Raw genomic sequence first — 57,671 nt, forward strand, 5'->3', positions numbered from 1 at the left:
GCCCACGACCTTGACCTTAAAGCCGGTTTGGGTGGCAACCCAAGGTATTGATTCTAAACCGTCAGTGCATCGGAAGGCACACTCTTAGCAGTGAATTGATTCTCCGGCTCCCGCAACCCCAGATTTCCCCGCAACGTCTCACTTTCGTATTCCGTCCGGTACACTCCCCGTGCCTGCAAAATCGGGATCACACTGTCGGTGAAATCATCGAACGCCGTTGGCGTCCCGCCGCGGACAATAAAGCCGTCGGCAGCGCCCGACGTGAACCAGTGTTCCAGTCCGTCAGCGACGTCTTCGGCAGTACCGGAGAAGGTCGGGCGTGGCGTGGCGGCTTCCAGCGCGGCCTGACGCAGCGTCAGCCCGCGCTCGCTGGCGTTGCGTTTGATTTCATCCGTGGTGCTGCGGAAGCTGTTTTGCCCCAAATTACCTATGTCGGGGAAGGGGGCGTCGGGGTCATATTGCGCAAAATCGTGATGCTCGAAATAGCGGCCAAGATAATCCAGAGCACTTTCCAGCGTCACCAGTTGCGCCGTTTCCTGATATTTGCGTTCGGCGTCGGCGGGCGAGTCACCGATAATCACGCTGATACCCTGAAAGACGCGGATGTCGTCAGCGTCACGGCCGTTTAACACCAGCTGACGCCGGACGTCGAGCCGGAACTCGCGGGCCAGTTCAGGGGTTTCCTGACGGGTGTAAATGGCATCAGCGGCTTCGGCGGCAAAAGCTTTGCCCTGTTCCGATGCTCCGGCCTGAAAGACGATCGGACGGCCCTGCGGCGAGCGTCCGACGTTCAGCGGCCCCTGCACCGAGTAGTATTTGCCGTGATGATTAAGTGTGTGCAGTTTCTCCGGCACAAAGAACTGGCCGGTGGCTTTGTTGCGCACAAAGGCATCTTCTTCCCAGGAATCCCACAGTCCTTTCACCACGCTGACGTATTCACTGGCGATGCGGTAACGCTCATCATGCTCCGGATGTTTATCGCGGGAGAAGTTTTTCGCCGAGCCTTCCAGCGGTGAGGTCACGACGTTCCAGCCCGCCCGGCCACCACTCAGATGATCGAGGCTGGCGAACTGACGCGCGACGGTAAACGGCTCGCTGTAGGAGGTGGATAATGTGGCGACCAGTCCGATTTTGCGGGTGACCAGCGACAGGGCAGAAAGCAGGGTAATCGGTTCAAAACGGTTGAGGAAATGCGGAATAGATTTCTCAGTAATATAAAGTCCGTCGGCGACAAATAAGAAATCAAATTTAGCCTGTTCAGCTCGTTGCGCTAATTGCTGGCAGAACTGAATATTAATACTGGCATCAGCAACCGCATCCGGATGACGCCATGCAGACATATTTCCGGATGCGCCCTGAATAATGGCACCCAGGCGTATTTGTTTTTTCTGACTCATTGTTTCATCCTTATGAGGGTATTATTCAGCCGCTGTTAAACCAGCGTGCGTAATTCAGCGATAGAGCGAACCAGCGGCGCCTGCTCCAGTGCTTCGAATGCCTGCTGGTTGAGAATTTTGCGCAAATAGACCAGTTCCACACCCAGCGGGTTGGTCGCGGTATGAAATAGCTCATAACCCCGTCGCTGATACAACCCGGTCAGCCACGGATGTTTCACCGCCGTTGCCAGATACACCGCCGGTGATTTCAGCGTGTCCCGCAAAAACGTCTCTTCCACGTAGCGGATAATTTCATTGCCAAATCCCTGGCCTTTGGCGTGTTCTGCCACCGCAAACCAGTGCACAAACGGCCATGGCGCAAGATGATTTTTCGCGGGTGTCCACAGAAAACGGGTGGTCAGCGTCGCGGTCAGTACACCGTCTTTTTCCAGCACATAAGTGGTTTCATTACGGATAACATCCCGCACATCCTCAACGCTGGCGCGGGTAATGGTGAAATGAATGTTATGTTCCAGCAGCGGCTCGTAAGCCTTTTGCAAAAGACTGTGCAGCGCCGCTGCTTCAGACTCCTGAGCAAGGCGGATCACATGGCTCATATTCCGTTCCTTTAGTTCACAACACATCGTTAACAATGATTATTAAAGTCAGGGACAAGCGATGTAAAACAACAATAGTTGCTATGCAGTTGCGGGAGATGGAATAGGGGCGGTCATAAAGCTCCCTCCCCTTCGCAGTGGGAGGAGTAAAGAGAAAAACTATCTTCCTTTGCATTTAAGATCCTACGGGCAAGATTTCCAGCCTGTCACGGCGCCAACTGAAACAGAGTGTCTGGCGACAGCGCGCAGGCTTTTTCCCGCGCCACGGCAGAAGGTATGGTGCCGAATTCAGGGGGTTAAGAGCAGGGAGAGGAAGGAAAAGGGCGTTTTTACAACGCCCTGAGGAGATGCTACTACTCGTCTGTAGGGGGTTTCTTGGCCGGTGTACGCAGCGGACGTTCAACAAATTGCATGGTGCGCTTATCGAAATACCGGCTTGGCCAGATGATAGAAGGCGGCACACCGATAGCCTGGCTAATCAGCAACTCACCCTTTGGCCAGGGACGGGTAAGCGCATTGGCTAAGGTGGTTGAACATAAACCCGCCGCGCGTGAAACCGCAGACAGGGTGGTGCCTTTTTTGCGCAGTGCAGCAATGATGTCGGCAGGGTGCCAGTCCTGATTAATCAGGATTTCACCCTCATGTTGCTGAATATATGAGGTAGGAAACGGCAGAAATGTCGGACTATGGGGCAGTTTCATGTGTATTCTCCGATGTGATAGTTAACCACCACCGGAGCTGCGAAACTCTTTTTGGTGGTGGCTCAGACAAGGTTCGCAGTACCGGTCACATCGGAATCCGGCCAGCCCGGGGGCTGCCTTGCCTGAGTCACCATAGGATGTACAAATTACAAGCATCTGCATCTGACAGGTGTACCGAGGCTAATACATAATTATTACATATGTATTTCCGATGTGGTATTCAGGCTGCGAAACCTCGCCGCGTTTTTTTGACGCAGCAAGGCAAATATAACGTAAGCAAGGGTGCTAAACCAACTGGATAACCACTGAGATGGGATTTGCTTTCCAGAGAAAAATATATGTTGCAGAGCTTTGCAGCAGGCATTTTTACCCATGAGGGAGAGGGCGCAAAAAGGCAGGCATATTGCTGAAAATGTCTGCAATATGCCTGTTAAGTGCTTTAATTAGCGGGACGGGTGATTCACTTCCACCGGTCGCAAATCAAAAAGTAATACTTCTGCCTGATCACCGTCCGTAAAGGTGAGTTTATCTTCCTGACGGATACGGGCACCGTCACCGGTTCTGAACTCAATGCCGTTCACTTTGATGCTGCCGCGTGCCACATGGATATAGGCATAGCGGTCAGGATCCAGATCAAACGTGGCCTGTTCTGCGCCGTCGAAGAAACCCGCGTAAATCTTCATGTCCTGACGCACCGTCAGTGAGCCGTTGTCACCCTCCGGCGAGACAACCAGACGGAACTGGCCACGTTTTTCCGCTTCAGCCACAGAAACTTGCTGGTAACCCGGTTTGGTACCCGTTTCAGACGGCACAATCCAGATTTGCAGGAAATGGACATTCTCGTCGCCGGAGTGGTTGAACTCACTGTGTGTCACACCGGAACCGGCGCTCATCAGCTGTACATCACCGGGAACAATCACAGAACCGGTACCCATCGAATCTTTATGCTCCAGCGCGCCTTCCAGAACATAAGAGATAATTTCCATATTGCTGTGCGGATGTGCGCCAAAGCCGCGGCCCGGTGCAACCTGATCATCGTTAATGACCAGCAGGTCTGAGAAACCGACCTGTTTCGGATCCCAGTAACTGGCGAAGGAAAAAGTATGGCGTGAATGCAACCAGCCGTGATCACCCAGGCCGCGTTGTTCAGAGAGACGTTGTTCGATCATGATGTGCTCCTCAGTTTGTCAGGGGGGAAGTGCGTTTGCGCTTCCGATGAACAGAGAATACACGTAAACTAATTTGCTCAACAATGCGCTGGTTTGACTATCACTGTCACGTTTTGGTGGACAATCAGCGGCATGATAATCAAGGATGCGGATAAGATGCAGATAGAAGATCTTCGTATTTTTGTTGCGGTGGTAAAGGCCGGGAGTTTTACCGCAGCGGCTGAACAACTGATGCTATCAAAACAATATGTCAGTCGCCGTATGGCGTCGCTGGAGGCTGGCTTAAATGCCCGGCTGCTCAACCGCAACACCCGTAAACTGTCGGTGACCGAATCCGGTCAGTTGTTCGCGCAACATGCTCAGCGGATCCTCGATGACATCGAAGAAGCCGAACGCGCGGTGTCGCCCAAACGGCAGGCGCTTCAGGGGTCATATCGCATCAGCATTCCGATGTCGTTTGGCATCAGCCATCTCTCACCGCTGATTGCCGAGTTTTTAGGTCAGCATCCGGCTATCCAGTTTCAGGTAGAACTGGTCGACCGCTATGTTGATCTGGTGGGTGAAGGTTTCGACATTGCGTTGCGCATTGGTAATCTGGTTGATTCGTCGCTGGTGGCGCGGCGCCTGGGCGAGCTGAAGCGGGTGATCTGTTGCAGCCCGCAATATCTTCAGCGCAAGGGAACGCCGGAAACGCCGGAGGATTTGCTCAGCCATCACTGCCTGCGTTACGGGCGTGAAGGACAGACCGGCTGGGAGCTGGAGCTGCACGGCAAACGCCGTCTGTTTGATGTGCGCGGGCCGATTGTCAGCAATAACGGTGAAGTGTTACGCGATGCGGCCGTCGCCGGACTCGGGCTGGTATTACTGCCGGAATTTATCGTCGGCCCGGCACTGCAATACGGGGCGCTGGTTCGCGTACTCGATGCGTTTCATCCCGGCCCGCTGAGCCTGCACGCCCTTTATCCGCAGCATCGTCAGCGCAGCGAAGTCACCCGGGTATTTCTCGACTTTTTACAGGAGAGACTCAAGGCACAACTGCTGGTGGCGGTCTGAGAGACATGCTGCGGATGTAAGCCGATCTGTCTCACACTTTTTTGGCGATCACACATAAATCCAGTGTTTCGTAGGATTAGCATCGTTTTTTCCTATAAAAACTGCCGTACTTTCATGTTACGCAAACGTTAACTGAAGGGGCGGGAAATGAATCATTCATCTGAGCAATATCTTGCAGCACTGGGCGCAACACAACCGTTAACGCCGGCACAGGCGGACGAACTGGAGACGCGCGGATACCTGATTATTCATGATGTGATTGACCAGGACTGGCTGGCGGATATGCGTGTCACGTTTGACGCGCTGGTGGAAAAAGAGGGCGATAATCTCGCGGTGGAACATCATCAGGAAGCCACCGCCACCCGTATCGCCAATATGATCAACAAAGGCACTGTGTGGGAAAAGGTCTGGTCGCATCCGCTGATCCTGTCCGTGTGCCACCATATTTTCGGCGGCGCGTTTAAGGTTTCGAGTCTCAATGGTCGTGAAGCGCTGCACCGGGGAGGACATCAGCCGCTGCACGCTGACTGGAAAAAACCGCGTCCGGATTTCCCAAAGGTGCATCTGGTGAATGCAATCGTGGCGATTGACGATTTAAGTGCCGCCAACGGTGCACCACGTATTATTCCGGGCACTCATCACCGCCCTGAATTGCCGGAGGACGTGCTGGCGGATGTCGAATTGCCGCATCCGGATGAGGTGGTGTTTGAGGCACCGGCAGGCAGTGTGATGATCTATAACGCTCATGCGTGGCACGGTGGTACCAATAACCACGCCGGCACACGTCGCCGGGTGCTGCACAGTTTGTATATTGATCGTGCCGATGCGCAGCAGCAGGATCAGCGTAAATGGCTGACGCCGGAAACGGCAAGCCGCCTGACGCCTGCGCAAAAATGGTTGCTCGACGTGCTCTGAATGGCTGTTTCCCTCCGGGCCTGGCTGCCGGTCAGGCTTTTTTATTGCATTTTACCGGGTCTTATAATGGACACCAGAAGGGGCACTATGTGGCAGGCGGGATTACCGCGTATTTGTTAGGTGTATGTTATGATCAAAAGAAATCCTCTGAGAGGCTGCCATGCTGCAAGACGTGATAGAAACACTGTTCCGATCGGTATCCGGCAGTGATGCGTTTGCTGTCCGGTTCCCTGATAATTCCCTGCCTGCGCCCGAGCTGGCCTCGGTGGTTAGTTTTCCGCGTATCGAATTTGTGGTTGAAGGCGAAGTCCGTGATCGCAGCATCGCCGCCGGTAAAGGGCTGCTGAGGCAGGGCGATGCACTGTATATTCCGGGCGGGAAGTGGAATCTGATGGTGTGGGATCAGTCCGCGACAGTGCTGAGTATTCTGTTCAGTAAAGAAAAACTGGGTTTCAGTTTGCAGTTCTGGGATGGCGTGACATTTACCGGTACCGATAAGCAAAGTGTTTCGCGCCTTGGTCCGCGGGTAGGCTCGTTTTTGTTGCAGGCGATGAATGAAATTATCTCTAATCCTGACGACCAGCAAACCGCGCGCTGCGTGGTCGCGGGGTTGTTAAGTCATTGTCAGGAACAGCTCGCCAACCGGGCGCAGATCCTCACCCGCAGCGGTGCGCTGTTTGAGGTCATCAAAAAATATATTGAAGAGAATGCCGCACTGCCGCTGACGCGCGAAAACGTGGCAAAGCGTTTCCATATCACCCCCAATTACCTGTCTCATTTATTTCGGAAATCCGGTGATATCGGCTTCAGTGAGTATCTGAATCATGTCCGGCTGGAAAAGGCGAAACTGCTGCTTAAAGGCTATGAGCTGAAAATCAAAGAAGTGGCAGCCAGCAGCGGCTTTGTTGACAGCAACTATTTCTGCCGCGTTTTTCGCAAAAGCACCGCCCGTTCGCCTTCTGAATATCGCAGTCAGTGGCTGAGCCAGTTGTCGGATCGAAAGTCGTAGCCAGCCTGTAGCCAGAAAGTAAAACATTCCGCACCGCAATGGGGCGAATTGTTTTTTTCTGGTGCAAAAAAACGTCATTTTTTGTTCACTTTTATGCCTCACTGCCCGTCACAATCGCCATATTCCGCTGCTATTCCTCCGTTTTGATAAGTTGGCATTCTGCTTGCTAGGTTGTACATACAAGTTAGTACATGTCAGGTCTGCGAAATGATCACAAGCAGGCGTCCTGTGAAAAACACTCCGTAATGTGGCTGGAAATGTAATGATTTCATTTGAGAACATAAGCAAATTTTACGCAGATGGTACGGTGGCTGTAGACAGGCTGTCGTTCAGTGCGCCGACAGGGAAAATCACCATGCTGGTCGGGCCCTCGGGCTGCGGCAAAACCACCTCGCTGCGTATGATCAACCGGTTAATCGAACCCTCTTCGGGCAGCATTTTGCTGAACGGGCAGCCGACCGCCGGAATGGACCTGGTAAAATTACGCCGCAAAATAGGTTATGTGATCCAGAATGCGGGGCTGTTTCCGCATAAAACCGTGCAGGACAACATCGCGGTCACGGCGTTGCTCAACGGTGCGACACGTACGGCTGCGCGTAAAAAGGCCCTCGAATTACTTGAGCTGGTCGGGCTTTCCCTGTCGATGGCGGAGCGCTATCCGTGGCAGTTATCCGGCGGTCAGCAACAACGGGTGGGCGTGGCACGTGCGCTGGCATCGGACCCGGAATTTATGCTGATGGATGAACCTTTCAGCGCTGTCGATCCGGTGGTGCGCGAACAGTTACAGGATGAGTTTTTAAGGTTACAGCGTGAAATCGGCAAGACCATTATTATGGTTACTCACGATATTGATGAGGCGATGAAATTAGGCGATCAGGTCGCCGTTTTCCGCCCCGGGGGGCGTCTGGCGCAAGTCGCCTCGCCGGTGAAATTACTCAATGAACCGCAGGATGCGTTTGTTGCTGATTTTATTGGTCGTGATCGCGGATACCGTAAACTTTCCTTCGACAGCATCCCCGGGAATATCAGTCTGACGAAAGAACCTGTCATCGAACCGGGTATTTCCGTCAATGCAGCCAGAGCCCTTGCCGGAGAAAGTACCTGGGTGCTGGTGGTAGAAAATGAATGTCCGCTCGGCTGGTATGATGTCACACAAAATAAAATAACCGTGGATGCGGAAGATATTAATCTCGGCAGTACCTTCGCGCCGAAAAATGGCACGCTGCGACAGCTAATGGATGCCGTATTAAGTTCTCCCTGTCAGCGCGGTATTGTGGTAGATGAACATCAGCGTTTTATCGGCACGGCCACTATAGAACACGTCTTTTCACCTTCTTATTCCCGGACTGTGAGGTAGTGCCATGCGTTTTGACTGGTTATTTCAGCAGCGGGAAAATATATTAACGCTGCTCGGCTGGCATATTTACCTGTCTGTTATTCCGGTATTGATCGGGCTGGCACTGGCTATTCCGGTAGGCGGTGTTTTACACCGATGCGGAAAATTTAAAGACGGTATTCTGAATTTATTAGGATTGCTTTATACCATTCCTTCACTGGCGTTATTTGTTCTATTGCCCGGTTTGCTGGGCACAAAGATTCTGGATGTAGTTAATGTCGTGGTGGCCCTGACATTGTATGCATTTGCGTTGCTGATCCGCACCGTATGCGACGGACTGGATTCTGTGGCGGATGATACCCGCCAGGCCGCTGTCGCCATGGGCTACCGACCCTTGCAGCGTTTCCTGAGCGTGGAATTACCGCTGGCCGTGCCGGTCATCGCCGCCGGTATGCGGGTGGTGGTGGTTTCGAATGTCAGTATTGTGTCGATTTCGGCGCTGGTTGGCATGCCGCAACTGGGGGCATTGTTCACCCAGGGTTTCCAGCTGCATTTCCTGACACCGATTATTGCCGGTATTTTCCTGTGCATTGTGCTGGCGCTGCTGCTGGATAATCTGGTGCTGCGTACCGGCAATAAAATGACCACATGGCAACCGAAAAGGAATGCGAAATGATTAACTGGTTGCTGGACTCCGGTCACTGGCTCAATGATGACGGTTTGCTGATGCTCATCTTTCAGCATCTGATTTACAGCATTGAAGCGTTGTTCATCGCGGTGATTATTGCTTTTCCGATTGGTTGCTATGTCGGCCATACCGGTAAAGGTGCGACGCTATTAATCGGCAGCGCCAATGCCATGCGGGCGCTGCCTTCATTCGGGTTAATCATCTTGCTGGTAATTCTGTTCGGGCCGGTATTTGAATCGGACCTGGCTTTTATTGTGCCTTGTCTGATTGTGCTGATTATTCTGGCCTTACCGCCCATTATGATGGGGGTGTATTCCGGCATCCGGGCAATTAACCCGGCAGTTATTGATGCCGCAACCGGTATGGGGTATTCACCGCTGAAACTGTTGCTGGCGGTAGAAATACCCTGCGCACTGGCGCTGATATTATCCGGCATCCGCAGTGCTGCGCTGCAAATTGTGTCTACAGCCACGATTGCAGCGTATGTTTCGCTTGGTGGCTTAGGGCTGCTGATTATTGATGGCCGTGCCCAGAATGATTATCCGCAAATGGTTGCGGGTGCTTTTATGGTGGGAATATTAGCGTTACTGGTTGATATATTTTTCTCTTTTTTAATTCGTTTCATTGTTTCACCAGGATTGCGGCAGCGTGAGCGCCGCCGTAAAAAAACCATTCCTTTATCGAATCACTGAATTATCTACTCACTCATTCCGGAGCCTGACAAAAATGAAATTGAAAAATTTGCTCGCCGTTGCCCTGTTTTCTGCTGCCGTCGTACACGTCCCTGCTGCGTTTTCCGCTGATACGGGGGGCACTATTATCATCGGCTCAGCGGATTTCCCCGAAAGCCAGCTGATTGCCACTATTTATGAGCAGGCACTGGCAGCAAAAAATGTGAAGGTGGAAACCAAACTTAATATTGGCAGCCGTGAGGTGTATATGCCCGCGCTGCTTGATGGCTCCATTAATCTGATCCCGGAATACAGTGGTGCCACCCTGAGTTATCTCGACGAAAAAACGCAGGCTCATTCTTCTGAAGATGTGGCGGCGGCGCTGGCAAAAGCTTTACCGGAAAAAATCAAAATGCTGGATATCTCAGCCGCGCAGGACAGTGATGTACTGGCTGTGACTGAGAAAACGGCCAAAAAACACAATCTGAAAGACATCATTGATCTGGCACCAGTGGCGAAAACGCTGGTTCTGGGCGGTCCGGCAGAATGGAAAACCCGTCGTGAAGGCGTGAGAGGGCTGAGCGAAGTGTACGGCCTGACCTTTAAAAACTTCAAAGTGCTCGACGTCGCCGGCCCGCTGACACTGTCTGCGCTGACCAATAATCAGATTCAGGTCGCGGACATGACCTCAACCGACCCGGCGATTAAAACGAAAAATCTGGTGGCGCTGGAAGATTCCAGACACTTATTCCCGGCACAAAATATTGTGCCGCTGATTGCTAAAGACAAAGCCAGCGAGGTGGTCGAAACCACGCTGAACAACGTGTCCCGACAACTGACCACCAGCGATCTGATCGTGATGAACGGCAAACTGGCGAATTTTGAAAGTGTGGATGCCGTAGCAAAAGAGTGGCTGGCCGGGCACGGGCTGGATAAATGATGACGCGCACTGTCATCTTAGGCACGGCGGAAACCTCCGTCCGTGATATCGCGGATATCGCTTACGGGGCACCGGTGTTGCCGGACCCGTCAGCGTCAGATGCCATGCTGATCGTGCATGAGAAAATCAGGCAGGCGATTGCCGACAACAAAGTGATTTATGGCCTGACCACCGGCGTGGGTGACCTGGTCACTCAGCGCTTATCACCGGAGCAAATTTCTGACGTACAGCTCAATATGCTGAAAAGTCACGCCTGCGGTACGGGGCCGGTGCTGGCGCAGCATGAAGTGCGGGCGATGATGGCGGTGATGATGAAATCGCTGCTGCAGGGCTACAGTGGCGTCAGCCCGGCGCTGGTGCAAACGATGGCCGACATGCTTAACAAGGGGGTGACGCCCTGGTCGCCTGCCAAGGGGTCGGTTGGTTACCTGATTGCCACTGCGCATATCGGGCTGTCGGTGTTTGGTTACGGAAAATCGTTCTATCAGGGCGAACTGTTACCGGCACGGGAAGCGCTGGAGCGGGCGGGGATTGCCGTGCGCATTCCCGGTCCGCGCGAAGGCCATGCGCTGGTCAGCGGCACCTATGAAATCACGGCGCTGGGCTGTCTGGCGGCGCAAGCCTTCCGCGAATTACTGCCGGCGGCGGATGCTGCTGGTGGCATGAGCCTGGAAGTGCTGAAGGGGAATATCCGCGGGTATGATGCCCGCCTTCACGCATTGCGCCCGCACGACGGCCAGCAGGAAACCGCGCGGATTTTGCGCTGTTTCCTGCGTGACAGCGAGATCCTGGATAAATACCGGGATTTTCGCGTTCAGGACGCACTGAGCCTGCGCTGCATTCCGCAAATGCATGGCGCGGTACGGGATGTACTGAGTTACTGCCTGAAAACGCTGACTACCGAAGTTAATTCGGTCACAGATAATCCGGTGTTTATCGTGGAAGAGGGGGAGCTGAATGTTTTGCCGGGCGGCAACGGGCACGGTGCGCCGGTGGCGTTGTGTCTGGATGCACTGGCGATTGCCATTGCGCAACTCAGCACCGGTTCGCAGGCCCGCGCTGACCGACTGACAAACAGTCATCTCAGCGGATTACCGGCTTTTCTGGTGGCCAATGGCGGGGCGCATTCAGGCATGATGATCCCGCCTTACGCTGCGGCCGCGCTGGCAGGGGAAAACCGTGCACTGGCAGCACCGGCCAGCGTGCATACCGTATCCACCTGTGCCGGACAGGAAGATCACATTTCCATGGGGGTAACAGCGGCGCGTAAAGCGATTGATGCCGTTGAAAATGCCATTGATATCGTGGCGATAGAAATCTTGTGTGCCACGCAGGCGGTGGAATTCCACCGTCCGCTGCGCGCCTCAGCGGGCACGGAAACCGTATTGTCTCTGGTGCGCGGGCAGGTGGCCTTCCGGCAGAGTGACGAGGAAATGTATCCGGATATGCTGGCTATCCGTCAGCTGATCGGACAGGGCGATATCTTGCGCGCGCTGACCCCCCTGATTTTCGCAGACCTTGCTGACGGAGAAAATGTATGAGTACATCCGCGACATCACGGCCGCTGGAGGGGGTCAAAGTGCTTGACCTTTCCCGCGTGCTGGCCGGGCCTTACTGCGCTTCGCTGCTCAATGATTTGGGTGCGGAAGTGATCAAAATTGAAATGCCGGGTAAAGGTGACGACTCCCGTGATTTCACGCCGCATATTCATGGTGAAAGTACCTACTTCATGCTGCTTAATCACGGCAAAAAAAGCCTGACGCTGAATCTGAAATCTCCGCAGGGACGGGCAGTGCTGGAGCAACTGATTGAAGGCGCGGATGTGCTGGTGGAAAACTTCCGGCCCGGCGTGACCACGCGTCTGGGCATTGATTATGACGCTGTGAAGAAGATCAATCCGAAGCTGGTGTATGCCAGTATTTCCGGCTTTGGTCAGCACGGGCCGCTGGCGCACAAAGCAGCTTATGACCATGTGATCCAGGCAATGGGCGGCATTATGCAGGTCACCGGCTGGGCGAATGGTGAACCGACCCGGGTGGGGGATGCGATTGGTGATGTGGTGTCGGGGCTGTACTGTTCGTGGGGCATTCTGGCGGCATTGCTGCAACGGGGCATCAGCGGTCTCGGGCAGCATGTGGATGTCGCCATGCTCGACGCGATGGTATCGATGCAAATGGTCTCGCTGACACAACTGCTGGGCGGCATACCGCTGGCCGGGCGACTGGGCAATGCACATCCCATCAGCGCCCCGATGGACAGCTACCGTGCGGCCGACGGTTATCTGGTGATTGCCGTGGCGAATGACAGCCTGTTCCGCCGTCTGGCACAGACTATAGGTAAACCGGAAGTGGTGCAGGATGTGCGTTTTGCCACGGATCCGCAGCGCCTGAAACATCAGTACGCATTACGGGTGCTGATTGAAGAATGGCTGCACGACAAAACCGTGGACGGGGCGCTCGCCCTGCTTGATGCAGACGGCATTCCTGCCGCCCCGGTCTGGGGGCTGGATCAACTGCTGCAAAGCCCGCATGCCGCTGAACGGGGATTACTGCATCAGGTGAAACATCCGGTTGCCGGTGAAATCAGCATATTACCGCAGCCGGTGAAGCTGAGCGGCATGCATCAGATACCCGATTTAATGCCGCCACGGCTTGGTGAACACACGCGCGCCATTCTCAGCGCGCAACTGGGGCTGTCTTCGCAGGAGATGGACACACTGGAGCAACAGGGCGTTATTTAACCGGAGGCAGATAATATGGCATCAACACAGGTTGCGGTGATTGGCGCGGGCACCATGGGTGCGCGCATCGCGGCGGTATTTGCCGCCAGCGGTTTTAAGGTGGCGCTTTATTCGCGTACGGAAAACTCGCTGCACAAGGCTGCAAAAGTGATCGACAGCATCGACGCCGGACTGGCATCAGCGGTCACTTTTACGACATCCCTGGCGGAATGTCTGAAAGGCGCGAAGATTGTTTCGGAAAATATCGCTGAGGTGCTGGCACTCAAACAGCAGATTTTTCAGGAGATCGAAAAACAGGTCAGTGACGACTGTCTGCTGACCACCAACACCTCCAGCGTCCCTGTCGGGCAGATTGCCTGTTCGCTGGCGGTGCCGTCGCGTTTTATTGGCCTGCACTGGTTTAATCCGGCTGATGTCATGCCGATGGTGGAAATTGTCTGCGGGCCGCAAACCAGTGACCAAACGCGTCAGCAGGCCGGTGCATTGTGTCAGCAACTGGGCAAACAGACAGTGACCCTTCATAAAGACGTGCCGGGGTTTATCGTCAACCGGCTGCAATACGCCATGCTGCGCGAGGCGTTGCATCTGGTGACGGCCGGTATAGCCAGCATCGAAGACGTAGATTTTGCTGTGCAAAGCACACTTGCACCGCGCTGGTCGGCGATGGGGCCGCTGAAACTGATGGATTTTGCCGGGCTGGATACGGTGAAGAATGTTGCGGCGATCTTATTGCCGGTGTTATCCCGTGACGACGCGTTGCCGCCGTGGTTGCTGGCGCAAATTGAGCAGGGCCACCTGGGTACCAAAACCGGCGCAGGGTTTTATCCGTGGACGGCACAGGATATTGAAGAAGGGCTCGCGCACCGTAATTCCACAATCCGCGCCATCAGCAGGATGCAAAAACCATGAGCGAACTCATCCGCTGTGAACGGCATCAGGGCGTGGCGCATATCACCCTTAACCGGCCGGAAAAACTCAATGCACTGAGTGCGGAGATGCTGACGCAATTGCTGGAGAAAATGCGTGAACTGGACGGGGATAAGCAGATCCGCGCCATGGTGATTTCCGGCTCAGCGCGGGCGTTTGCCGCCGGCGCTGACACCGGCACGCTGGCTACCGCCTCAGCGATAGCCCTTTACACCAGCGGTTTCAGCGAAAAATGGGATCAGATCGCCGCCATTGAAAAACCCGTGATCGCGGCACTGTCCGGTTATGCGCTGGGTGGCGGACTGGAACTGGCGTTACTGTGCGATATCGTGATTGCTGATGACACAACCGTTATCGGGCTGCCGGAAACACATATCGGGATTATCCCCGGCGCAGGAGGGACGCAGCGGCTGGTCAGGTCTGTGGGGAAATCACTGGCGATGGAAATCATCCTCGCCGGGCGAAAAATCAGCGCCAGCGAAGCGCTGGCTGCCGGGCTGGTCAGCCGCATCACCACACCTGAAGCATTAACGGCACAGGCGCTGACGATTGCGCATAATATTTCCCGTGCCGCACCGCTGGCTATTAAGATGGCCAAAAAAGCCGTGCTGGCGAGTTTCGATATGGGCTTAACGGCAGGCATCAGTTATGAGCGTTCGTTGTCCGCCCTGATTGCGGCCAGCGAAGACCGCAACGAAGGCATGCGCGCACTGGCGGCGAAAGAACAGGCGGTGTTTACCGGCGAATGACCTCCGGCAACGCGAGCCAGGCAATATACAAGGCAGGAATGATGTCAACAAACAGAACGCTATCCGAAGTCATTGCGGACGCCGGAGACGAGCCATCTCCGCTGTATAAGCAGGTGAAACAGGGGATCATCAACCAGATCCTGCACGGGCACTGGCAGCCGCGCCAGCGTGTGCCTTCAGAAAGTGAACTGGTTGCTGAGCTGGGATTCAGCCGGATGACCATCAACCGGGCACTGCGCGAATTAACCACCGAAGGCTACCTGCTGCGTTTACAGGGCGTTGGCACCTTTGTCAATGAAATGAAGGCGTTTACGCCGATGCTGGAAGTCAATAACATTTCTGATGAGATCAAAAACCGCGGGCATTTTCATACTTCCCGCGTTTTGCAACTGGATGAGCAAATTGCCAGTCACAATATGGCAATGAAATTTATGCTGCCGCCCGGCGTAGCGTTGTTCCATTCGCTGATCGTGCATTACGAAAATGATATTCCGGTACAGCTGGAGGACCGGCTGGTGAATCCGGATATTGCACCGTTGTATTTACAGCAGGACTTTACTAAAACGACGCCTTTCGCCTATCTCACCCAGCTGGCACCGCTGACGGCGGGTGAACATACCATTGAGGCCGTGATGGCCGGTAACGACGAGCAGCGCCTGCTGAATATTCATCAGACCGAGCCATGCCTGCAAACCCTGCGTCGGACCTGGCATCATGAAAAAGTCGTCACCTGCGCCCGGCTGTTATATCCGGGCGGCCGTTACAAGATGTTCGGCAGCTTTAAGAAATAAACCGGGCAGGATCAGGCAAGGATTCAGGAGGACTGTGGCTTGTGACTTCGGCGTTAAATTCTATAGTGAATAGGTCATTAACGACTCAGGAATTGACTGATGAAAACTGTCGGATTTGCTGCTTACGATCCTAAAAAACCGCTGGCACCGTTTACCTTTGAACGTCGCGGCCTGCGTGATAACGATGTCGCAATGGAAATTCTGTATTGCGGGGTTTGCCATTCTGATTTACATACCGCAAGAAATGACTGGGGCTGGAGCTACTATCCGATTGTTCCCGGCCATGAAATCGTCGGGCGCGTCACACAGATTGGTAAAGGCGTCACCCGCTATAAACCGGGCGATCATGTCGCTGTGGGGTGCATGGTAGACAGTTGTCAGGAATGCGATCAGTGTAAAAAAGGTGAAGAACAGTTGTGCCGCGAAGGTAATACCGGCACTTACGCGGGTTATGACCGTTTCACCAAAGCACCGACGCAGGGCGGATACTCCAAGCATTTAGTGGTGCGCGAGGAGTTTTGTCTGCGCATGCCGGAAGGGTTAGATCTTGCTAAAGCCGCGCCGCTGCTGTGCGCCGGTATCACCACCTGGTCGCCGCTGAAGACCTGGAACGTCGGGCCGGGCAGCCGCGTCGGCGTGATCGGCTTGGGCGGTCTGGGGCATATGGCGGTCAAACTGGCGGCCGGTCTGGGGGCAGAGGTTACGGTCGTGAGCCGTTCCAATGCCAAAGCAGCCGATGCGCTGGAATTAGGCGCAAGCCGTCTGCTGGTCAGTGCCGACAGTGACGCCATGGCGCAGGCACACGATCATTTTGATCTGATCATCGATACCGTACCGGTCAGACACGACATCACGCCGTATCTGCCGTTGCTGGATGTGGACGGCACGCTGGTGCTGGTCGGGCAGGTCGGGCCGATGGAAGAATTTAACACCGTTCCGCTGCTGTTAGGCCGTCGCCGCGTGGCGGGTTCGCCCATTGGCGGGATCCGCGAAACGCAGGAAATGCTCGATTTCTGCGCGGAGAAAAACATTCTGCCGGATTGCGAAATGATCCGCATGGATGAAATTAATGAAGCGTTTGAGCGTATGGAAAAGGCCGATGTGCGCTATCGTTTTGTGATTGATATGGCCTCGCTGGCCGCGCCTGCGGTGGTGTAATCTCCCTGCGTAAGTAAAACAGCAATGGCTCCTGCGGGAGCCATTTTTTCAGGCAGAAACCGGTACGGTTGCGCGTCTTTTCAGCGGTACGGTGATGAAAATCAGGCATGCGACGACCAGGCCGATGCCCGTCCAGCCCATCGGCGGCAAACGTTCACCGACAATCACGACCGCCAGCACCGCCGCGACCGCCGGTTCCAGCAAGGTTATGGTGGTTGCCATGCTGGCCGGAATGCGCGCAAGGGCATAGCCGAAACAGACATAACCTACAAACATCGGGATCAGCGCCATGTAGGCGCCGACCAGGGCGTTATTCCACGAGGCCAGAAGCGGCGCGCCGGTTACCCACAGTACCGGCATCAGCAATAAACCGCCGAGCCCGAAGGTGGCACCCATTGCCGCACGGGAAGGGACGCCGCGCTGCATTAAATGACGTGCCGCCCAGGAGTAAAGCGCGTAAGTCAGCCCGGCAATCAGGCCAAGCGTCACACCGGCAATCGTATGGTCGCCCTGACCGGAGACGGCATGACCTGCGCTTTTGCCGATGCAAAGCAACACCATGCCCGCTACGCCAATAGCCGCACCGGTCATCCAGCGGCGGGTAAGGCGTTGTCCGTCGAGATAATATTCAATCAGCGCTGACAGCAGCGGGGCGGAACCGATGGAAATCACCGTGCCGACCGTGACGCCCGCCAGATGCATCGATGCGTAAAACGCCAGGGGATAAACCGCGACCGCCAGTGCGCCGGTGAGTAACATGCGGCCGTTTTGCCGCAGTGTTACCCGGCTGGCGACAATCCCTCTGGCGGAAATCAGCGCCTGCAACAATCCACCCAGCCCCATCGCCACGGCCCCGATCGCCAGCGGGCTGACGTCGGGTGCAAATGTCGCAGCCGTACCGGTTGACCCCCAGAGAAAGGAAGCAAATACCACGGCGAGTACACCTGTCATGCGTTCACGAGGCGTTATCGTCATGATGCCTCCATCATTGAGGCCGCCATGTCCATCGCCTGACGGACACATTGACCGTTGCCCTCCAGACCCGCACGCGAAATCGCACCTTCCAGTAAAAAGGAAAAATGCCGTGCCATCAGCCGGGCTTTCGCGTCGTCATCAGGAAACAGTTCCAGAAGATGTGCGGTTACGATGGCTTCGACATGTTCTTTATGCCCGCGCACGGCCTGTCTGCCGGGTGCTCCGGCGGGCAGTTCGGCGGCGGCATTCAGCAACCCGCAGCCACGAAAACCACGCTCATAGGCAAATTCAGCGTGATCGTCATAGGCCTGAAATACGGCGAGCACTTTTTCCTGTGGTGTTTTGGCTTTTTTAACGCGCAGGGCGTACAGCTCCAGCCATTCATCGTGACGGATTTCAATGTACGTCGCGACCAGTGCAGCCTTGGATTCGAAATTGTTATAGAGGCTTTTTTTGGCGACACCGGCGCGTTTGACGATGGCATCAATCCCGGTCGCGGCAATGCCGTCGTTATAAAACAGAACGCGGGCGGCACCGAGCAGCCGGTCACGTGCGGATTCAGGTATGGACATTTTATTTATCTCGTCTTGTACAGATATGAGTAGGTATACCAGTCTACCTACTGCTTGTAAACACCCGGTATGAATAAGAAAAAGTGACGACTTAACCGTGCCTTTAGTACGGGAAAGAGACATAATCCGTTAAAAGCGGCGGAGAGACAGCGGGCTGGAGCCATCCGCCGCAGGCAGAATTGTTGTTAACTTCCGGAGAGATAAAAATGCTTCATGAGTGGTTCAACGCCTTGCACATCATTGCGGGTGTATTGTGGATTGGCGGCATGCTGGCCATGGCGCTGGTGTCGATGGCATATTCGCGCACATCCGGCGCGGCGGAAAGTGCAGGGCAGAAGTTACTGCTTGAGACGGTGCGCAAATGGACGCGCAGTGTCACCAGCCCGGCGATGATCCTGTTGTGGGTGGCGGGCATCGTGATGATTGTCAGTTATGGCAAATTCCCGCATGCCTGGCTGCTGATAAAAATGGTCGTGGTATTGATCCTCTCCGCGCTGCACGGCCTGCTTTCCGGGGATTTACGTCGCCGCGCCACCGGTCAGCCGGTCAAAGATTTCGCCCTGGTGCGCAACGCCGGTGTGGTCATTATTACCGGTGTGATCTTCATCGGTATTCTGGCGATAATCAGGCCCTTCTAAAATTTATTCATTATCCGTATGGCGCTATGACTCACCGTTCACCAGGGCAATCAGGGTGCAAGGCACCGGCGGAATATTGCCTTCTTTTAATATTGTCAGTGAATGGTTTTCGCGCACGGCAAACAGCGGCAGCACGCCGCTGTTTTTCTCAAGATAATCAATCCAGCCAAAACTCTCATTTAACTGTGTGGCCTTAATCACCGCGCCTTTCGCCAGCAGGGAACTGAGCCTGGAATAAGTGGCTTCGGTGCTGAACAGTACTTCGTGACGCTGAAAACGGCTGTTTTCCTGCGAGCGTCCGCCTTTGGGCACCGGACCTGAGCGTACGGCAAATACCTTTTCCCGGCCGAAAATGTGGCTGAAATGGTAGACTGCCAGCGCATTCTGATGGCGGTTCGGAGACAGTGCCAGCACCTGCGCGGTGCTGCTCAGATCCAGATAGTTTTCCGCATGTTCAGACCACGCGTTACCATAATACGCCGGAATGCCATCCATCCGCGCCTGCCGGTAATATTCCCAGCTGCTGTCGGTGAGCCGCACCGGAATATCCTGCTTCATCAGTACTTTTGCCAGCATTCTGGCCACACCGTTCGCGCCGATGATCAGCACGCCGCGCGGTGCTTTTTGTTGCACCCGTAATCCGCGTGCGATGGCACGGCTGGAAAGGCTTTGTAATACCACGGTGCCGATGATCACGGCAAAGACCACGGTCACCAGTTTGTCGGCCTGCGGGTAATGCATGCGTTGTAGCGTGAGGGCGAACAGGGAGCTGACGGCGGCGGCGACAATGCCCCGCGGCGCTATCCAGCACAGTAATAACCGGTCCCGCCAGTGCAACGATGACCGCCAGGTTGACACGGCTATACACAGCGGACGCGCAACAAACTGCACCACCAGCAGCAAAATAATCAGTGGCCAGCCCATCGCCATCAGTGCATGGAGATCCAGCCTGGCAGCCAGAATGATAAACAGTGCGGAGATCAGAATTGCTGACAGTTCCTCTTTAAATGCCAGAATGTCGGTGGTATCCACATCACGCATATTAGCCAGCCAGATGCCCGCCACGGTGACGGTCAGCATGCCCGATTCATCGGCAATGGCATTGGAAACGCCAAAAGCGGTCAGCATCACCGCCAGTACTCCCAGGTTTTGCAGATAGGCGGGGATCCATACGCGGCGCAGGGCCACGCCGAGCGCATAACCAAAAACCGAGCCCAGCACCAGCCCGACGGCGACGGTTGCTCCGAGTGTCCAGAACAGATGCATCAGTGATTCGGCGTGCTGGCGCAGGGTGATGAATTCGAATACCAGCAGCGTGAAAATCGCGCCTACCGGGTCAATCACAATTCCTTCCCAGCGCAGAACCTGATTAATCGCCGTGTTCGGGCGAACCACGCGCATTAACGGTGCAATCACTGTCGGACCGGTCACCACCGTTACCGCACCGACCAGCGCTGCCAGTTCCGGTTCAAACCCGAGCAGCCACCAGCAGGCGAGGCTGATCACGCAGAACGTGACCAGCATGCCAATCGTGACCAGATTGCGGACCACGCCACCCAATCCGCGAACTTCATCAATTCTGAGCGTCAGCGCGCCCTCGAACAAAATGATGGCCACCGATATTGAGACCAGCGGAAACAGCAAATCGCCAAACAGGGCATCGGGCATAACGACGTGCGTGACCGGCCCCAGCACTATACCCAATAACAGCAAAGGCAGGATCGCGGGGATTTTCAGCAACCAGGCCAGCCACTGCGCGAGTAACGATCCCAGGCCAATTACAACCAGCATCAGCGGAGCCGACAGCAGCATAAAATGTCCCTTTCAAGAAGAGGAAGCAAAGGTCCGGCTTACGGCCAGAAACAGGAAATGATAATCAGCATCAGTGTGCATCAAAAAACCCGCAATTTTTGCGGGCCTTTTTATATTGAGTATCAACCAAAAGATTTATTTTTTCTTATAAACGTCAGCAGTGCCGTGAATTTTATTGTTGGTATTACCGGAGGTTAATACAAATACATCGCCGCCTTTTTTATCGGCTTTCTTCGAGAGATCTTCAATGGCACCGGACTGCGAGGTTTTATTTGAGGTAGTGACAGAACCGACTTTGGTATACTGCGAAGCCACTTTTTCAAAATCTACTTTCTTCATTAATTCAGCTGAATAAGCGCTAAAAGAGACACAACCCATCACAGCCAGTGCCAGCAAAGCTTTAGATATTTTCATGTAAGCCTCAGATTTAAAATTGCTCAGTAAATTGAAGGAGAAGAACAGGAAGACGCTTATTGATTGAAATCCCTGTTAAACAATAACCCACCTTTTAAACAATGAGTTATCACTGCATTTAGTAATAGACAAGGAAGTAAATAATTACAAGGCGGAAAGGAAAATTAAGCGGCGAATACGGTGTTAAACCATCAATCCCGCGCAAACATCCCCGGGGATTTAATACCCGCTGTGTATGTTATTTGCCTGTTAATACGTAACCCGGAAAATGTTTCACTGCTAATAATTAAGTTTGAACCTGCCGTACTGGCACAACGTCAGCCTTATCAGCCTGATCTGAGCGCAGAACATATCGGTTATGGCCGTGCGCAGCCCGCTTTCCGGCACGGAACAGGGTGCCTGCTGTATTACTTTTAACTGAACGTGACGGATAGCGTGTCCCCGCGATGTCCCTTTAAGAATTCCTTAACGTAACGTCTGTAGGATGAGCGTTCTGACTGCCGGAAGTCTGGAATTCTCATCGCAGATATTTTCAATAAAGGGGCATCGTCATGGTATTAAACACCGCAGTGACCGCCACGATTGGCAGCATACTGATTACCCTTCAGTTTTCTTCTCTCGTCATCGCCTGGTGGCGGATGCGCAGTGGCGTCCTGCGCGATGAAGTGCATGAAACCTCGGAATTTATCGTGCTGGTGCGGCCATTGTGCGGGCATAACGCCTTCGAAGAGGAGACCATGCGCTCCAGTTTTTATCAGGATTATCCCGCTTATGAAATTGTGTTTTGCGTGGCGTCACGGTTTGATCCGGTGATCCCGCTGGTGGAAAAACTGATGGCGGAATTCCCCGATAAGCCTGCACGACTGCTGATTGGCGATGACAAGATATCCGCCAATCCGAAAGTGAATAATCTTAATAAAGCCTGGAGCAATACCACCGCAGGCGTGGTGGCAATGGCAGACAGCAATCTGCTGTTACCGCCGGATTATCTGCGTTCACTGGCGAATACTTTTGACAGTCAGACCGGGCTGGTGAGTTCTCCGGCAGTCGGAATGATCCCGGAGAATTTATGGGGTGCCGTAGAAGCCGCAATGCTGAATACGCATCAGGCGCGCTGGCAGTATCTGTCGGATTTTCTGGGTAACGGTTTTGCGCAGGGGAAAACATTGTGCTGGCGGCGCGAGGTGCTTGATAATGGTGGCGGAATGGCAGCGCTGGGCAGTGAGCTGGCGGAAGATGTCGCCTCAACCAAACTGGTACGCCGCGCGGGGCTGAAAGTCCGTCTGCCCGCGCAACCTTTTGTGCAGCCTATCGGGCATCGCAGCCTGGAAGCGGTCTGGAGCAGACAACTGCGCTGGGCGCGCATCCGGCGTGCCGGTTTTTTCTGGCTGTTTGTGCCTGAAATTATTATGGGTTTCCTGCCTGCTCTGGCAGCAGTGGTCTGGCTGACCCTCCGCGGTGATTTACCCCTGTTTGCAGCTCCTGTGCTTTTTGTGTTGTGGTATGGCGGCGAATGGGCGCTGGCCAAAGCGCTCGGCTGGCCGCATCAGCTAAGAGATATTCTGGCGATGTGCATCCGCGATATCCTGCTGCCCGCCTTGTGGTTATGGTGCTGGACCGGGCGCGGTTTTACGTGGCGCGGCACTATTTTGGGTGAAGGGCACTTAGGCAAAAAACAACCGGTGTCTGCCAGTCAGCACTCAGGGAAATAAGGACAGCATGTTTTCTCTTGAAACACTCGAAACGCTTATCAGAACGCACGGCCTATTGATCATGACGCCGCTGGCCATCCTTGAAGGGCCGGTAGTGACGGTGATTGCAGGCTACTTCGCCCGTCTCGGCTATTTCAGCGTGTCCGCCATGTTTTCCGTGGTGATGGTGGGGGAAGTGCTCGGGGATATCATTTTTTACTCGCTCGGACGCTGGGTGATCAAAGCTGACGGACAACCGCCCGGCTGGCTGGCCCGTCTTGGGCTGACACAGCCGCGGCTGGAAAAAATGGTGAAAAGTTTTGATCGCAAAGGCGGGCGGTTGCTGGTGCTCGCCAAACTGACCCATTCCGCTGGCGCACTGGTGCTGACCGGCGCGGGAATAGCGCGGATGCCGCTGGTGCCTTTTCTGTTCTATAACATCATCGCGGCCATTCCTAAAAGCCTGTTTCTTCTGGGCCTCGGCTGGATGTTCGGCGATATTATCGCAGAGGTGAATCACTGGATAGCCTGGGTATCCCTTGGCCTGTTCATCCTGCTGGCCGTGACGGGGGTGCTCTGGGTGAGGTCTAAACAATGATCACGGTGAGTTGCATTATTCCGGCACACAATGAGGCCGGTCGTATCGGCAGGGTGCTGGATGTGGTGCAGAATCACCCTTTGCTGCTGGAGATTATCGTGGTGGATGACGGCTCCGGCGATAATACCGCACAAGTCGCACAAGGCAGGGGGATCAGGGTGATCAGCCTGCCTGAAAATCGCGGTAAAAGTTACGCCGTGGCCGAAGGCATTGCTGTGGCAACGGGCAGCCATCTGCTGATGCTTGACGCAGATCTTGTCGGGCTGAATGATGACGATATTACCGCGCTCATCCGGCCGGTGATGCAACATCAGGCTGATGTCACGATAAGCCTGAGGCGTAACAGCCCGTGGGTCTGGCGGTTTATCGGGCTGGATTATATCTCCGGTGAACGGGTGTTTGCGCGCGGGTTAGTGGCGAAGCATCTCGGGGAGATCCGCCGGTTGCCGCATTTCGGGCTGGAAGTCTGGATCAATCAGCGCTGGATTGCCGCCGGATTTCGCTTACAGGTCATCAGATGGCAGGGCGTTATCAGCCCGTATAAAGCCACTAAAATCGGCAGGTGGCGTGGATTACAGGCCGATATATCGATGATGCGCGATATATTCCGGACCATCAGCTTGCGCGAATCGGTACGGCAAATTATCTGTCTTAAGCGCAAAATCCGGGCCTGAGTGTGAATGTCACTTTGCCCCGCAGCTCTGGCAACCACGGAGCGATCCGTCTGATCACAAAAAGAATCTTGCAGCCGCTATTGTGCGAAAGGCGGTATCACATAATTAAAAATTGCTGAATGTCATCATTCACCCGGCAATAATTTAATCATTAATAGCCGGGGAGTGGTTTTTATATCGTTCAATTAACAGATGTAAAACTCCCATTGCCCCGTGCGCATAAAAATACACTTCAATAAAAGTGGTAAGAAACTTATGCCACCCGATAATAGTGTCGGCCCAATAATTGTAGCGCGGCGAAATCTTCCGGACTGTTTCGCGCTCAATTCCGGACTGTCTAACGACCTTTAAAATGCCTCTTTTGGACTGTCCGGAATTGATTGTAACGCCGTTAAAACCCCGCACCTGATAACCCGCTTAAAAAATATTGATCGGTGTCACCGATCAATACCAACAATTTGATCGTTATTAACCATTATCATCTTGTGGTTTATCTGGATATGGTCTCCAGAACTTAAGGAGACGTGTCATGTTCTGGAAGATATTTACGGTTTTTATGGTGCTGTGGCTGATGGTTGGCTTTCTCGTAAATCGCTGCCGACATTGTGAAGAACCGGAAGATAAGAGTGATGAATGCCCCTATGAGTAGGGTATTTTTTTAGGCTGTACGCTCCCAAATCATGACGAGTTTTGATTGAGGAACAATGGAGACAGCCGTACCGGCTCCACTGCTGCCAGTAGCATCGGGTGGTGAAAGCCACGTTAACAAGTAGGGGTATTGTGCGAGCTGAAGACGTGCGAAAGCGGCTGAGGGGGTTCAGCGACTAAGGAGAATTTACACGGGAAATCAATGGGGATGGAACGTGAGGAAAGCCCGGTCAGCCGACCGGGTTTTGTCCTTCAGAGGATAATATTACTCAACCTTGCGGGCGTTGTCTGCTTTCCACTCTTCGTATGTCGCTTCAAGGATCCACAGACAGGTTGCTCCTTTGTCCGCTCCTGGGCGCTGGATCTCAAGGGACGTGGGATCCGCGTGAATGTTGTCAGTCCCGGTCCGGTGCGGACGCCAGGTCTGGGTGGACAGGTGCCGGATGAGCACCGTCAGGGCTTATTTGATGCGCCTGCCGCACAGGTGCCGCTGGGTCGTCTGGGAGAACCGGGAGAAATCGGCAAAGTTGTGGCGTTTCTGGCCTCGGATGCTGCCAGCTTTATCAATGGCACGGAACTGTTTGTGGATGGCGGTATGGCGCAGGTATGAGGCGTTTTCCCCATGACACTCGGCGACGGTGAGACTGTCGGCAGGTTTTTGCGTCTGAGGGATAAACCCTGATAAATCATGCTTAATTAGCATAAATTAATCTATGGATGGGATATTTTAAGGATTGTCGCTCGAAGATATACGATATATCCTTAATGCTTAATTCTTCGCCGGATCACCGCCATGACGACTGCCAGACCTTTGCTCGACGTTCGCCACCTCGCCATTCATACCGATGCCGGATTACCGCTGGTCAAACCGCTTTCCCTGCAGGTGAACCGCCGTGAAATGGTGGCACTGGTGGGGGAGTCCGGTTCCGGTAAGACACTGAGTTCGCTGGCGCTGATGGGATTGCTGCCGCCGGGAGTGAGTATGACGGGGGGAGAAATCTGGCTGGTCGGTAAATCCATTGCCAGTCCGCAGAGGACGTTTGACGCATCTGCGCGGGGTAAACGGCTGGCGATGATTTTTCAGGAACCGATGACCAGTATGAATCCGGTGCTCAAAGTCGGGGAACAGATAGCCGAAGTGCTGGTACGTCATCAGGGGCTGGACTGGAAACAGGCACACCGTGAGGCCATCGTTTTGCTGGATCGCGTCGGTATTCTGAATCCGGAGCAACGGGCGAAACAATATATCCATCAGCTTTCCGGCGGCATGCGTCAGCGGGTCATGATCGCCAGCGCGATCAGCTGTAAACCGTCACTGCTGATTGCCGATGAACCAACCACCGCGCTGGACGTCACCATTCAGGCGCAAATTCTGGCGTTGCTGCTGGAATTGCAGCAGGAAATGCAGATGGGTGTGCTGCTGATCACCCATGACCTGAGCGTTGTAGCGCGTTACGCCGACCGTGCTTACGTCATGCATCAGGGAAGTCGGGTGGAAGAAGGGCCGGTGGCAAAACTGCTGACCGATCCTCAGGAGCCTTACACCCGTAAACTGATTGCCGCTTCCCAGCCGGAACCGCGCCCGGTCACCGCAGCAATCTGCGCGGCATCGCCGCTGGTTCGTTTACACAACGTGAGCAAAAGCTATCCGCAGGCGCAGCATCTCCCTTTTGTACCGGCAAAACGGCAGACCGTGCTTTTCCCGACAACGCTGGATATCCGTCGCGGTGAAATTCTGGGGCTGATCGGTGAATCCGGCTCGGGGAAAACCACGCTGGGCCGGGCGATCATTGGCCTGACGGAAACTGACAGCGGTGATATCGAATTTGACGGCGTTTCCCTGACCCGCGCCAGTCACGCCACACGGCAAAAAATGCGCAGCCGTGCGCAGATTATCTTTCAGGATCCTTACGCCAGTCTGAACCCCAAAATGACCATCGGTGAGCAAATTGCTGAGCCGCTACGTGTCTGGAAATTGCGTCCTGCCGGACAGATTCAGGCGAGGGTAGAGGAATTACTGAAACGGGTGGGACTGGAAGCACATCACGCCAGCCGCTTGCCCGGCGCATTTTCCGGCGGTCAGCGTCAGCGCGTGGCCATTGCCCGTGCGCTGGCATTAGAGCCAGAGTTACTGGTGGCGGATGAAGCCGTGTCGGCGTTAGATCTCTCGGTTCGCGGGCAGATACTGGCATTGCTGGATGAACTTCGCCGGCAACTCGGCCTGACCGTGCTGTTTATCAGCCATGATCTCGCCGCGGTGAAACAAGTGTGTGACCGCGTGGTGGTACTTTATCATGGCAAGGTTGTGGAAAGCGGACTCACTGCACAGGTGCTGGGCACGCCGCAGCATGCTTACACACAAACTTTACTGGCGGCAGCGCCGGATATCGCGCAGGCGCTGAAACTGCGCAATGTCAGTTAAAATCCGTCAGCAGGGGTAGTTCAGGATGACCTGCCCATTCATGCCAGGAACCGACATAAATGGCCAGTTGCCGGTAACCCGCCAGCTGCAAAGCAATGAATACTGTGGCGGCGCGTGCGCCCCGGTGACAATAAATAATGTTCCGCCGGTCGGGCCGCAGTCCGGCTTTTTCCGCGCGATGGCGGATTTCGCCGGCATCCGGAAACCCGCCGTTATGCACCACATCCTCCCAGAACAGCAACTTCGCACCGGGGATCCTTCCTGCCCGCTGACAGCATTCATGCGCAAATTCCCCCGTGAATTCTGACGGACGGCGTGCGTCCACAATCTCTGCGCCCGTTGCCTGTGCCGCAAGCACTTCGGCCCGCGTGGCCGCCAGTGCGATGTTCATGCTGGCGTCCGTACGGTAATCCGGATTGTCGGCGCTTATCACTGCGCTGTTGCCCGTTCCCGGTATGAGATCGCCGCCTGCGCGTTGCCATGCATCCAGTCCGCCATCGAGCACCAGCGGCTGACAGATACCGCCGCATAGCGCAAACCATGCACCGCGCGGGGAGCGCATACCGACCTGTTGTTCAAAGAAAACAGGCGTGACGCTGTCACTTATAGCCAGTTCCTGCCAGGCAGACCGAAAGGCATTGAACAGGCTGTTCACACCGGCCTGGGTGCTGTCGGGAATAAAGTAATCATAGACATTCAGATGATGTGCGCCCGGCAGGGTTCCGGCCTGCCACTGCGTGATTTCACGGACATCAATCAGCGCAAACTGCTCGCCATTTTTGTGGCGTTCAAGCAGTTCGGCGGCGCTGATAAGGATGCGCGGCAAGGGTAATGCAGAATAATCAGTCAAGGTAAAATGACTCCGGAAAAAGCGGTAACAACGTACCGGTTCCCTGTTGCTGCGCGAGTGCCAGTACGCGGGCTGCCAGGGCGATGTCGAAGACGTTGAGGCCAAACGAGGAGAAATACACACTGTCATCCGGCGCAGGCCGCCAGCCATCGAGCAGCAGATGGGGTAAATCGGCATCCACGCGGTCCGGCGAAAACTGTCCGGCGCGGTACATCTGAAAAAGACTTTTGGCGCTGGTTTCGCAGAAATCTCCCCACAAATCGACCACCACCCGTGTGGCGCGGGCAATCGCTTCGAACGCGACTTCGTGATAACCCACCTGGATAACCAGCCTTCCGGGACGGATTGTCTCCGTGCCCAGCAGGGGTTCTGCGGCGCTGGTGCAGGTGATCACCGCACCGGCGTCCTGTGCGCAGGCGTGCTGTAAATTGCTGAACCTGATCAGCGGCCACGGCAGGTTTTCGCTGTCCGGGGCAAAAACCGTTGCGCTGCGGCTCCACCAGCTAACCTGTTTCAGCTCAGGGAAAAGCTGGCGCAGCATCTCAAGATGCGCCGTGGCCTGCACGCCGGTGCCGAGCAGGAGGACGTGCTGAACCGGGCGCGGTGCGGCATGGCGCAACGCCAGCGCCGAGACGGCGGCGGTGCGGGTGGCCGTCAGCGCGGCGCTTTCCACCAGCCCGAGCGGCAAACCATTATCTGCGCGGTTAATCAGCGTCATCGCCATCGCCTGCGGCAGACCGTCGTGTGCATCGGGGCGATGTGCCGTCCATTTCACTCCTGCGGCATTGAAACGGCCACCCACACTGGCGGGCAGCGCGTAGGCTTTTCCCCGGTCGCCACCGAGAGTGACATGGGTTTCCGACGGCATCTGCGCCTGTTGTTGACGCATTAAGGTGACAACGTCACGAATATCATCCAGTGCAGCCTGCGCCTGCGTACCGCCGAGCGTCATCACATCCTGCTGACTCAGATAGCGGAAACCCTGCGTCATCTCAGTGCTCCAGCAAGGTCTGCGCAAAGGGATACAGCGCCGGAGAGCCGCCGCAATGGACGAAAATCACCCGTGAACCGGCGCTGATTTTACCGTGCTCCACCAGACTGATCAGCCCGTGCATGGCTTTGCCGGTGTAGACCGGATCCAGCAGTAAACCTTCGGCCTGGGCGACGCGATAGATGGCTTCAATGCCGCCGTCAGACGGCACGCCATACGCGGTGCCGACGAATCCGTCCTCAATCCAGATATCTTCCGGCGTCCAGTTTTGCGACCATTCCAGCAAATCCGCGCAATCCTGCGCCATAGCGGAAATCCGTGTCTGAAACCATTCTGCTTTGGCGCTGACGCTGATGCCGGCAATTCTGGTGTCCGGCCAGTATTTGCGTGCGCCGACGTAAAGCCCGGCAAGCGTGCCGCCGGAACCGGTCGGGGCAACAATCACGTCCGGCGGCAACTGATTGCGTTCTCTCAGCTGGGCGTCCATTTCTTCTATGGCACGCACATAACCCAGTGCCCCGAGCGGTGTGGCGCCGCCGAGCGGAATAATCAGCGCCTTTTCACCCCGCGCCTGTGCGGCGTCGGCATGGGCGTTCATCGCGCCTTCAATTTGGGTGAAATAGCCCTCGGGATCGAGAAACTCCAGCTCCGCACCGAACAACTTATCGAGCAGAAGATTGCCCTGATAGACATCCGGCTGATTGCCACGCAACACCAGCACCGGTTTCATGCCGAACTTACGCGCCGCTGCCGCTACCATGCGGGCGTGGTTGGACTGATGTCCGCCGGTGGTGATCACCACATTGATTTGCTGACGGCAGGCGTCGGCCATCAGATATTCCAGTTTGCGGACTTTGTTTCCGCCTCCGCCAAAACCGGTGTAATCATCACGTTTGATATCCAGCGTGATGCCAAGTGAATCGCCAAGTGTGTTCAGGCGCTCCAGCGGTGTGGGGAAAAATCCCAGTGAAACACGTTCAAAATCATCTGTTTGTTTCATCATAATTTTCCTGCTGATTATCTTTTAAACATTCCCGGATGTTGACGCAAAGCTTCGCCGGCTTATTCCGGCAAAGCAGAAAAAGAGCTGTCATGGGTATAAAAACGGATCCAGTCAGTGACGGATTGCTGAAAGCGCTCCAGCCCGTGCAGGGTGACAAATTCATTCACGCCGTGCGCATTGCCACCGTGACCCAGGCCGCCAATCAGGAAGGCCGGTGCGATGCGGGCAAAGGTATATGCCGGTGCGCAGCCTGGTGCCCACGGCCAGATCTGCGGTTTTGCGCCCTGTAGCTGGTAGCTGGCAAGCAGGGCATCGACGCCGGGGCTGTTGCGCGGGAAACGGTGGCCGGGATAGCTGTCGTCCAGCTCAAGCTCCACGCCGCCAAATTCCGCCTGGCTGAGCGTCCGGCGGACGTCTGCCAGCAGATTTTCACCGTCAATGCCCGGCGGCACGCGCAGGGCGAGTTCCGCGCAGGCGCTGTGCGGGATTACACCCCGTGCCTGTTGCGGGTCACTGCGGATTTCTGAAATGTTAAGCACCGCGCCGTTAATCAGTTGTTGCAGGCAGGCCTGCGTATCGCCGCTGACCGATAAGGTTTCGCTGTGGCGAAAGCGCAGTTCATCGCGAATGCTGAAGTTTTCCGCCAGCGTATGCAGCAGCTCGTTTGCTGCCTCATCGACGGGCAGACGCGCGATGACGCCGCTGTTTACGGCGGGCGCAATGGTATGAAGGGCATGAACCAGCCGCCAGACGGGGTTGGCAATCCAGTTGGCATTACTGGCGTGGATCGCTGCATGAGGGCCGCCCCATGCGCCGCCACTGACGCGTAAACGGCCGCCGCTCAGTCCGCTGAAACCAAGATACACGCGGGGTTCGCCCCCGCCGTACTCGCACAGCGAGGGGAAAAATACTGCACCGGCGGACGGCACAGGGCACGGTTCCTGCGCCAGATAACGGCGTAACCGGCCGCTGCCCGTTTCTTCTTCGCCTTCGAGGATGATCTCGAGGTTGACGTCCAGCCCGCCAGTGTCGCACAGCGATTTTATCGCCATCAGCATGCCCGCCAGCGGCCCTTTATTGTTCTCCGCACCGCGTGCGATATACACCGCGCCGGTGCCCGGCCATTCAGTCATGCCGCCGGTGAAAGGCGGGAATTCCCAGCCTTCATCCGTGGCGGGCATCACGTCGTACATGTTGTACAGCACCAGCGTTTTCGCCGCCTGACGCTCAATGCGCATATGTACCAGCGGCGGGGTGCTTTCGTCGTTTTGCAGGCTGACCGGCAACACCGGCACGCCGTTCAGTTGCTGGCGGATCCAGTCCTCCAGCCACTGTGCCAGTTCGCGCTGCTGGCTGAGCTGGCCGGACACACTGGCAAACGGCGTCATCGCATTGAGTAAACCGAGCGTCGCATGCAGTGAGGGGGAAATGGAACATGTCACAGGCGGATCCTCGGATTGAGTACCACATAGAGCAAATCGATGATCAGGTTAATGCCAACAAACACCAGCGCGGCGAGCAGCACAATGGCCTGTACCAGCGGGAAATCGCGGTTCTGGATCGCCTGGACCGCGAGGCGGCCGATACCCGGCCAGGCAAAAATGATTTCAGTCACCAGCGCACCGCCAAGCAGCGAGGCAAAATACATGCCCTGCACCGTAATGACCGGGATCAGCGCATTGCGTAAACCGTGGCGAACCACAATACGCCAGCGGCTCAGCCCTTTGGCGCGGGCGGTGCGGATGTAGTCTTGTTGAAGAACGTCAATCAGACTGGCACGGATCAGACGCGCAATGGCGCTCATGTAATACGCACCAAGGCTGATGGCAGGCATCACCAGCTGACTGGCACTGCCATAACCGCCGGAAGGCAGCCAGCGCAGGTTAAGGCTGAAGGCGATAATCAGCAGCAGGCCAAGCCAGAACACCGGCACCGCCTGGCCGCTGAAAGCCAGCAGACGCGAAATCAGATCCCACACTGTGTTCTGATATAACGCGCTGATGATGCCGAGCAGTAAACCGGCTGCGGTGCTCCAGAGTAACGCGGTAAAGGCCAGCAGCAGGGTGGCGGGAACGCGCTGGCCAATCAGTTCAGTGACCGGCTGGCTGTAGCGCAGCGATTCGCCAAGGTTGCCCTGTAAAACACCGGTCAGATAATGCCAGTACTGCCATGTCAGTGAACGGTCAAAACCCATGCTGTGCCGGAAGTTATCAATTTCCTGCTGGCTGGAGCCCGGCGGCATCATCACCGCCGCCGGGTCACCGGTCAGGTGCAGACTGTAAAAAATCAGCAGTGACACACCAAACATCACCAGTACCGATTGTCCGAGGCGTTGCAAAATATAACGCAGCATATCAGTCGAGCCTCGTGTGGGTTTTACGCAGCAGGCTGTCGCCAAGCAGATTGCAGCCAATGACCAGTGCCGCAATCACCAGCCCCGGGTACAGCACCAGCCACTGTGCAAGCAGCATGTAAGAACGGCCTTCGCCGATCAGATTGCCGAGTGTTGGCGTCGGCGGCTGAATGCCCATGCCGAGAAAACCAATCGAGGCTTCCAGTACGATCAGGCGCGGGATATCCAGCGTCAGCAGCACAATCAGCGGCGTCATCAGATTGGGCAGCACATGGCGCAGCACAATACGCGGGGTGGAAAATCCCATGGCTTTGACTGATTCGATAAATTCCAGCTCGCGGATCTCCAGCGTTTTGGCGCGGGCGACGCGGGCATAAATCGCCCAGCTGGTCACGCCCATGATCAGAATGATATTAGTCAGCGACGCGCCGAACAGCGCCATTACCAGCAGGATCAGCAGGATAAAAGGCACCGCCAGCTGAATGTCCATCAGACGCATGATCAGCGCATCAAGCCAGCCGCCGGTGTAACCGGCAATCATGCCCAGCGCCGAGCCAATAACGGCGGCAATGACTGCGGCCAGCATCACCACCATCAGCGAGAGACGCGTACCCGATAAAATCCGCGACAGCAAATCACGCCCCAGCTGATCGGTGCCCAGCAAATGATGACCGTCCGGCGGTGAAAAGGCCGCAGCCAGATTGTTTGTCAGCGGATCAGGCAGGGGCAGCCACGGCGCCAGCAGCGCCGGGACAATCACCAGTAACAGCAACAGTGCGCCGAGGATCCCGTCGCCATAAAACCGGCGGCGGGATTTCCGTTGCAGGGTTGTACGCAGTGAAATCATTTAATCCTCAGGTCAAACAGCGGGATCCGCGAATCAGCGCGGCCGGTGAAGGCTACGTTGTCGGCGCTGGCATACAGGGAATCTTCTTTGTACAGCGGGATAAGCGGTTGCTGCCTGGCGACAACCTCCTGTATCTGCTGCAAAATTTTCTCACGTTTGGCCGGATCGACGAGGGTGCGGCTGCTGTTGAGCAGAGTATCCAGCTCTGGCGAATTCACCGTGGAATACGGCTCGCCGGAGTGCAGGATCGGATAAAGCGCGGCATCGGCGTCCAGCGTCTGGGTTGAACCCCATGCCAGCATGTACATCGGTGCCTGTTTTTGCGCCGCCACCTGTTGGGTATAGACCGACCATTCCGGCACCTCGAGTTGCGCTTTCACGCCGATCGCAGCCAGATCCTGCACAATCGCCTGGGCGACGTCGGCGCTGGCAATATAACGGCGGGGAGCCTGGAAGCGCAGGGTGAAACCTTGCGGATAGCCAGCTTCTGCCAGCAACGCTTTGGCTTTGGCGATGTCCTGAGCGGGGGCGGGGATGGCCTCATAACCAAAATCTTTCGGTCCGGCCATGGTGCCGGTCGGTGTGCCAAAACCGTGCAATAAATCGCGGGTATAAGCCGCACGGTTCAGTGCGAGTGATAACGCCTGGCGTACGCGCACATCGTTCAGCGGTTTCTGGTCATTCTTCAGTCCGAGGTAAATGGTCAGCCCGCCATTTTTTACCTGCTCAAGATGTACGCCCGGCTTGTTTTTCAGCGCCGGTACCAGATCAGCCGGTACACCATCAACCAGTTGTACTTCGCCGGTCAGCAGAGCAGTGATGCGTCCGGTAGCCTCCGGGATCGGACGCCAGGTCACGGTATCAATGGCGGGTTTGCCGCGCCAGTAATCCGGATTGGCCTGCATCACCACTTTTTCATCGGGAATAAACGCGGTAAGGGTATAGGCGCCTGAACCGACCGGCTTACGGGCAAATTCTGCCGCACCGACTTTGGTGACATACGCCGGTGGCACAATATAGGTCGGGTAGCGGCTCATGCGTGTTGGCAGCAGCGGGTCGGGGCCGGCGGTGTGGATGTTCACCTGATACTCGCCGGTGATTTCCACGGATTTGATGGTGCGGATATAGGAAATGGTCGGTGCGTGATTAGCAGGGTCGAGAATACGGTCAATGGAGAATTTTACCGCCTTCGCATCAACCGGCTCGCCGTCGCTGAACTTCACGCCCTGACGCAGGGTGAAGGTCCAGGTGGTATCATCCAGTGGTTTCCAGCTTGTCGCCAGCCCAGGCTGCAACTGCATATTGGCGTCGCGCAGCACCAGCGTATCGAAGAGGTTATCCACCAGCGTGGCAGACTCTTTCAGGAAGCCCGGATCCATGGCCGTGGCGGAAGCCGGTTGGGCGATCACCAGTTCAGAGGCGAAAGCAGCCGGTGTTGCCAGGCTGATAAGCAGGGCGAGTGAAGCCAGTTTGAAGGCAGGTATTCTCATTACGGTCATTCCCAAAGTGAAGCCGTCAGAAGAGTTGACGGAATTAACGTGAAGGTGTGCGTCACAAAAAAGGTCAGTCAATATTCAATTCTTCAATACATGATATATCCTATATAATGTATTTTTTGCAAGCTACGGATTAAACCGCAAAAGAAAAGCCATTATTTTGCTAAAGGAAAACGTCACATGTTTGAGATGGAAAAAGCGCAGCGTGTCAGCCTGACCATGCAGGTGGAAGCCAAACTGAAAGGGGCATTAATCGTCGGCGTACTCAAACCAGGCGCGCGGCTGGTGACCAAAGAAATCGCTGAAAAACTGGGTACCAGCGTGACGCCGGTGCGCGAAGCGTTGCTGCGTTTAGTATCGGCCGGTGCGCTTGATGCCACACCGGCACAGGCCTTTCTTGTGCCTAAAATTGCGCCTGCGCGCTATCAGGAAATTACGCTTATACGTAAAAATCTTGAAGGTCTGGCGGTGTCGCAAGCTTGCGGGCAGATCACTGCGGAACAGATTGCCTTACTGAAAACCCTGAATGCCCGATTTATGGCAGCGAAAGTGGAAAATAACGTGGAGGGCGCTTTAGAGGCGAACCGGGAGTTTCGCTTTACGCTGTATGACATGGCCGCGATGCCCACGCTGACCGCGCTGATTGAGCAACTGTGGGTGCAGATTGGCCCTTGCTTTAACTATCTTTATCCCCAGTCGCCGCATATGGCGCAGGGGCAGCACAATTACGATCAGTTGTTACTGGCGCTGGAAGCCGGTGATGATAAACGCTGCGTGAAGCTTATCCACAAATCGATTGATGACGGCGCGGCCATCCTGAGTAAGCATTATTTTCTACAGGAATGACAGATGGTTGCGGTGATGCAGAAAGGGTTGCCAGACTGCGGGAGGCAGTCTGGCGGGGGCACGTATCAGAACATCATGACCATCCACGGGTAGGCAATCAGCATCATGCTACCGAGGAAAATCGCACCAAAAATGGTACCGAGACGCCAGTAATCTTTGGTCGGCAGATAGCCACTGCCGTAATAAATCGGGCTGGGGCCGGTGCCGTACGGGGTGATGATCCCCATCACACCCAGCGAGGTCACCATCATCAGGCAGTAAACCGGCATGTTTATGCCCGGTATGGCCGCCGCGATTGTCAGCATAGCCGGTAACAGAGCGGTGGTGTGTGCCGTGGTACTGGCGAACAGGTAATGCAGCAGGAAGAATGCAATCAGCAGCATAACAGCGGCGACCTGCGGGTCGAAACCGTTAAGCAACTGGCCGCCTTCTTTACCCAGCCAGGCGATAAAACCGACACGGGCCAGGCCATCCGCCAGCGCCACCAGAGTGGCAAACCACGCAAAGGTATTCCAGGCCGGTTTGTTACTGGTGATGTCGTTCCAGTTCAGCACGCCGGTCCATAGCATCAGCACCACGACCAGCAGTGCAGCCAGCGCGGGTTCAATCCACGCCGCAGCGAAAATCCACATCAGCAGCGCAGAACACACGAAGATCAGCAGCAGGATCTCGTTGCGCGACAGCTTACCCAGTTTCTCCAGCTCACTTTTCGCCCAGCGCGGCACCTCATCATTAATTTTCACTTCCGGCGGATAGAACCAATAGGCCAGCAGTGGCATGGTCAGGATCAGCAGTACGCCCAGGGGCAGGAAGGCCAGGAACCACATCCCCCAGGAAATAGTAAAGCCGGTGATGCTTTTGACTAACGCCAGCGCCAGCAGGTTCGGGGCCAGCGCCGACAGGAACATCGAACTGGTGATACATGCCGCGGTAATCGCTACCCACATCAGATAAGAGCCGATTTTACGCGCACTCGGGTCATTCGGTTTGGAGCCATATAAGGGTGGCAGGTTGGCAATGATCGGGTAAATGGTCCCGCCGCTGCGTGCGGTGTTGGATGGCGTGAAAGGTGCAAGCAGCAGATCCGCAAAGGTAATGGCGTAACCTAACGTCAGGCTGCGGCGGCCGAGATATTTCACCAGGATCAGCGCCAGACGGCGACCAAACTGCGTTTTGTCATACCCGGCGGCGAACATAAACGCGCCAAAGATAAGCCAGACCGTCGAGTTGCCGAAACCGCTCACTGCCCATTTGAATGCCTCGGCGGGCATCTTAAATTTTGGATTAGCGATTTCGGCCGGGCTGAATAACAGCCACTGGCTGAACAGGGCGATTACCACCACACCGGTCAGGCCGATCACGGCGCCAGGCAAGGGTTCAAAAATCAGGCCGACTATGACGCCGACAAAGATAGCGAAGAAATGCCACGCATAGGGTTCAAGCCCGGCAGGGACCGGGGTCAGCAGTAAAAGCACCGCCACCAGCACCGGCAGGAACAGCATAATCAGACGTTTTGTGAGTACCCCGGAGGCCGGATCGGCTGTGCCGGGATCATTCAATGTGGATGTGGGTTTCATAAATTTTGTCTGCCCGTAATTGAGTGTGAGCGTTACGCCACGGTTATCTGAGAGGGTGTTCTGATTCAGAAAACCATTAATTATTCTTTCGATCTGAAATGCGTTAAGCGGTACGTAATGATGGTGGATCCTTTGTGACGAAATTAAGACGTTACTATTATTCTGAGGTAAATGTTCTCAGGCAAAATGGCGTAATGCATTCATTCAGCAACACATGACATTACAGAAATTGTGGTTAATTTTTTTTGACGTTAATCCGTTTAAATGACTGTAGAGTAAATTTGAGTAAACGCCAGTTTTGCGGTCAACGTACTGATTTTCAAGGTAGAGTTTTTTATGTTATTCTAAAGTTGATTTTTGTCAACTCATCATTAACAATTGATGATGGTATCGGTTTTCATGCCGGTTAAATAAACAACTCCTGCTTAAACAACGTTTATAACGCTAATTTTATCGTCTGATATAAATACATTAGCCCACAGATTTCTGTATTCATCACCTGCTCCGGATTGCTTAATTAAACGGTAGTTTTTATTTACGATAAGCAAGGATAAGCAATGCGGCCACGAAAAAATTCAAGACTTACACATTTCGGAGTTGATCATAATGAATAAGCTGACACCGGTACTTAATCCGCTCACGCTTCCTAACGGTGCGGTACTGAAAAACCGTCTGCTGATGGCCCCTATGACGACCTGTACCGGCTTTTATGACGGTACCGTGACCAGTGAACTGGTGGAATACTACCGCGACCGTGCCGGTAGTATCGGTACAATCATCGTCGAATGCTGCTTCATTGACCGTATGGGGCCGGCGTTCCCGGGCGCGATCGCTATCGACAGCGACAACAAAATTTCCGGTCTGAAGAAAATTGCTGATGCCATTAAATCTAAAGGTTCAAAAGCGATTCTGCAGATTTATCACGGCGGCAGAATGGTGGAGCCGGAACTGATCGGCGGCCGTACGCCAGTGGCACCAAGCGCCATTGCTGCGCCGCGTGAAGGTGCGACCCGGCCGAAAGAGCTGACCGGCGAAGAAGTGGACACGCTGATCACCAAGTTTGGTGATGCCGTGAACCGTGCCATTAAAGCCGGTTTCGATGGCGTGGAAATCCATGGCGCAAACACCTACCTGATCCAGCAATTTTACTCGCCGAACTCCAACCAGCGCACTGATAAATGGGGCGGTGACCGCGACAAACGCGCACGTTTCCCGCTGGAAGTCCTCGAGATCACCCACAAAATGGCGGAACGCCTGGCGGATGCGTCTTTTATTATCGGCTACCGCTTCTCGCCGGAAGAACTGGAAGTCCCCGGTATCCGTTTTGACGATACAATGTATCTGCTGGAAAAACTCGCCGCCCGCGGGCTGGACTACGTACACTTCTCAGTCGGGCAGTTGTTGCGTCCTTCCATTGTCGATACCCAGGATCCGACGCCACTCATCACTAAATACCGTGCCATGCGATCTGAAACCCTCGCCAAAGTGCCGGTGATTGGCGTCGGCGGGGTGATCAATAAAGCTGATGCCGAAAAGGGGCTGGAATACGGCTTTGATCTGATCGCCGTCGGGAAAGCCTGTATTGCTTATCCGGACTGGGCTGACCGTATTATCAATAACGATCATCTCGAGCTGTTTATCGACAGCCATAAACGCGAAGAACTGAACATCCCTGAGCCGCTGTGGCGCTTCTCGCTGGTTGATGCCATGATCCGCGACACCAGCGTCACCGGCCGTAAATACAAAGCCGGGGTTTATCAGGAAAAAGTCGAAGCTGAAGCGCTGAAGCTGAAGATCAGCGTTACGCTCGATACTGACCGTATTACTGATATTGCACTGGTCAAAGATGACTCGCTGGACGTCGATTTCACCACCACGTTTGAAAGCCTGCGAACCCGTATGCTGGTCGCCAACAGTCCGCATGTCGATGCCATTACCGGCGCGACCACCCAGAGTGAGGCGCTGAAAAAAGCGGTCTCACGTGCGCTGGCGACGTCCAGTAAAGAACATGTTATTGAAGAGGGCGGTAACCCGCAGGCGCCGCAAAACTATGATGTTGTGGTGGTGGGCAGCGGTGGCGCAGGGTTGGCTGCGGCGATTCAGGCACATGACGAAGGCGCGCATGTGGTGATTATCGAAAAAATGCCGACCATCGGCGGCAATACCATCAAAGCTTCAGTGGGGATGAACGCCGCAGAAACCCGTTTCCAGAAACTGAAAGGCATCGAAGACAGCAAAGAGCTGTTTTATGACGAAACGCTGAAGGGCGGCAAATTCAAAAACAATCCGGTGCTGCTGAGAGAGTTTGTGGAACTGGCCCCGGAAGCGGTTGAATGGCTGGCGGCGAAAGAGATCGAACTGAACGATATCACCATCACCGGCGGGATGAGCATCGACCGCACGCATCGTCCGGCGGATCGTTCAGCAGTCGGCGGCTTCCTGATCAGCGGTCTGGTGAAAAACATCAACAAGCGCGATATCGAAGTGCTGCTCGAAACCACCGTCGCCGAAATTCTGTCTGAAAATGGCGTGGTGACCGGCGTTAAAGTGGTGGATGAATACAATGACAGCCGCATTCTGAATGCCAAAAGCGTGATTGTCGCCACCGGAGGATTCAGTGCCAACCGCGAGATGGTGGTGAAATATCGCCCTGAACTGGATGGTTTCGTGACCACGAACCATGCAGGTGCAACCGGCAGCGGGATTGCCTTGCTGCAGAAACTGGGCGCAGATACCGTTGACATGCGCGAAATTCAGATCCACCCGACGGTAGAGCAGACGACTTCTTATCTGATTTCAGAGGCGATCCGTGGCGGGGGTGCGATCCTGATCAGTCAGGCCGGGAAGCGTTTCTATAATGAAATGGAAACCCGCGACAAAGTATCTGCCGGGATTATCGCGTTACCGGAAAAAAGTGCATGGGTGATCTTCGACGAACAGGTGCGGGCGGGTAACAAAGCGGCCGACGAGTATATCGCCAAAGGCTTTGTGATCAGCGCGCCTACGCCGGAAGAACTGGCGGTGAAGCTGAATATGGATCCGCACACGCTGTCGGAAACGTTGTTGCGCTACAACCTGTTTGTCGTGGAGAAAAAAGACGAAGACTTTGGCCGCACGACTGCGCTGCGTCACCCGCTTAATCAGGGCCCGTTCTTTGCCATCCGCATCGCACCGGGTGTGCATCACACCATGGGTGGCGTGACCATTAACCCTGATACCGCCGTGCTTAATGTGCAGAAACAGGCGATCACCGGTGCCTGGGCCGCAGGCGAAGTGGTCGGTGGTATCCACGGTGCGAACCGCATCGGTGGTAATGCTGTCGCCGATATTATTATCTTCGGCATTCTGGCCGGTAAAAATGCGGCGGCGCTGGCGAAACGGTAACCTTCTGACTGTTCACCGCGTCAAAGTGAAAATCCACGCACAAGCGTGGATTTTTTTTGGCCCGGGGGTTCAGCCAAATGCTTGTTTTACCGCCTGAATAAAACTGCGGATCTTCACGGTTTGCCGTAAACCGGCAGGTGTCAGTACATGCATTGGTCGCGAAGGGCCTTCGTAGCCGGGTAAAACCTGTATCAGCCGTCCTGCATTTATTTCTTCCTTCAGCACATCTTCCGGCCCCAGTGTCACGCCATATCCGCTGACAGCGGCGTGCAGCAGCGCGCGCCAGTCGTTCGAGCGCAAACGGCCCTCTGGGTGAATTTCCTGCATTTTTCCTTCTTTATAAAATTGCCAGCGGCAGGGGGCCTGTGGCGACCAGATACCGTAAACCAGACATGAATGGTTGGCCAGTTCTGCAGGCGTTTCCGGCACCCCATTTTGGGCAAGATAGTCCGGAGACGCACAGGCAATCAGCCGGTACGGTCGCAGCGGATAAGCAATCATCTGGCTGTCAGTGAGTTCACCAATTCGCAGGATCACCTCATAACCTTCTTCAACCGGATCGACCAGACGGTCGCTCAGGGTCAGCTCTATTTGTGTCTCCGGATATTGTGCAAGATAGTGCGTGATGAAAGGCGTCAGCGAGGATGTGCCGAAGGTAACCGGAGCGTTAACGCGCAAAGTGCCTGAAGGCGTGATTTTCATCTCAAGGGCGATGGCATCCGCCGCTTCGGCTTCTGAGAGCACGATTTTACAGCGCTCATAATAACTGCGTCCGATATCCGTAAGATGCTGACGCCGCGTCGTGCGGTTGATCAGTGGCGTCCCCAGTCGTGATTCGAGACGGGCAATATGCTTCGCGACCATTTGCGGGGAAATACGTAATGCCTCAGCTGCGGCCGCGAAAGAACCGAGATCGGCCGTTCTGACGAATACATTCATGCTGGTTAAACGATCCACGATTCCCTCTTATATGTTGTTTGTGTGTGTCGATAGCGACGATTTATCAATATTGAGTAGGGAATTATTCTTAACCTATCGACAACAAAATGAAAGGTAAAAATCATGAAAATAGGCATTATCGGGGCAGGTTTTGTGGGCCGGGCAGTGGCGAAACTGGCGATAAAAGCCGGACATCAGGTCATGCTCAGTAATTCGCGGGGGCCTCAGACGTTATTCAGCCTCAGGCCGATGATCGGGTGTGAAATCGGTACGGCCACAGAAGCCGCTGCTTTTGGCGATATCGTGGTGATTGCTGTGCCACTGACGGCTATCGGGCAATTGCCGGTCGCGGAAATCGCCGGAAAACCGGTCATCGATGCTGTGAATTATTATCCCGAACGTGACGGTCAGGTGGCAGAACTGGACAATCAGACCACGACCACCAGCGAATATCTTGCAGGCTTCCTGCCACAGTCAAAAATCACCAAAGCGTTCAATGCGATTCAGATGACGGATCTTGAAAAAGACGGCTTACCTGCCGGAAACCCGCAACGCCGGGCATTGCCTGTCGCCGGCGATGATGCGGAAACGAAAAAAACGGTCATTGCGTTATACGACGCATTTGGTTTCGACGCCGTTGATGTCGGCGCACTTTCCGAAGGCTGGCGCTTCCAGCGCGGCATGCCGTCCTATTGTGTGCGGATGACCGAAAGTGAATTAAAGGCTGCGCTGGAAGGCGCAGTCAGGCCGGAACCGGCAGGAAGATAAAAAAGAGAGGCATTATCTTGCTCGTCCCCTGCGCAAGGGGGCGGGCTGAGCGCGCTGTCAATTGCCAGCTACGGCGACAACTCTTGTGGTCAGCACAATCCCGGCACTGATCAGCGTAAACAACGCGATGATCCACGCCATCGTCACGACGATCAGCACCACGCCGCCTGTTTGTCTTTTAGCATCACGGGCATCTAAGGTAAATAAATGGTATTGCCAGATAAAATATCTGTTCAATATTATTTGGGCGCTGCTACCCCGAAAGTGTTTAACTTTTGATTCACGTTTGTGAAATTCAGTGATGGCATTCATCATCAGAATGTCGGCAGGGGAAATATCTGACTTGTGAATTAAAGTAGTTAATGATTTTAACTTTGACCGAATAAAAATAGAGTGCCACTCTACTCTCTTAAAGGGTATAATCACATTTTTATTTAGTGCGGAGCTCTAAAATAATGATTTTTGAAACAAAAAGAGATATCCTCAATGCGCATACTAGAATAATCTTTGATTTCCTTTTTCCATATTCGACAGAACTTGCAGTGATGGGGGGTAGTGAATTTTTATTTACTGATGAAAATAATGTTTCATTTATCTATTTAGTGAAGTCTGGTCATTTTCTCGTCAAAGACCTCTCTGCGGGAATGAGCATAAAAACGGTATCAGCACCTTATATTTTAGGTATGGCTCAAGGGTTATATCCGGAAAAAATGAATCTTTTGGCTATTGAACATATTTCAGATGGTGTGATTTACCGGTTAGAAAGTCAGCGCGCCATTGAAATAATTTCAAAAAAACAATGCTGGAGTTCTCTGGCGCATTTTCTGGCATTTCAGATCGGCTTTCTCTCCAGTCGATACTATGATATTTCGCATAGAAGTAGCTATCTGGTGATTAAGTCATTGTTGATCGAAATGAGCAATGAGCCTGATGAAATAATCCAAAATTATAGTATCGAAAAATATATCTCCGAAAGATGTTACCTTGGCAGAAGTGGAATAATGAAGATTCTCTCTGATCTGCGTAAAGGCGGATATGTTGAAATAAAAAGAGGGAAGTTGATAAAAATTAATAAACTCCCTGAGAAATACTGATGACTTATGAGGGAGTCATCGATGACCCCCCCTCATAAACGTATTAATCATAGCGTATATTAAATGTCGCTTTACCATTGGCTTTACCCGCGACCACATTATCCATTATCTGGTAGTATTCAACACTGAATAATAACGAGGTTGTACCCATTACGTCTGATGTGAAGGGGATATCTTTCCTCAATTCAACTGGCTGACTGTTATGCTTAATTCTTAGACTGATCCCTTCGGCACTTCCTGGGATTTTATCTAATGCGATCAGCCCATTGGAAGGTTTTGCTTCAGGTTCAATGCCATCAAATACAATACTGTATTGCATTTGGGCATCACAATTGAGATCAATTCTGAAATTCCGCTCGCCTACACTGCTACCCGGTCCTTTGAAATCTTTAACATCAAAGCGTCCTAAATCAACGTGAATGTTTTCATCGGAAAGTGTACAGGCAGAGGGTGCGATTAGGGTACTGCCAATATTAATGTGAGTAATATCACTCCCGCCGTCAGTCATTAATTTTGCATAACGCCCCGCGGATAACACACCGGCCGTTGTCTTACGGTCATTGGTTTTAATTAATTCTAGTTTGTATTGTGTATTAACCGGGATATCACGTTGGCAAATCGTATTGTTACATTTTAAATCAAGATCCCAGGGGAACGGGTGCTCAGTTAATGATAAACGATATCCGACACCCGGAATGTTTGTACTGTAAATATTGTTTTTTAATAAATTTCCTAAATTAATTCTGGCGTTTATTTTACCCCCACCCTGACAGTTGAGTATCTTACTGGCTCCGCCACTGGACGGGTCTGTCAATACTTGTTCATAAAGCACGTAGCCCGCCGGACGATTGTGTGGGATCACGATATGTCCGGGAGTAAATGTTAATTCACGCGCCTGCTCAGTCGATGTGCATTGAGCATGGCTTAGTACAGGAAAAAAGAAGAGAAAAAATATCCCTGTCTTCGTGAGTAAAAGTGACATTTTTGTCACTGGCTTTCTTGTTGTTCCTGGTTGTAACATTATTTATCTCCTAAACACATAATCCATTAACTTCAACCATTGAGAATTTTTTGTCTTTACTGTCTTTGGGAAGAGCAGGAAGTTCAAACGCTGCCTTGCATTGCTCATCTTGTTCATCTCCCCACTTTACGGTCACGATTCCTTTTTTTGGCATACCAATCAAATACACTAAGCCATTATCTGCAACAATACTGTTGCTACTATTTTCACCAGCTGTTGCTGTCGCGCCAAAAGGAATTTCATGATTGTCAGGGCGCGATAATGTCATTAATACACGTTCTCCTGAACGGACATTAAAGTCAGCTAATACTAATGCACCATCAGTAGGGATGACATTATTCATCGTTGTGGCAATCTCTAAATTACTGGACAGAGAATCAGTGTCGAGCCCAATTGCATTGACCCGGTAGGGCTGTATATTTGGCACGACGGCATATCCCCGGCTGTCGGTTTTAATTCCGACACCATTTGTAATCGAAATATTTTCCTGATCAGGTATTCTGACCAATGCAATGGGGGCATCGGAAGATAATGGTTGGGAGAGTGTTACACCATAAGGATGTGCCAGTATTGCACCCCGGATGCCATAACTTAATCGCCGGTTTGCTAAAGACTCGCTGTAATTACTGGTCAGTTCAGCAGATGATCCTTTGTAGACGGCATTAATGCTTCCCCCATCACTATCGTTTCCCACAGTGGAATTGATACCATAATTCAGATTGTTGCCTTCAAGAAGGGTGCCATTGATTCCTGCCGTCTGGACAATGTGGTTGGAACTGTCTGATGTCATGGAATATGTCGCCCAGGTTTGCGGTAATAAACTTTCTAAAGGTACCTGAAGATTTAAGGCGAGTTGTTTATCTGGTTCGCCGTTTTCGCTCTGTGTATAGTTATAGTTAATGCTTAGTGTCATAGCCCCATAACTACCGCTATAGGAAACTGAAAAATAATTATCGGGTTCCTGATCCCAATAGTTTTGTCTATATGCATAGACTGAAATGGAACCATAATCTTTCAGTGGTTGGCTGAAACTCACTTCATATCGGTCATGTTTTTGGCCAGATGATAAGTTTGAGTCATCACTGATAATGTCCAGCGCATCTTCAAAAGAATAATAGTCTTTACCCGGAAAAAGGAAGGCGGATAAATTAATTTGTGTTCCCATGCTGTTAAGGGATTTTGCATACTTTAAACGGTATGACTCTCCTGAAAAAACTTTACGGTCAGTGCGCGTTTCCGAATGTGTCGCATCAACAGACACCGAACCGAATGGCCCTAATCCGAGGCCATAGCCAAGCTGTTGCGCTGTATATTTATCGCTGTTGGTCAAGCCACCGTATACGGTTGTATCATGTGGCAAACCGTAAAGCCCGGTAATTAAAGCAACATTAGGATCTTGAGCGGAACCACTGTCATTGTTATATTTTCCCGCCATAACTTCGTATTTCAGATGTCCTTCCCGCTGCATTACAGGGACTGAGCCAAAACTTTGCGTAAATTTGCGTTCACTTCCGTCAGCTTCCTTAACGGTGACGTCAAGGTCCCCACCCCCCGTACTGGGGAATAAATCAGTTATTTCAAACGGGCCCGCGGGCACATAGGTTTGATAAACTACATACCCACCCTGACTGACCGTGACCTGAGCATTTGCGGTATTCGCTATGCCGCGAATAACAGGCGCAAAACCACTTTCTCTGCTTGACATCATTCTGTCTTCCGAGGCAATTTCCACCCCGCGGAAAGCTAAACTATCAAAAACATCACTTTGGGTTGAATCGTCACCCAGTGTTAATTTACCTTTTATTTTTGCAATATCCTTTTGCAGGTAAGTATTGATATTATCCCATTTATCGCCACTGGAATTATGACTCCAGGTTGTGTAATTTCTTAATCGCCATGCTCCAAGATTTACACCATTACGTAAATTAAGGTACTGATCACCTTCTTCAGAACCGATATTTTTATCATGGGTTTGAGCACCGCTAAAGTCATAGCTGGTAAAAACAGTTGTCAGCCCCTGACTCCATTGTTCGGGATCAATGTAATCGGAAGGGATATTTTTCATTAAGATCTGTGGAATGTTAACCGTAACGCGTTGTTGTTTGAAATTAAACTTAGCGTATGCTCCTTCAATTTTCTTATCAAGATCTACAATGATGCTGTCGTCTTTACTGTCTGCAAATGCAGGAATTTCATCAATTTTAACACCTGCTTTACGGTATTGGCTCAATGGGATCTCTGGTTCTAATTCTCCTTTTTCATTCTCTACAAAATTAATTTCATGTTGTCCGATGCTTTGTTCATTTATGTATATTTCGACGTGATATATACCAGGTAACTGTTTACCCGGCGTATTGAATCGAGACAAGTCTACCTGCTGTCCACCTTCTGGGCCATCTAATTCGAGTGCGCTTGCGTCATAATATTTTTCTGCGCTTAAGGCTAACGTCGGGTTCAGGATGATCAATAATTCGGCACACGTTATGCAGGCTATTTTACTCCAGGAATATTTTGGCCTTTTTGCGGCTTTTAGGTAGAACAATTTTGACATGATCAATCCTTTAATCTTACAGCTGCGCCTTCCTGCGATATGAATAAAAAGGGAGCAATTCTGACGTCTTGTCAGCGAGACTTCTTAAGTAAAAACACAAAAAACAAAATGCCGTCCTCATCAGTAAATGCGGACGGCATAAAAAATTAACTGAAAAATCAGAGCTTCGATGTTTCTGCCGGTGTCGTCTGGCCTTGATCGCCCAGCGTTGTCCATGAAACCGTCGCTGTGCTTGACGAATTTCCTAATTCATAAGTCATTGACGAAACAGGCGCGAGCATTGCTTTGTTTTTAATCACCAGTTCTCTGCCATCAACTTTGACTGAGGAAAATGTCAGATAATAGGGAGTTGGATTCGTGGCAATGAGTTGGTTTCCCTGCTTTTTAAATGTGATTTTTTGATAAGCGCGGGTGGCTTTATCCCCTGAGAGCGCTTCAGGACGATAAATAAGTTTCAACGTTGACTTGACTGAAAAAACCATCGTGTTCGAGTCTTTCTTTTCCGTCTCAGGTATGGACTTAATATTCAGCCAAAAGACGGACTCGTGATCAGCGGGCAGAGCGGCACCATTATGAATAATACGCAACACATTTTCTTCGCCTGCAGAAAGGCTGAAGAGTGGAGGAGTAACGATAAAAGGAGATTTAACTTTCGATTTTGATTTTTTCTTTATGGCATCTGTTGCAGATGGGGCGTCTGATAATGATTCAACCCACGATTGGATCAGATAATTGTTGGTTTTGTCTGGGTTTGATATCTTTATGACGGAATCCTGTCTCTGTTCCTCATAAATAACACGTGTCGCACCGATTTGTATACCCGCGAAAACGAATGATGATTGGGTTAATAAAATGAGAGGCAACAGGGCCTTTTTAACAAATGACATAAAGAGATCCACAAATTGAAAAAGATAGTGAGCCTTATTTTATGAGACACCCTTTTCAGGTTGTCTCATAAAGGACTATTGTTTACGGCTATCTGTTATTCGTACATAACAGAAATATTGGTAGCCATAACAAACTGACCCACTGCGGCTTCACCTTTGGTAGAGCGAATGTTTGCAGTGAAAGGCAGTTCTATTTTTGCATCGCTACTGGCCGGTGCTGCCACCTGAATCGGGGTATTAGGTGATATCTGGCTGCCATTACTGTCTTTCAGTTCAATAACGACACCGTCATCCTGTCCATGCGATACAGCAAAGTCGCCGGTTGAACCATATTCATCACCAGAAAACTGGAACTGAAAGCTGGAATAACCTGACGGGCAACCTGTCATACTGACTTTGAAGTTGACGGCCGGAGATGTTGCACCCACGGCTTTGAGAGCATTAGCCTCGATATTACCCAGTTCGATAATGCTATTGTCCGTACCCGTATTATTGACATCAATTGTGCAGACACTGCCTGCTAAATTTCCTTTAAAATTAACGGTACCGGTTGCCGAGGCAGTTTCCATTAGGCCCAGAGTAAGTAAGATACTCAAAGGAAGTGCGATAATTTTTTTGTTCATAATATATCCTTATATTGGTGATGTTTATTAATGTTGATTATTGTTGCATAATGAAAAACTCGGCATCAAACATCATTCATAATGAACATTTATACCATTAGCCATAACGAAACTACCTTGATTAACCATTTGGTTTATTGCCAATAAGTTTACAGTGAAATGCATGTTAGCAGACTCTCCATCTTTAGAGATATTGGTTGCAATTAACTCTTTAGATTTGACGTTCCGACCTTCGCTGTCTTTGATTTCATAGAATACACCGGAGCCCATTGACTCCGGAGCAAGGAAGTAATTGTTATTAAAAGATGGGCTGGTGCCAGCAAATTCAATTGAATAATTTGAACCACCGGTACAATTCTTTAGGCTTATAGTGAACGGAACGGCAGCTGAAGTTGCGCCACTATTAGCAGTCAGCGCACTAATCGAAATGCTGCCCATATCGACATCGCCTACTGTAGAACCACTGTTATTCACATCAAGGACGCAACTACTCGCCCCTATTGTACCGGTGAAAAGTATAGAAGCAGCAGAGGCAGTATTCATACCGCCAATCATCATTAAAGCCGCAATGGATACAGGAAGTAATTTTTTGTTCATATTTAATCCTTTAATTTACGAGTAATGCCCGACGTATCTATCCGTATAAGGAATGTTTACCTACCTAAATATAATAAATACATATTATATAGAGATTGCTAACTATAAAGACAGATTGATGTTATAGCTATAGCAATTTTCTAATTGTCCAAATTCGGATTTTAAATCGGAATTAAATAATTCTACGGAAGGGATGTAATAATACAACAGAGAAGGGACGTATGAATTTAATTTGTTAATTAAATGAAAAGAAGTGAATCCCACCTTCCGCAATGCCATTTAATAATAAGGCGATACTGCAAAAGATGGGACAGATGTGTTTATGACTTAATTTCAGTCACGAAGTTTTCACGGCTGCGGCGAACTTTCTTCAGGTTCACCAGCCAGTCACCTTCATGGGCGCGATAGCCCAGCGGCAGGATCACGACACTGCGCAGGTTTTTGTCTTTCAGGCCGAGGATTTCATCCACGGCAATAGGATCAAACCCTTCCATCGGCGTCGCATCAACTTCTTCAAACGCGGCGGCAATCAACGCGGCGCCTAAACCAATGTAGGCCTGACGCGCGGCGGCCTGATAATTGGCTTCGGTACCGCGTTCAGCAACGATAGCCAAGAGCTTCTGGCGGTAGCTTTCCCAGCCTTCGTTTTTAAAACCACGGACTTCATTGGTCAGGTCAAACATCATGTTCACGCGTTCAGGTGTGATGTCATCCCATGCCGCGAATACCAGCAGGTGAGAACAGTCAGTAACCTGTGCCTGATCCCAGGAAACGGTGCGGATTTTTGCACGAATATCAGGATTGGTGATCACTAACAGTTCGAAGGGTTGCAGGCCGCTTGAGGTCGGTGCCAGACGCACGGCCTCAATAATATTTTCAATCTTTTCGGCCGGTACCGTTTTGGTCGCATCAAACTTCTTGGTGGCGTAACGCCAGGCCAGTTTTTCGTTTAAGGTCGTCATCTTTTTTTCCTGAAGGATAAATTTGGAAGCGGGGCGTTGCCTGTGACAATTATCCCCGAAATAGCCGCCCGATAATCGCATGAACCGGATCCGGGGTTTTATGCTTTTGAGCCCTCAGAAAGCGCGTGGCCCGCGAAATTTGCAGGGTTTTGCCTGCGGATCGGGTGACAGCAACGATCACCCGCCGGAGGCCGAACCGGGAGGCAATACAGGAAACACTGAAACAGGTAATATGCAGTATTAGTTTTCTGGATATCATTATAATCCCTCATCACCCAAACGTATGTTTCGTAGCGGATTGCAGCCGCGTCTGAAACCTGAAGTAAGAAGAGGCAGTGCAGTAAACTGCTTGGAATTTATGATGAAACAGTCAAGGCGACCACGATGCAGACAAAGCGGATCCTGATTATTGAAGATGATGCCGATGCGGCAGATGTTCTCGATGCTTATTTAAAACGTGAAGGGTATGACGTGCAAATTGCCGGTGACGGCCTTTCCGGGCTGGAGCACGCGCTGCGCTGGAAGCCGGATCTCATTCTGCTGGATGTGATGCTGCCGGGAATGCGTGGCACCGATGTTCTGGCATCGCTGCGGCGTGAAAGCAGCACGCCGGTGATCATGGTGACAGCGATGGGCGATGTGCCCGATAAAATTGGCGCGCTGCGCTTCGGTGCGGATGATTATGTGGTCAAACCTTACAACCCCGGCGAGGTGGTGGCGCGGGTGCAGGCGGTGCTGCGCCGTATTGCGGCAGACGAAAACAGCACGCCTGCGGTGTTGCGCTGGCAGGGGCTCGATGTGGATGTCGAGGCGCTGACGGCGGCGGTGAGTTCGGCCTCGGGTGAACCGCATTATCTGGATTTAACACCGACAGAGTTTGGCGTGCTGAGCACATTGATGCGGGCGCCGACACGCCCGTTTTCGCGCCAGTATTTGCTGGAACATTGCCTGCCGGAAAGTGAGGCGCTGGAAAGGGTGGTCGATACGCATGTCTATAACTTGCGCAAAAAACTCGAATCCGCAGGCATCGTTAACGTGTTAGTTAACGTGCGCGGCGTCGGTTACCGGTTCAGACAGCCATGAATCACTCACATTATCAGTCCCTGTGGCGCTGGATTTGTGTGCGGATCCTGACGCTGGCCATCGGCAGTGTGGTCGTGATCGCGGTGTGCATGTGGCTGCGTTTTGCCATTCAGAATCTCTGGGTATTGCATCATATGTCTCCTGCGCTCAGGGCAGAATTTAACCTGCTGCGGGATAATCCGGATCTTAACCTCACACGCTTTCATGAGATTGTCGATCAGGGCTGGGGGCCGCGGTACTCCGATCCTTCCATCGCTTCGGCCGACTGGCTCCTGGTTGGCATCATGGTATTAGTGGTGACGCCGTTTATCGCTATTTTGGGATTAAAAGCCGCGCGTCCGCTTTCGTCGCAATTCAGCCGTCTGGCGCAGGTGGCGCGTGCGGTCACGCAGGGGGATTTCAATACGCGGGCAGAACCGGTGAAAAATGCCCCGGCGGAGCTGATACAGTTCACCGATGATTTTAACGCCATGATGCTGCAACTTTCACGCTATGAGCGGGAACTGCGGGCCTCCCATGTGGCGATGGCGCATGAACTGCGCTCACCGCTCACGGCGGCGGTCGGGCGTTTACAGGGCATGCTGGACGGTGTGTTCCGCCCGGAGCCGCAGCAGTTGCAGATGGTAATGACACAACTTTTGCATCTGAACCGTCTGATCGACGAACTGCATCTGCTGTCGCTGGCGGATGCCGGTCAGCTGAACCTCAGTAAGACAGAGCTGGATCTGGCAGAACTGCTGCGCGAGCGGATTACATGGCTGAAACCTCAGTCGGCGAAAGCCGGTTTTGATATCACCCTGACGCCGGGTGCCCCGTGCCGTTATATCGGTGATCCGTTCCGGCTCGGGCAGGTATTTACCATTCTGATGGAGAATGCATTGCGTTATGCGCTGGAAGGACAGCGTCTGGACATCGCGATCGCCCCCCGCAATGGCGGTTATGAGATAACGTTTCAGGATAAGGGGCCGGGTGTGGATGACAGTTTTCTGCCTGTTATGTTTGAACGCTTCAGCCGGGCAGAATCTTCTCGTGCAAGGCATTCCGGGGGTAGCGGATTAGGTTTATCCATCGCCCGTGCGATTTGTGAAGCTCATAGCGGGCAGATCCGTGCAGCGAAGAAAACGCAGGGCGGGCTGAAGATCACGGTCATCTTACCGCCGCCGGAAAACAGCCAATAAAAACTCCGCACTGCAAAAAAAGGGGATGCTGTGTGCATCCCCTTTTTTATATCGGTTTTTTACATCAGGATCAGAAGTCGTACGTCATTGAGACTTTGAGCGAACGCGGTTCTCCCTGATAGATATAGGTTCCGGTGCTGTCGATATTTGACCAGTATTTTTCGTTGGTCACGTTATCAACACCCGCACGCCAGACCATATCATTCTGGTTAATTTTGGTCCGGTAGCGCACGCCAAGATCCAGAACAGTATAAGCGTCAATTTTCTTCGTATTAGCCGAGTCTGCCCACTGGGAGCCGGAATGATTCACCAGCGCGGTGGCCGTCAGACCGTCAACCGGTTTAATGTCATATTCCGCCCCCAGAACCAGGTTGTAACGCGGCACGCCAATCGCATCTTTACCGTTGTAGGTATTGTCTTCTGTTTTGGTCATTTCCGGATCAATCCAGGTGGCGCTGCCGTTCAGACGCAGGCCCAGCACCGGCTCGCCAAAGACGTTCAGTTCTGCACCCCGGTTACGTTGTTCACCGTCCATGCCGTAGAAATCCTGACTGTTGAGGATGCCTGAAGGTTTTTTGATTTCAAATAACGCAAACGAACCGCCAACACGCCCGAAGTCCGCTTTTACCCCCACTTCGTTTTGTTTTGAATGCGCAATGCCGGTGGTTGTACCGTAGTTTTTCGCTGTGTCCGGTGCCACATCACCGGGTTGTAAAGATTCGGTGTGGTTGGCGTACAGGGAAATAACCTGCCACGGTTTGTACACAACGCCGTACGTCGGCATCCAGCGGCTGTCGCTGTAACGTGATGACACGTCTTCAGCGCCGGTCGCATTCTTGTAATTACGTACGATCACTTTCTGATGACGGGCACCGACGGTGAACAGTACGGTGTCATCCAGAATGCCCAGCGTGTCGGCTAACAGATAGCCCTGAGTCCGGTTACGCCCGGTGGTCAGCGGGTCGTCATAATGACCGCCAGACAGATTAGGTGTCGGGTTCGGGACATTCGTGGTGTGATAAATATTGGTGTTTTCGGCATTGGCACCGTAAGCCATACGCCACGCGGTATTATTGCGTGAAGTCAGGGCGGAATAACCGAAATTGACCTTGTGGGTAATAAATGCGGTATCGAAATTGCCGCGAATGCCGGCCATTCCGCTGAAGTTATTGATGATGCGGTTGGTATCCAGACGGCCTATTGTTGCCGTTCCGTCAGCCTCTTTCAGCGCAGGGGAGGCATAGTCGCCGGTTTCATGCGAATGTTGTGCGCCCACGCCGCCATACACTGTCCAGTCATCAGTCACATCATATTCCGCTTTGGCCATACCAAATTCGGACTCAATATTGCTGTATATCCAGTCCTGACTGTAATTGTGACTGTTGGATGGCACTTTCGGGATGAAATCCACACCACTGATATTTACGCCAAGACGGGCGTCGTGGAAGGTTTTCTTTTGATAGCCCATGTCCACCGAGGTACGAAGGCGGTCACCGCGATAATCAAGGCCCAGCGAGGCTGCGGTGGTGCGTTTTTTCTCACCATCAATACCGGTTTCACCTTCGCGGTTAACGGCATTGAAACGGATACCGAACTGATTGTCATCACCAAAACGACGGCCCAGATCCAGCGTGCCGCCGACCTGCGAGGAAGAGGTATAATCCACACCCACGCGGGTCAGCGGCGCGTCATCCGCATGTTTTGGCTCAAGGTTAATCATGCCGCCAACGCCGCTTGTCGCCGCGCCGTTCAGTAATCCGTTCGCACCCTTGAAGATTTCCACCCGGTCAATTAATGACGTATCAATTACCTGACGGGGAACCACGCCGGGTAATCCGCCATACGTCATGTCATCACCATCGAGTTCGAAGCCACGGATACGGTAGGTTTCCGCGAAGTTGCCATACCCCTGAACGTTCTGAACACCGGCATCATTGCGCACGACGTCAGCAATGGTTCTGGCTTGCTGATCCTGCATCAATTTTGAGGTGAAGCCGATGATGTTAAACGGCACATCCATCGCATTCTGTTCGCCAAGCATACCAAGACGGCCACCATGTGCCACCTGGCCATCCAGATAGGCCGGAACCAGCTGATTACCGCCGGGCCGGAATTCATTATCCGGCGTACTGACGATGGTCATCGTATCGCCCGCCGCAGCTGTTGAACCGGTCGCCGGAGCAGGGGCTGTGGCCGCGAGTGCAGGCGTGCAGCTGACGCTGACAAACAGGGCCAGCAGGGTCGGTGTAAACCCCGCAGGTGAAATTTTTTCGCGCATAGTGTAACCCTAATGTAAAAAGGACTGAGAATCATTATTATTTGAATTTGCGATTATGCGTATGGCGCTTTGGGATGCAAGAAAAATCTCAGGGGCAAATGTTTTCGGGAGAGCGGGCGGAGACAGCATAAAAAAATCCACGGCAGGGCGTGGATTTTAAGCGAATGCGCAGGGTTACGGCATCGGATTCTATTTTTTCTTATTAAGCATCGATTTCAAATCGGCAAAGGGATTGTAGGTGGCTTCGCCAACATCTTTTTGTGCATCTTCTCCTGCCACAACGGTTGTGCCGTACTGGTCAGCCTCAGTGTATTTTGAATGTTCGTGGTCATGGCAATACAGACATAACAACTCCCAGTTACTGCCATCTTCCGGATTATTGGTATGATCATGGTCGATATGGTGAACCGTTAATTCACGCAGGTTTGAGTAAACAAACTCCCGCGAGCAGCGCCCGCACACCCACGGATAGATTTTCAGCGCTTTCTCGCGATATCCGCTTTCCAGACGCTGGTAGTTTTTTGGGATCAGTGCCATTGAAATGTTATCCGTTACAAAAAGATAATTTTACGTTTGTGCCGCTAATATATCCCGTAATGCGGCAGAAGGAGAAATGAAAGAAGGCCCGGACAGCCACTTTTAAGCAGGCCTTTGCGATAAAAAGAAAAATCCACGCCATGACGTGGATTTTCGCAGAGGTTTCAGAACAATATGCGCTGAGTTTGGAATCAGACGTTGAACAGGAAGTTCATCACGTCGCCATCTTTAACGATGTAGTCTTTGCCTTCTGAACGCATTTTGCCCGCTTCTTTCGCGCCTTGCTCACCTTTGTAGGTGATGAAATCGTCGAATGCGATGGTTTGTGCGCGGATAAAGCCTTTCTCAAAATCAGTGTGGATTTTACCTGCAGCTTGCGGCGCCGTCGCGCCAACAGGGATGGTCCATGCACGGACTTCTTTCACGCCGGCGGTGAAGTAAGTTTGCAGATTCAGCAGCTCATAACCGGCGCGGATCACGCGGTTCAGGCCCGGTTCTTCCAGACCCAGCTCAGCCATAAATTCTTCACGGTCAGCATCGTCGAGTTCAGCGATGTCCGATTCAACCGCAGCACAAACAGCAACGACGACTGAGCCTTCCGCTTCTGCAATTTTGCGCACAACGTCGAGGTAAGGATTGTTCTCGAAACCGTCTTCATTAACGTTCGCGATGTACATTGTGGGTTTCAGTGTCAGGAAGCTCAGGTAGCGGATGGCCGCTTTGTCTTCTTCAGTCAGAGCCAGCGCGCGCAGCATGCCGGCGTTTTCCAGCTGTGGCAGGCATTTTTCCAGTGCGGCCAGTTCTGCTTTCGCGTCTTTGTCGCCGCTTTTGGCGCGTTTCTGCACACGATGAATCGCACGTTCGCAGGTATCAAGGTCAGATAATGCCAGTTCGGTATTGATGACATCAATGTCATCAGCCGGATCCACTTTATTGTTAACGTGAATAATATTGTCGTTCTCGAAGCAGCGCACCACGTGGCCGATCGCTTCGGTTTCACGGATGTTGGTCAGGAACTGGTTACCCAGACCTTCGCCTTTAGAGGCACCTTTTACCAGGCCCGCGATGTCTACAAATTCCATGGTAGTAGGCAGGATACGCTGGGGTTTTACAATTTCTGCCAACTGGTCGAGACGCGGATCGGGCATAGGTACCACACCGGTATTCGGTTCGATGGTGCAGAACGGGAAGTTTGCCGCTTCGATACCCGCTTTGGTCAGCGCATTGAACAGCGTAGATTTACCGACGTTCGGCAGGCCGACGATACCGCATTTGAATCCCATGTTTTTCTCACCTTAATATCTTAATTATCAAACGATTAAATATAACCGCACGATGTAATGACCACAATTCCCCTCATTATACACGAGAACCACATTTATCTCGATCCGCTTGTGGCCGTCCCTGATATCAGCACACAGGATAAACCTTGCCTCGTCTGGTTCATTTTTAGATACTTGTCACAATTTTTTAACTGATCGGGAAATGTACCGGATGTTCTATGTTTAGTCCGCGTGGTCTGAAGTTGTCTGAAGTGAAGAATGAAACGCTGGCCGGATTCGTGGTGGCGGTATCAATGATCCCTGAGGCGGTCGGCTTTTCACTGGTTGCCGGGTTGTCACCGATTGTCGGTCTGCATACGGCGTTTATTATCGGGCTGGTAACGGCACTGTTTGGTGGTAAACCGGGCATGGTCTCGGGCGCGGCGGGTTCCATTGTAGTTGTGCTGATGAGTCTGGCGGCGCAACACGGTATGGGATACGTGTTGTGGGCGACCATTTTTGCCGGGATGATCCAGATACTGATTGGGGTTTTCCGCCTCGGAAAATTTATCCGGCTGGTGCCGTTGCCTGCCGTTCACGGCTTCGTGAACGGTCTGGCGATTGTCATTATGCTGGCTCAGTTGCACATGATTGCCGGGCAGGGGCCACTGATGTACGGGCTGGTGCTAGTGGCGATACTGGTGGTGGTGCTGTTCCCGAAACTGACCAAAATCATTCCCGCTTCGCTGGCAGCGCTGATCATCGTTTCTGCCGTCGCGATCGGTTTTAACCTGCATACCTTGCGGGTGGGTGATCTGGCGGATATCTCAGGAGCATTGCCGCATTTCAGCCTGCCGGTTGCACCGTTCAATGTGGAGATGCTGAAAGTCGTGCTGCCCTATGCCGTCGTGATCGCGCTGGTCGGCCTGATTGAATCGCTGCTGACCATGACGGTGCTGGATGAAATGGGGAATCAGAAGGGCAACGGTAACCGCGAGAGTATCGCCCAGGGCGCGGGCAATACCATTTGCGGATTGTTCGGTTGCTTCGCCGGTTGTGCGATGATTGGGCAATCGATCATTAATTTTACCTCCGGCGGTCGCGGGCGGATTTCAGGTACGGTGGGGGCCATCCTGCTGATTCTGTTTGTGGTCAGTCTCTCCGGTTATATTGGTCTGCTGCCCGTCGCGGCGCTGGCCGGGATTATGCTGGTTGTCTGCTACAACACTTTTGAGTGGAGTTCGCTGCGGCGTCTTCGCC

52 protein-coding genes and 2 pseudogenes (1 of these 54 running past the window's edge) are annotated in these 57,671 nt (G+C 53.0%); 26 read left to right on the forward strand and 28 right to left on the reverse strand.

Features of this window, described 5'->3' with window-relative positions:
* Positions 1-53 precede the first annotated feature (53 nt).
* The 4 genes from J1781_RS21695 to J1781_RS21715 all read right to left on the reverse strand — a co-directional run bounded on the left by J1781_RS21695 (position 54) and on the right by J1781_RS21715 (position 3,863).
* A complete protein-coding gene (locus J1781_RS21695) occupies positions 54-1,397 on the reverse strand; it encodes an LLM class flavin-dependent oxidoreductase (protein ID WP_129951400.1) in 1,344 nt (447 codons plus the stop codon).
* A 35-nt stretch (positions 1,398-1,432) separates the two neighbouring features.
* Positions 1,433-1,993, reverse strand: coding sequence for a GNAT family N-acetyltransferase (locus J1781_RS21700; RefSeq protein WP_217234179.1), 561 nt, complete (start codon positions 1,991-1,993; stop codon positions 1,433-1,435).
* Positions 1,994-2,346: 353 nt separating this feature from the next.
* Positions 2,347-2,622 carry a helix-turn-helix domain-containing protein gene (locus J1781_RS21705; protein WP_235174269.1) on the reverse strand — a complete coding sequence of 92 codons (276 nt, stop codon included), beginning with the start codon at positions 2,620-2,622 and terminating at the stop codon, positions 2,347-2,349.
* A gap of 515 nt (positions 2,623-3,137) precedes the next feature.
* Entirely contained in the window at positions 3,138-3,863 is a 726-nt protein-coding gene (locus J1781_RS21715) for a pirin family protein (RefSeq protein WP_129990656.1), read from the reverse strand.
* 156 nt (positions 3,864-4,019) lie between these two features.
* Between J1781_RS21715 and J1781_RS21720 the strand changes: the two genes are divergently transcribed.
* The 13 genes from J1781_RS21720 to J1781_RS21780 all read left to right on the forward strand — a co-directional run bounded on the left by J1781_RS21720 (position 4,020) and on the right by J1781_RS21780 (position 16,840).
* Entirely contained in the window at positions 4,020-4,916 is an 897-nt protein-coding gene (locus J1781_RS21720) for a LysR family transcriptional regulator (RefSeq protein ID WP_217234180.1), read from the forward strand.
* A gap of 147 nt (positions 4,917-5,063) precedes the next feature.
* The gene (locus J1781_RS21725; protein ID WP_129951395.1) at positions 5,064-5,831 is read left to right on the forward strand and encodes a phytanoyl-CoA dioxygenase family protein; all 768 of its coding nucleotides are present in this window, start codon (positions 5,064-5,066) and stop codon (positions 5,829-5,831) included.
* A gap of 160 nt (positions 5,832-5,991) precedes the next feature.
* Positions 5,992-6,840: an AraC family transcriptional regulator gene (locus tag J1781_RS21730; RefSeq protein WP_129951394.1), complete on the forward strand. Its 849-nt coding sequence runs from the start codon at positions 5,992-5,994 to the stop codon at positions 6,838-6,840.
* Between the two features lie 262 nt (positions 6,841-7,102).
* Positions 7,103-8,197 carry an ABC transporter ATP-binding protein gene (locus tag J1781_RS21735; RefSeq protein WP_217234181.1) on the forward strand — a complete coding sequence of 365 codons (1,095 nt, stop codon included), beginning with the start codon at positions 7,103-7,105 and terminating at the stop codon, positions 8,195-8,197.
* Positions 8,198-8,201: 4 nt separating this feature from the next.
* On the forward strand, positions 8,202-8,852 hold the full coding sequence (locus J1781_RS21740) for an ABC transporter permease (RefSeq protein WP_129951392.1): 651 nt from the start codon (positions 8,202-8,204) through the stop codon (positions 8,850-8,852).
* A complete protein-coding gene (locus J1781_RS21745) occupies positions 8,849-9,556 on the forward strand; it encodes an ABC transporter permease (RefSeq protein WP_217234182.1) in 708 nt (235 codons plus the stop codon). The genes J1781_RS21740 and J1781_RS21745 overlap by 4 nt, the downstream gene beginning before the upstream one ends.
* Positions 9,557-9,590: 34 nt before the next feature.
* Positions 9,591-10,475 (forward strand): ABC transporter substrate-binding protein, encoded by an 885-nt coding sequence (locus tag J1781_RS21750; RefSeq protein ID WP_217219751.1) that lies wholly within the window; start codon positions 9,591-9,593, stop codon positions 10,473-10,475.
* On the forward strand, positions 10,472-12,016 hold the full coding sequence (locus J1781_RS21755; protein ID WP_129990660.1) for an HAL/PAL/TAL family ammonia-lyase: 1,545 nt from the start codon (positions 10,472-10,474) through the stop codon (positions 12,014-12,016). Before J1781_RS21750 ends, J1781_RS21755 begins: the two co-directional genes overlap by 4 nt.
* The gene (locus tag J1781_RS21760) at positions 12,013-13,215 is read left to right on the forward strand and encodes a CaiB/BaiF CoA transferase family protein (protein WP_217138698.1); all 1,203 of its coding nucleotides are present in this window, start codon (positions 12,013-12,015) and stop codon (positions 13,213-13,215) included. The genes J1781_RS21755 and J1781_RS21760 overlap by 4 nt, the downstream gene beginning before the upstream one ends.
* A gap of 15 nt (positions 13,216-13,230) precedes the next feature.
* The gene (locus J1781_RS21765) at positions 13,231-14,124 is read left to right on the forward strand and encodes a 3-hydroxyacyl-CoA dehydrogenase family protein (RefSeq protein ID WP_217234183.1); all 894 of its coding nucleotides are present in this window, start codon (positions 13,231-13,233) and stop codon (positions 14,122-14,124) included.
* Complete coding sequence (locus J1781_RS21770) at positions 14,121-14,891, forward strand: enoyl-CoA hydratase-related protein (RefSeq protein ID WP_217234184.1); 771 nt, start codon at positions 14,121-14,123, stop codon at positions 14,889-14,891. Before J1781_RS21765 ends, J1781_RS21770 begins: the two co-directional genes overlap by 4 nt.
* A gap of 41 nt (positions 14,892-14,932) precedes the next feature.
* Complete coding sequence (gene hutC / locus J1781_RS21775; RefSeq protein ID WP_129990904.1) at positions 14,933-15,682, forward strand: histidine utilization transcriptional repressor HutC; 750 nt, start codon at positions 14,933-14,935, stop codon at positions 15,680-15,682.
* Between the two features lie 99 nt (positions 15,683-15,781).
* The gene (locus J1781_RS21780; RefSeq protein WP_129951385.1) at positions 15,782-16,840 is read left to right on the forward strand and encodes an NAD(P)-dependent alcohol dehydrogenase; all 1,059 of its coding nucleotides are present in this window, start codon (positions 15,782-15,784) and stop codon (positions 16,838-16,840) included.
* A 48-nt stretch (positions 16,841-16,888) separates the two neighbouring features.
* On the opposite strand, the gene J1781_RS21785 is transcribed toward J1781_RS21780, so the two are convergent.
* Positions 16,889-17,815 (reverse strand): DMT family transporter, encoded by a 927-nt coding sequence (locus J1781_RS21785; protein ID WP_129951384.1) that lies wholly within the window; start codon positions 17,813-17,815, stop codon positions 16,889-16,891.
* On the reverse strand, positions 17,812-18,387 hold the full coding sequence (locus J1781_RS21790) for a TetR/AcrR family transcriptional regulator (RefSeq protein ID WP_217234185.1): 576 nt from the start codon (positions 18,385-18,387) through the stop codon (positions 17,812-17,814). The genes J1781_RS21785 and J1781_RS21790 overlap by 4 nt, the downstream gene beginning before the upstream one ends.
* Positions 18,388-18,593: 206 nt before the next feature.
* Between J1781_RS21790 and J1781_RS21795 the strand changes: the two genes are divergently transcribed.
* Complete coding sequence (locus J1781_RS21795) at positions 18,594-19,025, forward strand: CopD family protein (protein ID WP_129951382.1); 432 nt, start codon at positions 18,594-18,596, stop codon at positions 19,023-19,025.
* 24 nt (positions 19,026-19,049) lie between these two features.
* On the opposite strand, the gene J1781_RS21800 is transcribed toward J1781_RS21795, so the two are convergent.
* Both J1781_RS21800 and yahO read right to left on the reverse strand, forming a co-directional pair.
* Positions 19,050-20,837, reverse strand: coding sequence for a cation:proton antiporter (locus J1781_RS21800; protein ID WP_217234186.1), 1,788 nt, complete (start codon positions 20,835-20,837; stop codon positions 19,050-19,052).
* 135 nt (positions 20,838-20,972) lie between these two features.
* Positions 20,973-21,251, reverse strand: a complete 279-nt coding sequence (gene yahO, locus J1781_RS21805; protein WP_129951380.1) for a DUF1471 family periplasmic protein YahO — start codon at positions 21,249-21,251, stop codon at positions 20,973-20,975.
* A 551-nt stretch (positions 21,252-21,802) separates the two neighbouring features.
* Between yahO and J1781_RS21810 the strand changes: the two genes are divergently transcribed.
* From J1781_RS21810 to J1781_RS21820, 3 genes are read left to right on the forward strand one after another with little or no spacing between them, the layout of a single operon-like run.
* Positions 21,803-22,963, forward strand: a complete 1,161-nt coding sequence (locus tag J1781_RS21810) for a ceramide glucosyltransferase (RefSeq protein WP_129990665.1) — start codon at positions 21,803-21,805, stop codon at positions 22,961-22,963.
* Positions 22,964-22,970: 7 nt separating this feature from the next.
* Complete coding sequence (locus J1781_RS21815) at positions 22,971-23,540, forward strand: DedA family protein (RefSeq protein ID WP_217234187.1); 570 nt, start codon at positions 22,971-22,973, stop codon at positions 23,538-23,540.
* Positions 23,537-24,214 carry a glycosyltransferase family 2 protein gene (locus J1781_RS21820; protein WP_217234188.1) on the forward strand — a complete coding sequence of 226 codons (678 nt, stop codon included), beginning with the start codon at positions 23,537-23,539 and terminating at the stop codon, positions 24,212-24,214. Before J1781_RS21815 ends, J1781_RS21820 begins: the two co-directional genes overlap by 4 nt.
* A 144-nt stretch (positions 24,215-24,358) precedes the next feature.
* Here J1781_RS21820 and J1781_RS26250 read toward each other — a convergent pair.
* A pseudogene (locus J1781_RS26250) lies at positions 24,359-24,484 on the reverse strand (cytochrome b/b6 domain-containing protein); the annotation flags it as partial.
* Positions 24,485-25,199: 715 nt separating this feature from the next.
* On the opposite strand from J1781_RS26250, the pseudogene J1781_RS21825 reads away from it, so the two are divergent.
* Positions 25,200-25,472: pseudogene (locus tag J1781_RS21825) on the forward strand (SDR family oxidoreductase); the annotation flags it as partial.
* A 183-nt stretch (positions 25,473-25,655) separates the two neighbouring features.
* Positions 25,656-27,284, forward strand: coding sequence for a dipeptide ABC transporter ATP-binding protein (locus J1781_RS21830; protein WP_217234189.1), 1,629 nt, complete (start codon positions 25,656-25,658; stop codon positions 27,282-27,284).
* Here the strand turns inward: J1781_RS21830 and J1781_RS21835 are convergent.
* The 7 genes from J1781_RS21835 to J1781_RS21865 all read right to left on the reverse strand — a co-directional run bounded on the left by J1781_RS21835 (position 27,277) and on the right by J1781_RS21865 (position 34,818).
* Entirely contained in the window at positions 27,277-28,134 is an 858-nt protein-coding gene (locus J1781_RS21835; protein ID WP_129990670.1) for a sulfurtransferase, read from the reverse strand. The genes J1781_RS21830 and J1781_RS21835 overlap by 8 nt on opposite strands.
* The gene (locus J1781_RS21840; RefSeq protein WP_217234190.1) at positions 28,127-29,125 is read right to left on the reverse strand and encodes an ornithine cyclodeaminase; all 999 of its coding nucleotides are present in this window, start codon (positions 29,123-29,125) and stop codon (positions 28,127-28,129) included. Before J1781_RS21840 ends, J1781_RS21835 begins: the two co-directional genes overlap by 8 nt.
* Position 29,126: 1 nt before the next feature.
* Complete coding sequence (locus J1781_RS21845) at positions 29,127-30,125, reverse strand: 1-aminocyclopropane-1-carboxylate deaminase/D-cysteine desulfhydrase (protein ID WP_217234272.1); 999 nt, start codon at positions 30,123-30,125, stop codon at positions 29,127-29,129.
* Between the two features lie 62 nt (positions 30,126-30,187).
* Positions 30,188-31,570 (reverse strand): M20/M25/M40 family metallo-hydrolase, encoded by a 1,383-nt coding sequence (locus J1781_RS21850; protein ID WP_331252990.1) that lies wholly within the window; start codon positions 31,568-31,570, stop codon positions 30,188-30,190.
* Positions 31,567-32,481, reverse strand: a complete 915-nt coding sequence (locus tag J1781_RS21855) for an ABC transporter permease (protein WP_129951372.1) — start codon at positions 32,479-32,481, stop codon at positions 31,567-31,569. Before J1781_RS21855 ends, J1781_RS21850 begins: the two co-directional genes overlap by 4 nt.
* Before the next feature lies 1 nt (position 32,482).
* Entirely contained in the window at positions 32,483-33,328 is an 846-nt protein-coding gene (locus tag J1781_RS21860; RefSeq protein WP_129990673.1) for an ABC transporter permease, read from the reverse strand.
* Complete coding sequence (locus J1781_RS21865) at positions 33,325-34,818, reverse strand: ABC transporter substrate-binding protein (RefSeq protein WP_217138688.1); 1,494 nt, start codon at positions 34,816-34,818, stop codon at positions 33,325-33,327. The genes J1781_RS21860 and J1781_RS21865 overlap by 4 nt, the downstream gene beginning before the upstream one ends.
* A gap of 186 nt (positions 34,819-35,004) precedes the next feature.
* On the opposite strand from J1781_RS21865, the gene J1781_RS21870 reads away from it, so the two are divergent.
* Positions 35,005-35,670: a GntR family transcriptional regulator gene (locus J1781_RS21870; RefSeq protein WP_129951369.1), complete on the forward strand. Its 666-nt coding sequence runs from the start codon at positions 35,005-35,007 to the stop codon at positions 35,668-35,670.
* Between the two features lie 65 nt (positions 35,671-35,735).
* On the opposite strand, the gene J1781_RS21875 is transcribed toward J1781_RS21870, so the two are convergent.
* Positions 35,736-37,247, reverse strand: coding sequence for an anion permease (locus J1781_RS21875; protein ID WP_129951368.1), 1,512 nt, complete (start codon positions 37,245-37,247; stop codon positions 35,736-35,738).
* A gap of 606 nt (positions 37,248-37,853) precedes the next feature.
* Between J1781_RS21875 and J1781_RS21880 the strand changes: the two genes are divergently transcribed.
* Positions 37,854-40,631, forward strand: coding sequence for an NADH-dependent fumarate reductase (locus tag J1781_RS21880; RefSeq protein ID WP_217234191.1), 2,778 nt, complete (start codon positions 37,854-37,856; stop codon positions 40,629-40,631).
* 69 nt (positions 40,632-40,700) lie between these two features.
* Here the strand turns inward: J1781_RS21880 and J1781_RS21885 are convergent, their stop codons facing one another.
* Entirely contained in the window at positions 40,701-41,588 is an 888-nt protein-coding gene (locus J1781_RS21885; protein WP_217157543.1) for a LysR family transcriptional regulator, read from the reverse strand.
* A gap of 105 nt (positions 41,589-41,693) precedes the next feature.
* Here J1781_RS21885 and J1781_RS21890 point away from each other — a divergent pair, with 105 nt between their 5' ends.
* Complete coding sequence (locus J1781_RS21890) at positions 41,694-42,338, forward strand: NADPH-dependent F420 reductase (RefSeq protein ID WP_217138685.1); 645 nt, start codon at positions 41,694-41,696, stop codon at positions 42,336-42,338.
* Positions 42,339-42,395: 57 nt separating this feature from the next.
* On the opposite strand, the gene J1781_RS21895 is transcribed toward J1781_RS21890, so the two are convergent.
* On the reverse strand, positions 42,396-42,653 hold the full coding sequence (locus tag J1781_RS21895; RefSeq protein WP_217218827.1) for a hypothetical protein: 258 nt from the start codon (positions 42,651-42,653) through the stop codon (positions 42,396-42,398).
* Between the two features lie 140 nt (positions 42,654-42,793).
* On the opposite strand from J1781_RS21895, the gene J1781_RS21900 reads away from it, so the two are divergent.
* Entirely contained in the window at positions 42,794-43,432 is a 639-nt protein-coding gene (locus tag J1781_RS21900) for a winged helix-turn-helix transcriptional regulator (protein WP_217234192.1), read from the forward strand.
* A gap of 43 nt (positions 43,433-43,475) precedes the next feature.
* Here J1781_RS21900 and J1781_RS21905 read toward each other — a convergent pair whose 3' ends face one another.
* The 6 genes from J1781_RS21905 to J1781_RS21930 all read right to left on the reverse strand — a co-directional run bounded on the left by J1781_RS21905 (position 43,476) and on the right by J1781_RS21930 (position 50,073).
* Positions 43,476-44,453: a fimbrial protein gene (locus J1781_RS21905; protein WP_217234193.1), complete on the reverse strand. Its 978-nt coding sequence runs from the start codon at positions 44,451-44,453 to the stop codon at positions 43,476-43,478.
* A 10-nt stretch (positions 44,454-44,463) separates the two neighbouring features.
* Entirely contained in the window at positions 44,464-47,004 is a 2,541-nt protein-coding gene (locus J1781_RS21910) for a fimbria/pilus outer membrane usher protein (RefSeq protein WP_217234194.1), read from the reverse strand.
* Between the two features lie 158 nt (positions 47,005-47,162).
* Complete coding sequence (locus J1781_RS21915) at positions 47,163-47,891, reverse strand: fimbrial biogenesis chaperone (RefSeq protein WP_217218814.1); 729 nt, start codon at positions 47,889-47,891, stop codon at positions 47,163-47,165.
* 95 nt (positions 47,892-47,986) lie between these two features.
* The gene (locus J1781_RS21920) at positions 47,987-48,514 is read right to left on the reverse strand and encodes a fimbrial protein (protein WP_217218815.1); all 528 of its coding nucleotides are present in this window, start codon (positions 48,512-48,514) and stop codon (positions 47,987-47,989) included.
* Positions 48,515-48,586: 72 nt separating this feature from the next.
* The gene (locus tag J1781_RS21925; protein WP_217234195.1) at positions 48,587-49,111 is read right to left on the reverse strand and encodes a fimbrial protein; all 525 of its coding nucleotides are present in this window, start codon (positions 49,109-49,111) and stop codon (positions 48,587-48,589) included.
* 320 nt (positions 49,112-49,431) lie between these two features.
* Positions 49,432-50,073, reverse strand: coding sequence for a nitroreductase family protein (locus J1781_RS21930; RefSeq protein ID WP_217218847.1), 642 nt, complete (start codon positions 50,071-50,073; stop codon positions 49,432-49,434).
* Between the two features lie 384 nt (positions 50,074-50,457).
* Here J1781_RS21930 and J1781_RS21935 point away from each other — a divergent pair, with 384 nt between their 5' ends.
* Both J1781_RS21935 and J1781_RS21940 read left to right on the forward strand, forming a co-directional pair.
* Positions 50,458-51,156, forward strand: coding sequence for a response regulator (locus J1781_RS21935; protein ID WP_217234196.1), 699 nt, complete (start codon positions 50,458-50,460; stop codon positions 51,154-51,156).
* The gene (locus J1781_RS21940) at positions 51,153-52,334 is read left to right on the forward strand and encodes a sensor histidine kinase (protein ID WP_217234197.1); all 1,182 of its coding nucleotides are present in this window, start codon (positions 51,153-51,155) and stop codon (positions 52,332-52,334) included. The genes J1781_RS21935 and J1781_RS21940 overlap by 4 nt, the downstream gene beginning before the upstream one ends.
* A gap of 70 nt (positions 52,335-52,404) precedes the next feature.
* Here J1781_RS21940 and J1781_RS21945 read toward each other — a convergent pair whose 3' ends face one another.
* The 3 genes from J1781_RS21945 to ychF all read right to left on the reverse strand — a co-directional run bounded on the left by J1781_RS21945 (position 52,405) and on the right by ychF (position 56,432).
* Positions 52,405-54,612, reverse strand: coding sequence for a TonB-dependent receptor (locus J1781_RS21945; protein ID WP_217218846.1), 2,208 nt, complete (start codon positions 54,610-54,612; stop codon positions 52,405-52,407).
* 189 nt (positions 54,613-54,801) lie between these two features.
* A complete protein-coding gene (gene yajD, locus J1781_RS21950; RefSeq protein ID WP_129951353.1) occupies positions 54,802-55,149 on the reverse strand; it encodes an HNH nuclease YajD in 348 nt (115 codons plus the stop codon).
* Between the two features lie 191 nt (positions 55,150-55,340).
* Positions 55,341-56,432, reverse strand: a complete 1,092-nt coding sequence (gene ychF / locus J1781_RS21955) for a redox-regulated ATPase YchF (RefSeq protein WP_217234198.1) — start codon at positions 56,430-56,432, stop codon at positions 55,341-55,343.
* A 218-nt stretch (positions 56,433-56,650) separates the two neighbouring features.
* On the opposite strand from ychF, the gene J1781_RS21960 reads away from it, so the two are divergent.
* On the forward strand, positions 56,651-57,671 hold the 5' portion of the coding sequence (locus J1781_RS21960) for a SulP family inorganic anion transporter (protein ID WP_217234199.1). Its footprint extends 461 nt past the window's final position; 1,021 of the gene's 1,482 nt are visible here — the first part of the coding sequence; its start codon is at positions 56,651-56,653; the stop codon falls past the right edge of the window.

Source organism: Rahnella perminowiae (assembly GCF_019049695.1).
GTDB lineage: Bacteria > Pseudomonadota > Gammaproteobacteria > Enterobacterales > Enterobacteriaceae > Rahnella > Rahnella perminowiae.

Bases quoted from the DNA above. Each gene is read 5' to 3' on its own strand.
- J1781_RS21695 (WP_129951400.1), bottom strand. From the start codon at position 1,397: ATGAGTCAGAAAAAACAAATACGCCTGGGTGCCATTATTCAGGGCGCA.
- J1781_RS21700 (WP_217234179.1), bottom strand. From the start codon at position 1,993: ATGAGCCATGTGATCCGCCTTGCTCAGGAGTCTGAAGCAGCGGCGCTG.
- J1781_RS21715 (WP_129990656.1), bottom strand. From the start codon at position 3,863: ATGATCGAACAACGTCTCTCTGAACAACGCGGCCTGGGTGATCACGGC.
- J1781_RS21720 (WP_217234180.1), top strand. From the start codon at position 4,020: ATGCAGATAGAAGATCTTCGTATTTTTGTTGCGGTGGTAAAGGCCGGG.
- J1781_RS21725 (WP_129951395.1), top strand. From the start codon at position 5,064: ATGAATCATTCATCTGAGCAATATCTTGCAGCACTGGGCGCAACACAA.
- J1781_RS21730 (WP_129951394.1), top strand. From the start codon at position 5,992: ATGCTGCAAGACGTGATAGAAACACTGTTCCGATCGGTATCCGGCAGT.
- J1781_RS21735 (WP_217234181.1), top strand. From the start codon at position 7,103: ATGATTTCATTTGAGAACATAAGCAAATTTTACGCAGATGGTACGGTG.
- J1781_RS21740 (WP_129951392.1), top strand. From the start codon at position 8,202: ATGCGTTTTGACTGGTTATTTCAGCAGCGGGAAAATATATTAACGCTG.
- J1781_RS21745 (WP_217234182.1), top strand. From the start codon at position 8,849: ATGATTAACTGGTTGCTGGACTCCGGTCACTGGCTCAATGATGACGGT.
- J1781_RS21750 (WP_217219751.1), top strand. From the start codon at position 9,591: ATGAAATTGAAAAATTTGCTCGCCGTTGCCCTGTTTTCTGCTGCCGTC.
- J1781_RS21755 (WP_129990660.1), top strand. From the start codon at position 10,472: ATGATGACGCGCACTGTCATCTTAGGCACGGCGGAAACCTCCGTCCGT.
- J1781_RS21760 (WP_217138698.1), top strand. From the start codon at position 12,013: ATGAGTACATCCGCGACATCACGGCCGCTGGAGGGGGTCAAAGTGCTT.
- J1781_RS21765 (WP_217234183.1), top strand. From the start codon at position 13,231: ATGGCATCAACACAGGTTGCGGTGATTGGCGCGGGCACCATGGGTGCG.
- J1781_RS21770 (WP_217234184.1), top strand. From the start codon at position 14,121: ATGAGCGAACTCATCCGCTGTGAACGGCATCAGGGCGTGGCGCATATC.
- hutC (WP_129990904.1), top strand. From the start codon at position 14,933: ATGTCAACAAACAGAACGCTATCCGAAGTCATTGCGGACGCCGGAGAC.
- J1781_RS21780 (WP_129951385.1), top strand. From the start codon at position 15,782: ATGAAAACTGTCGGATTTGCTGCTTACGATCCTAAAAAACCGCTGGCA.
- J1781_RS21785 (WP_129951384.1), bottom strand. From the start codon at position 17,815: ATGACGATAACGCCTCGTGAACGCATGACAGGTGTACTCGCCGTGGTA.
- J1781_RS21790 (WP_217234185.1), bottom strand. From the start codon at position 18,387: ATGTCCATACCTGAATCCGCACGTGACCGGCTGCTCGGTGCCGCCCGC.
- J1781_RS21795 (WP_129951382.1), top strand. From the start codon at position 18,594: ATGCTTCATGAGTGGTTCAACGCCTTGCACATCATTGCGGGTGTATTG.
- J1781_RS21800 (WP_217234186.1), bottom strand. From the start codon at position 20,837: ATGCTGCTGTCGGCTCCGCTGATGCTGGTTGTAATTGGCCTGGGATCG.
- yahO (WP_129951380.1), bottom strand. From the start codon at position 21,251: ATGAAAATATCTAAAGCTTTGCTGGCACTGGCTGTGATGGGTTGTGTC.
- J1781_RS21810 (WP_129990665.1), top strand. From the start codon at position 21,803: ATGGTATTAAACACCGCAGTGACCGCCACGATTGGCAGCATACTGATT.
- J1781_RS21815 (WP_217234187.1), top strand. From the start codon at position 22,971: ATGTTTTCTCTTGAAACACTCGAAACGCTTATCAGAACGCACGGCCTA.
- J1781_RS21820 (WP_217234188.1), top strand. From the start codon at position 23,537: ATGATCACGGTGAGTTGCATTATTCCGGCACACAATGAGGCCGGTCGT.
- J1781_RS21830 (WP_217234189.1), top strand. From the start codon at position 25,656: ATGACGACTGCCAGACCTTTGCTCGACGTTCGCCACCTCGCCATTCAT.
- J1781_RS21840 (WP_217234190.1), bottom strand. From the start codon at position 29,125: ATGACGCAGGGTTTCCGCTATCTGAGTCAGCAGGATGTGATGACGCTC.
- J1781_RS21845 (WP_217234272.1), bottom strand. From the start codon at position 30,125: ATGAAACAAACAGATGATTTTGAACGTGTTTCACTGGGATTTTTCCCC.
- J1781_RS21855 (WP_129951372.1), bottom strand. From the start codon at position 32,481: ATGCTGCGTTATATTTTGCAACGCCTCGGACAATCGGTACTGGTGATG.
- J1781_RS21860 (WP_129990673.1), bottom strand. From the start codon at position 33,328: ATGATTTCACTGCGTACAACCCTGCAACGGAAATCCCGCCGCCGGTTT.
- J1781_RS21865 (WP_217138688.1), bottom strand. From the start codon at position 34,818: ATGAGAATACCTGCCTTCAAACTGGCTTCACTCGCCCTGCTTATCAGC.
- J1781_RS21870 (WP_129951369.1), top strand. From the start codon at position 35,005: ATGTTTGAGATGGAAAAAGCGCAGCGTGTCAGCCTGACCATGCAGGTG.
- J1781_RS21875 (WP_129951368.1), bottom strand. From the start codon at position 37,247: ATGAAACCCACATCCACATTGAATGATCCCGGCACAGCCGATCCGGCC.
- J1781_RS21880 (WP_217234191.1), top strand. From the start codon at position 37,854: ATGAATAAGCTGACACCGGTACTTAATCCGCTCACGCTTCCTAACGGT.
- J1781_RS21890 (WP_217138685.1), top strand. From the start codon at position 41,694: ATGAAAATAGGCATTATCGGGGCAGGTTTTGTGGGCCGGGCAGTGGCG.
- J1781_RS21895 (WP_217218827.1), bottom strand. From the start codon at position 42,653: ATGATGAATGCCATCACTGAATTTCACAAACGTGAATCAAAAGTTAAA.
- J1781_RS21900 (WP_217234192.1), top strand. From the start codon at position 42,794: ATGATTTTTGAAACAAAAAGAGATATCCTCAATGCGCATACTAGAATA.
- J1781_RS21905 (WP_217234193.1), bottom strand. From the start codon at position 44,453: ATGTTACAACCAGGAACAACAAGAAAGCCAGTGACAAAAATGTCACTT.
- J1781_RS21910 (WP_217234194.1), bottom strand. From the start codon at position 47,004: ATGTCAAAATTGTTCTACCTAAAAGCCGCAAAAAGGCCAAAATATTCC.
- J1781_RS21915 (WP_217218814.1), bottom strand. From the start codon at position 47,891: ATGTCATTTGTTAAAAAGGCCCTGTTGCCTCTCATTTTATTAACCCAA.
- J1781_RS21920 (WP_217218815.1), bottom strand. From the start codon at position 48,514: ATGAACAAAAAAATTATCGCACTTCCTTTGAGTATCTTACTTACTCTG.
- J1781_RS21925 (WP_217234195.1), bottom strand. From the start codon at position 49,111: ATGAACAAAAAATTACTTCCTGTATCCATTGCGGCTTTAATGATGATT.
- J1781_RS21930 (WP_217218847.1), bottom strand. From the start codon at position 50,073: ATGACGACCTTAAACGAAAAACTGGCCTGGCGTTACGCCACCAAGAAG.
- J1781_RS21935 (WP_217234196.1), top strand. From the start codon at position 50,458: ATGCAGACAAAGCGGATCCTGATTATTGAAGATGATGCCGATGCGGCA.
- J1781_RS21940 (WP_217234197.1), top strand. From the start codon at position 51,153: ATGAATCACTCACATTATCAGTCCCTGTGGCGCTGGATTTGTGTGCGG.
- J1781_RS21945 (WP_217218846.1), bottom strand. From the start codon at position 54,612: ATGCGCGAAAAAATTTCACCTGCGGGGTTTACACCGACCCTGCTGGCC.
- yajD (WP_129951353.1), bottom strand. From the start codon at position 55,149: ATGGCACTGATCCCAAAAAACTACCAGCGTCTGGAAAGCGGATATCGC.
- ychF (WP_217234198.1), bottom strand. From the start codon at position 56,432: ATGGGATTCAAATGCGGTATCGTCGGCCTGCCGAACGTCGGTAAATCT.